The sequence below is a fragment of the Yokenella regensburgei ATCC 49455 genome (assembly GCF_000735455.1).
Lineage (GTDB): Bacteria > Pseudomonadota > Gammaproteobacteria > Enterobacterales > Enterobacteriaceae > Yokenella > Yokenella regensburgei.
This window is the reverse complement of record NZ_JMPS01000086.1, coordinates 1-57,671: the sequence shown is the minus strand read 5'-3', so window position 1 is coordinate 57,671 and position 57,671 is coordinate 1. Positions and strand designations below refer to the sequence as shown.

Sequence of the window (57,671 nt, the reverse complement as noted above, 5' to 3'; positions counted from 1 at the left end):
AAGGACGCTGTGCAGCGCCGCTTCACGGAATACGTCGGGCGTTCGGCAGTGGCGCGAAATAACGGGAATGGCTTGCCGAGGCCATGGGGTGATCTGCGTCAGATCCCTATTCAAAAACTGCAGATAATCATTCAAAATCGAGCGACTCATATGCGCAACCAGTGCATTATCTAAGTAGGAAAAATCGATAATGTTATTATTGCAAGAAATTACGTTTAAATGGTTTGCTGGTAATATTAACGAGGTCGTATCGTTTATTTTTACATCAACGTCTTTTTCAGTCAAAACTACCACGCAGGGGGCACTACTACAAAGTCTCATTCTCGCACTCCGGGAATACGAATAAGAAATACCTCAATTAAAAGGGGGGGTGTTGAGGCTAATAAGGTTAATTGTATGATGAAATCACAGCAGGCATAAAATACACTACCAGATGATAATTTCAATTAGGGTCAGGAAATCACGGGTGTAAATTTTTTATGACAGCAGTGGCAAGATTCTGGTGTGTTTTGTGACGGGGTTGACAATGAGAGAAAATGAAGGAAGGGGAACGCTTTAAATATAGCCAGCAGGAGCGATGTTGTAATCGTTTACTCATGATCGCCCCCACTGAGGGACCCGTTAAGTCTAAAATGGCTTAACGGGAATGTCTTTGACTAAATATGCTGTTTAAATTTGTCCCACTCGCTTTCTACTTTGCCTTTAAAGCTGGCTTTTTGGTTTTCCGTACAGGCCTGCACTACGGCCGGAGTCACAGTTTCAATACCTTTAACATCCATAACGGCATCTTCCGGTTTATCTTTACTGTTTAATGCTTCGGCAAAACCGACAGCCGTTGGCTGGAAAGAGGAATCCAGCGCCAGAAAGTCTTCGCAGGTCCAGTTGTTTACTGGTTTTTGTGTTTCCGCTGCCTGGCTAAGAGCGGGAATCAACAGCAGACTACCAAGAATAAGACCGGTTACTTTCTTCATTTTTAAATCCTCAATAACACATTTAACGTTACGTCGCTATTATATCACTCTCAGTATTGTGAACCAGTTTCCAGGGATATTTCATTAGCTTTCTCTTCTTGCAATAAATGACTATGAATCAACAGGTTGTCGTGGTTTTTCGGAGTTTGCTATCAGAATATATTATTAAATCTACTTTATCGGTTTGCACGCGTTTGCGGTAGATTTACGCCGTGTTTTTATTTTTAGTGTTATGGAGGTGTAATATGTTAAATATTAATCAGAGTATTATTTCTAAACTTGATATGAAGGTGCTTGAGAAACAAAAAAATCTGCTCAGACTGATTGCTGCTCTGATGCTTATTGCCGGCGTTCTGTTTATTGCGTTTCCCTTTATCTCCGGTGATATCCTGGCCTTGATTTTGGGCGTGGTGCTGATCTGTAGCAGCATCGCCTATATGGCGATCATGATAAAAAATCGGGTGCATAATTTTTGGCCAGTGGTGTCAGGTATCCTGGTCTGTTGTGCGTATGTTGTGATGGGCTACCTGTTTATTACCACGCCGGAACTTGGCCTGTTTGCGATAGCCACTTTCCTCGCATGCCTGTTTGCCCTTGGCGGGGTCATCCGTATTACGGCCTGGTTTAACCATCGCCAGGTCAAAGGGAGCTGGCTTCAGCTGGTTATCGGCGTGCTCGATCTGTTGATTGCCTGGTGCTTCATCAGCGCCGCGCCGCAGGCGTCAATCATGATGGTTTCTCTGGTGGCAGGGATTGAGCTTATTGTGAGCGCGTTTAGCTGTTGGATTCTGGCGCGTTCATTCATTAAATCACGGATATAATGGGAATGATCTACCCGGTAACGGGTAGATCATGCAAGATTAAAGATAGTTAAAAGTAGGGGGAGATATTGAGGGTGACGATATCGCTCATCCTGCGCAGTTTTAGTTTGAGCATGATATTAAATTTCTGGCTGCGCAAGGTCTTCTCTGAAATATTCAAAGCTGATGCAATATCGTCGTTGTCTTCTTCATTTAAAAAGTGGCTGACAATTTTAAACTGATTGTGTGAGAAACCCATTTTGGGTTTGCAATAGGCGGCTCGACTTGCGGTTAACAGCGATAGCCATTTTGTCAGTGGCATTCTTCGGTTCACGAAAAACATCGCCGAACGGCACTTTATCTTACTGATGTGAAAGGGGGCCAGCACGATAATTCTGTCCACGTTGAGGGACTGGATGATGCTGACAGCATTATCGTCGATAACGTTGTTGTGGTAGACGTCGATAATCACTTTGCTTGCAGGATCCGTTATCTGTTTATTGAAATCCGAAACGTCCTCTACTCTGATGACTTTTTCATTATTCAGCAAATGTGTCACCCCCTGGAAAAGAAATTCATCTTTAGTGACCATTAAAATCATAACCTGGCTCCATATCTGAAAAAAGGCGCGGGGAGACCCCGCGCAAAATAAGACTCAGGATTTAAATCTACTACTCTATATTCCAGGCTTTTAAACAAACGGTATTATGCTAAAAGCCGTCGATTACCTCAGGCCTTTATGCACATGACGTGATAAATGCCATCAATAATTTCTGTACCTTCGGTTTCATGCTCGAAACCAGGGAACTCGTGGTCCCAGGACTGCAGGGCATGCAGGTAGGCAATTTGTGGGCTGGTGCTATCACCAAAGTTTTCCCCGGATAACAGCATCGGAATTCCTGGCGGATACGGGATGACAGAGTTAGCCGCCACGCGGTTTGGCAATCCTTCTATCGCCACCATCTCAACGTTATCGGACACGATAGCCTGATAAGCATCACGCGGGGTCATCATGGCTTCCGGTAAAGAGGCGTAGGCGGCATTGAGGCTGGCACCAGGATTGTTGGTTTTCAGCCAGGCGAACATTTTGTCACCTAAATCATGAACGCCCATAGCGCCGTAAACGTCCGGGTACTGATTTGCCAGCTCCGGCATGACCTGTGACAGGGGAGCATTATTGTCGTAATGGCGCTTAAAGGAGCACAGTGTATTGATAAGCGTCCCCCATTTTCCGCGGGTCACACCCATCGAGAAGAGGAACATTATCTGGAAGTCGGTGGTGCGGGTTGGCACGATACCATGGCGTCCAAGCCAGGCGGTAACCAGCGCGGCGGGTACACCGCTTTCCAGCAGATTACCGTCATCCCCCATACCCGGCGCCAGAATGCTGACCTTAATTGGATCCAGCATGCTCCAGTTATCCGGTAAATCTTTAAAACCGTGCCAGCTTTCTCCCGGGCGCATGACCCAGCAGTTTTGATCGCGGCTCAGCAGTTCAGCCGGCGCATCCTCAAACGCGACCTCTTTACCGGTTTGCGGATCGACAACCGTTTCTTTGTTCCACGGCTTGAAGAACCAGTCGTTGCTGTCGGTAAACTCGCGATACAGACGTGCCATGGCCTGACGGAAATCGACGGCTTCGTCGATCACTTCCTGAGTCAGCGACAGCCCACTGTTGCCGTCCATCATCGAGACCGCAATATCATTGGACGCGCAGATGGCATACAGCGGCGAGGTGGTGGCGTGCATCATGTAGGCCTGATTGAAACGGGAGAAGTTCACCGCGCCGCGCCCTTCGCGAACATGAATGTAGGAAGCCTGAGAAAGCGCATTCAACAATTTATGCGTGGAGTGGGTAGCGAAAATGGTCGGGCCGCTGTGATCGCCGGGGTTGCCGCGCATCGCGAAATGGTCGGCGTACACCGGGTTAAAGCGTGCGTAGCCGTACCAGGCCTCGTCAAAATGAATGCGGTCACAGGTCTGCTCCAGCAGCGCCTGGGCATTTTTGGCGTTGTAGCACACGCCATCGTAAGTACAGTTGGTGATGACGCTGTAGGAGGGTTTATGGGCCGCATATTCGTGGGTGAGCGAACTGGTGCGGATTTTGTCCTGCAGCGCTTCTGGCTGCATCTCCTGCGGGTAGATAGGCCCAATGATGCCGTAGCGGTTGCGGCTGGGCACCATATAGACCGGTTTGGCACCGGTAAGAATAAGGCCCTGTTCAATCGACTTATGGCAGTTGCGGTCAATCACCACTACGTCATCATCGGTCATACAGGCCTGCATAATGGTACGGTTGGAGCCGGAGGTGCCGACGACAACGGACCATGAGCGGTCAGCACCAAATACCCGCGCTGCATTTTTCTCACTCTCACCGAAGGCGCCGGTGTGATCCAGTAATGAACCCAGCGAGGCACGTTCAATCCCCATATCGGTACGGAACAGGTTTTCGCCGTAATAGTCGTGATACATCCGGCCGGCGGGCGTTTTAGTAAAGCCAACGCCGCCCTGGTGGCCGGGGGCCGCCCATGAGTATTCATGGATGCCGTTGTATTTCACGAGGGCAGAAAACAGCGGCGGCAGCATTTGCTGACGGTAGCGGTTCATGGCGGCAACCGCGCGTCCGGCGATGAAATCAGCAGAATCTTCGAGGATCCAGGCGAACTCATCGATAAGCTCCATCAGCTGCTGATCAATCAGAGCAGTGGCTTTTTCGCGCTCGCCCAGCAAAAATACCGGCACCTCTTGCTGACGCTCATGAAGCTTATCGAGTAGTTGGCGAACGCGTTGATGTTCATCTTTCTCTTCCATCTGATAGCTGAACATCAGGCAATCTATGGCTTCATTCGCCGCAATGATAGCGTAGCCATCGTCGAGTGTAGTAGACTGCAGCACCTCAATATTCTGACGGCGCAGCGCTTCTGCCAGACGCGCTACCGCCGCGCCGACCCAGGTGTCCTGGTGCAGAAACTCACTTTCAACAATTAATATTTTCATGTCGTTAACCCCTGTGTTGTGGTGGACGCGATAAGTAATACGCCGCGAGTTTCACGGAGTAAACACAGCTCCGGGGGTTATCGACAGAGCAATTATTTTTATGGCTGATTCCGATATTTGTCGCCGTATGTCACCTCTGTCACGTTAATCATTTTGCGAGAGACATCACCTGGTAAACCCCTCATTGGCTATCTAAAATCGTTACATACCAGTAAGAGACTTTATTGCTGGTGAAGGCTCCACCAATCACTTTGCACAGCATTTAAAACGACAGTTCCTGGTAAGGAATGACTATGCGTAATGCCATGTTGTCTAAGCTGGTCCCTATCTCCTTATTTATTTTTGGCGTGTTTATCATCAATCTTCAGCTCTGGTATTCCGCACGCTTAAACAGCGCAGATGGTGCACGTCATGCAGCAGCAAATATCAATGCTATTCTCGATGAAGCAAGGAATGCGACGACCACGGCGCTGCGCGTAGCGGCGGATGGCTGTACCGGAGAGGGCGCTTACGCGCTGGGGACAGAGGCGGCCTTGAACCCTCATTTGCGCACCATTCTTATCTTTAAAGATGGAGACATCTGGTGCAGTTCGTTGCCGGGAAACCGGGTGCTGATTAATGAGCCAGAATCAATACCGGACGACCCGCTGAAGCTGCTTCCGGCCAAAGATACGGTGAACGATCGGCCAATACTTATCTATCAGAACGCCATTCAGCACGGCAGGGTGATGGTCACTATCAGCGACAGCCATGTGCGTGAGGCGCTGAGCACGAGTATTCATGATGCTGGCTATACGCTGGTGGTTGGGCAACAGATGATTAGCCGTTCCGGTGATGTTCAGCCGGTAGGGAAAAACCAGTCTACCAACGGGATATTCACCTCGAAGACTTATCCATTCAGCATTGACTGGCAGCTGCCGTCGTTTTTTAGCCTCGGCCGAATGTGGCGCCAGGGTGCCGGGCTGCTGTTTTTTATGTTAGTGCTGTCAGTTATGGCGGCTTATGTGGCGAGACGTTATCTGAATAAAACCACCACGCCGGAAGACAATCTGCGCAAAGCCATCGCCAACGGCGAGATTGTCCCATTCTATCAGCCGGTGGTGAACGGCCAGACAGGGGCTATTTATGGTGTTGAAGTGCTGGCGAGATGGAAGCATCCGAAGGTGGGGTTTATTTCGCCGGTGTCGTTTATTCCGATTGCGGAGAAATCCGGATTAATTGTGCCTTTAACCCAGAGTTTGATGAATCAGGTGGCTGCACAGATGAAGCCCATATTCAGCAAACTTTCTGATGGCTTTCATATTGGGATTAACCTGAGTGCCTCCCATATGAACGCTCCCAGCTTTATGGACGACTGCCTGCGCTATCAACAGGAATTTGCCGGGGCGAATATAAAACTGGTGCTGGAAGTGACCGAACGCGAACCGTTGTTTATCAACAAACAGCTGGTAGAAAATCTCAACCGCTTGCATGAGAAAGGCTTTGCGATCGCGCTTGATGATTTTGGTACCGGCTATTCCGGGCTGTCGTACCTGAATGATTTGAGCATTGATTATATTAAAATTGATAAGAGCTTTGTCGGCCGGGTTAATGGAACTGAGGAGTCAAGCAAGCTTATCGACTGCGTCATTGAAATGGCGCGTAAGCTGTCATTGCATATTATTGCGGAAGGAGTGGAAACCAAAGAACAGCTGGATTACCTGAATCGCAATCATATTACCCTGTTGCAGGGCTATTATTTCTTCAAACCCGTCACCTACATTAACCTGATTAAAATTCTGCTATCGAAAAACAAAGAGGCGGTGATTGTCGAGTAGCTCCCGGTTTCCCGGGAGCGGGCTGGAGATCTCTCAGGAATAGGGGGTATCTCCGAGGATGTACATTTCAATCCGGTTGCGACCCTGGCGTTTTGAGCGATACAGTGCTGCATCGGCTGACTGCACCAGCCGCTCGTAGTCCGGATGGCCGTCAAACATCGCGGCACCAATCGAAAGGGTCGTTGCGAGCAGCTTACCGTCAGGGGTTGTGATCGACTGGCGGGAGGCTTTGCTGCGGATGCGTTCGGCAATGCGCAGCGTCTCCGTCTGATTGGCCTCCGTCAGCACAATCAGAAACTCATCACCACCATAGCGGAACACAAAATCGCTGCTGCGCACGTTGTCGTAAAATACCTGGGAGATTTTGCGCAATATCTCATCGCCGGCCGCGTGTCCGTAGCCGTCGTTAATCTCTTTAAATTTATCCACGTCGATAAGCAGAACGGAAAGTGGGGTACCGGAGCGGTTAGCGTGGGCAATCTCACGTTTGAATATCGCGGCGAGGAATCGCCGGTTAAGCAGCTTCGTCAGCACGTCCATCCCGACCTCGTGTTTGGCAACATCGTCAAACAGGCCTCGCAGCAGGGTGTTGATCTGTGCCGTATTGCTCTTCATCTGTAGGAGAAGTTCGGTGCGCTGATGTTTCTGTTTCGCGGTACGGGACGGGTCGCGGAAGCGGGAGAACAGCTCGTCGGTTTCCTGAATCAGTTTGGCAATATAACCCACTTCGGCAATACCGCTGAAATAGTGGCGGCCTTTGTGTGTAAACCACATGCCGAAATCTGCGCGGCTGATAGGCGGTGTGCTGCCCAGTTCGGAATCCAGCATCACCTTATACATGACATCCATTTCCCAACTGAGCAGGCTACCAATCTGCCTCTCTTTTTCCTCTTCGGCGTTCTCCAGTAATGAGAAAATACGATAGTTCTCATCGTCTTTCAGGCTGCTGCTCTCGCCAAAGGTAAAGGTACGCGACATGATTTCCATCGCCAGATCGATGCTACACAGGGTGAAGCTTAACAGCTTCATCTTTTCGTCTTCGCGACCGCCTTCAGCGATGATAATCGGGATAAGGTTCTTTTTAATCACTCTGGCACCCATATCCACCAGTTGGATAGGAATGCCGATACGGGCATGAATTTCACCCACGTGCTGCTGGAGGGCAATAAGGGCATCCACTTCGTCGGCTTTACATGCCAGCACCCGCTGGATCCAGAGCGCCAGCGATTTCTTCAGCCGGGTTTCTACCTGATCGTTACTCAGAAACTCCTCTGCCTGCGGGTCGGCAAGCATGCGCTGATAAAACACTTCGCTTAATGCGCACGCATGCGCATCAGCCAGCGCCTTAGCGCTGGCCTGCACGTCGGAATCGGTGTCTCTTAGCAGTTCAAGCCACTCTTCCCGAACTCTCGCAACGTAGCTCTGCATCATCGTTACCCTTTAGCCGTCTGTCTCTTAATAGTAATAGATGAGAGACATTCCGGGGGCTGAAGGGGAAAATCAGATTAGTGGGTACAGAGAAACACCGGGCGTTTTCCGATAGTAAACATAAAACCACGATGGCCCTGGGTCAGGATGGTGTAGCTGATGCTTTTACCTGGATAAACGTAAAAGTCAGGCAATATTGTCTCGATAACCGCGTCGGGTAGCGTTTCATCACGGGTGACTTTATTAACATCCGTCGAAATAAAATGGGCGCTGTCTTTATTCTCGCTCCAGACATAAGCGACATCACGGCGGATCACCCCGCTGATTTTATTATCGACGTAGTAGGTGCCGCTTACGGAAACCACCCCGGTATGTTTTTTCAGTGAATACATAAAATCCAGCGTCAGATTGGCCTGAGTGTTGTTATAAAACACCACCACGGGGGCTGTGCATTTTTCTGGATCGCGGTTCTGCTCTGCGCGCAGGTGAATAAGATGGCCGATGCCAAGACCAAGCAGGAGCAGGGCGAGGCAGCTTACCAGCAGCAGTTTTTTACTCATGTGCCGCCCCCCGGAAGAAAAGTGTTACACAGCCAGTGTCGCCACGCGTTTTATAAGGCTGCTGGCAAATTAGTGCCGCGACCGCGGGCGTACGACTGCTGGAAGGGAAATAGACCCACGGATATTTCTGGCAATCCATACCCGTTTTTAAAATCATGGTTTTGTAGCTTTCAAAGCGATTAACGCTTTCGATATCTTCATTTTTGGAGAAAAAGTGACAACCGTGGGTGGTTTCCACCAGCGTGTACTGGTCGTAAAAATTCTTATCAACGACGGTCTGCCAGGCCATATTACCCAGCGCAATACCGATGAACAGCGACCCCGTCATCCAGAGGACGGGTGCATAGCGTTTCAGCCAGGGTAATCGAGGGCGCCCTGGTTCGGCTGCTTTTTTCTCCTCCATCCGCACGGAGGCTTTGCTGATGGTGATTACGTTTACGCCAGGCTCAATCTGAAAGCCTTTGCGCGGAACCGTCGTTATCAGCGTATCTTCAGTCTCGCCGACGGTACGTAATCCGCGACGGATAATAGATATGTTTTGATAAAGCGTATTCGCCGGCACCACCATGCCGTCTTCTTCCCATACTTTTTGGAAGAACGTTTGTTGCGCGACAACGGAGGGCGCATTTTCCAGCAACAGGCGTAAACAGCGGCTGGCGGGTGTCGTCAGAATAACGTTGAGGTCTGGCCTGGATAATGACGCCAGGCGATTCCTCTCTGGATTAAATTCAATATTATCGTTAATTATCCATAACATCGTATTGTTACCATGACAAAACGAATCGCGGCGAAAGCGATTAACAAGTATCTCTGAGTATAGCGTCGCCCGGCTTTGCGAAGCGAACCGCGGAATTATCTCATATATCTGCCACAATAGAGCATCACAAAAAGAGCGAGGAAATAGGGATGTATAAGACACTACTGGCAAGCGTTGTTGCCGCTTCTCTCCTGATGACCGGCGGCGCGCAGGCGCAAAGTGAACCCGACGGCTACCAGCTACAGCAGGTGCTAATGATGAGCCGTCATAACCTGCGGGCACCGCTTGCCAACAACGGTAGCGTGCTGGAGCAGTCCACGCCGAATCAATGGCCCGAATGGGATGTTCCTGGCGGCCAGCTGACCACCAAAGGTGGCGTTCTTGAAGTGTATATGGGGCACTATCTGCGTGAATGGCTGGCGGCGCAGGGGATGGTAACCACCGGTGAATGCCCACCGGCCAGCGATGTCTACGTCTATGCAAACAGTCTGCAGCGCACGGTAGCGACCGCGCAGTTCTTTATTACGGGAGCCTTCCCGGGCTGTGATGTGCCGGTTCACCATCAGGAAAAAATGGGCACTATGGATCCCACCTTCAACCCGGTTATCACTAACGATACCGCTGCGTTCCGTGAAACGGCGGTGAAGGCGATGGAGAACGAACGGCAGAAAATGCATCTTGCGGATAGCTATAAGCTGCTTGAGCAGATGACGCGCTTTAGCGACTCTCCGTCGTGCAAAGAGAAAAAAGTCTGCTCGCTCGCCGATGGAAAAGACACTTTCAGCGCTGATTACCAAAAAGAGCCTGGCGTTGACGGGCCTCTGAAGGTAGGTAACTCGCTGGTCGATGCCTTTACGCTGCAATACTACGAAGGCTTCCCGCAGGATAAAGTGGCATGGGGCGAGATTAAATCCGAGAAGCAGTGGCGTGTCCTGTCTGAGCTTAAAAATGGCTATCAGGACAGTCTGTTCACCTCGCCTGAAGTGGCGCGCAACGTGGCGGCACCGTTGGTGAAATACATCGATAACGTGCTGGTGGGCGATGCAGGAAAAAGCGCCAAAATCACCGTGCTGGTAGGGCACGACTCCAACATCGCTTCTCTGCTGCGGGCGCTGGATTTTAATGACTACCAGCTGCCAAATCAGTATGAGCGTACCCCTATCGGCGGCAAAATCTTGTTCCAGCGCTGGCACGACAGCAATGCCAATCGCGACCTGATGAAAATTGAGTACGTTTACCAGAGCACTAACCAACTACGTAATGCCGACGTGCTGTCACTCCAGGCGCCGCCGCAGCGCGTCACGCTGTCGCTGAAAGGCTGCCCGGTCGATGCTAACGGTTTCTGCCCGATGGATAAGTTTAACGAAGTGATGGCGCAGTCATTGAAGTAATGCCTGGCATAAAAAACCCCCGCAGTAGCGGGGGGATCGTCAGAGCGTGTGAAGATCAGACGTTTTTGCGTTCGATGGTTTGTTCGCCCCAGAAGAGCGCATCTTTGTCGGTTTTTTAAAGGCGCGAACGAGCACGTCGTCGCTGCCTTCTTCCCAAATCTGTTCCGCCAGCTTTTCATCATAGTTGGCGACTTCGAAAATGGCTTCCGCAATCTCAGTTGAGGTGTTGCGAAGACTGGCCCACTCGCCGACGCGATGAGCTTTGGCTTCTGGTGTAGGCATCGTAATCCTCCTCTTCGGTATTAACCGTGTAACTTCTTCGCCAGGCCGGCGACATATTCACCCTGATAGCGGGCGATGGAGAGCTCCTCCTGGCTTGGCTGACGTGAGCCATCGCCACCGGCAATGGTTGTGGCACCATAAGGCGTGCCGCCGCGCACCTGGGAGACATCAAACAGTTCCTGAGCGGCATAGCCGATAGGGACAATCACCATCCCGTGGTGGGCGAGGGTGGTCCAGGTGGAGGTGATGGTTTGCTCCTGGCCGCCGCCGGTACCGGTTGAGCTGAAGACGCTGGCGAGCTTACCGTACAGCGCGCCAGAGGCCCACAGGCCGCCTGTCTGGTCAAGGAAGGTCCGCATCTGGCCGGACATATTGCCAAAACGGGTAGGGGTCCCGAAGATGATTGCATCGTAATCTGCCAGCTCCTGCGGAGTGGCAACCGGTGCGTTGTGCGTTTTCCCGCCCGCTTTGGCAAATATTTCCGCCGACATGGTCTCCGGAACGCGCTTAACGATAACCTCAACGCCATCCACTTTGTTTGCGCCTTCGGCGACCGCCTGTGCCATGGTCTCGATGTGTCCGTACATGGAATAAAAAAGCACCAGAACTTTTGCCATTTTACCTGACTCCTCGTTTTTCATGGGAAGCAGCTTTAGCTGCACTTAATTAAAGATATGCCGTGTGGCTGAGAGTGCAACTTTTGCCACCATTTCTTTGATTTATAACAAAATAATCACTCACTCTGTTTGTAGCAAATTGAAACAATTTAGCCGGTGCGATTTTTATCAACCATAAGAGAACCTTATCATTCGCCGCGCCGCCATCTCACCCGAAAGTCTGATTTCCTGTTGCAGAATATTACTATCTCGTGGTCCTCCGGGTGGGCTCCACTAAGCTTAGTCCCACGGTGCGAAGCGTATTCGCAAACCGTGCAGCGAAAGCATTCTCGATGACCGAATGCAATATGATGTCTGAACCATTGGAGGTCAGTAATGGCAAACCATCGTGGCGGCTCCGGCAACTTTGCCGAGGACCGTGAAAGAGCATCAGAAGCAGGTCGTAAAGGAGGTCAGCACAGCGGCGGTAACTTCAAGAACGATCCGCAGCGAGCCTCTGAAGCAGGCAAGAAAGGGGGTAAAAACAGCCACGGAAATCGTAATAGCTGACGTGGCAGGTTGCGTGAAGATGTTGATTGAATAAGTGATATGCTCAATATCTCTCCCCCGCCGCCGGGTGCTCCCCGGCGGTTTTTTTATAGCACTTTCTTGCACTGCTGCCGCAGAATCTGCACACTAAAACGCTTATCCGGCTGCAGGCGGCGCTATGTCTCTCTTTTCACGTTATCAGTTTTCCATCAAACCTCAGGAAGCCATTCTGATCCTCATTACTATGTTCTGGGGAGGAACCTTTCTGGCGGTGCAGTACGCGGTAACGATGAGTGGACCATTTTTCTTTGTCGGATTGCGCTTTGCCACCGCCGCGCTGGCGGTAACCCTGCTCTCATTACGCACCCTGCGCGGGCTCACCTTTGCTGAGTTTAAAGCCGGGGCAATAATCGGCGTATCGATAGCGCTCGGCTACAGCCTGCAAACCTGGGGGCTGCAGTATATTTCCAGCAGCAAATCGGCATTTATTACCGCCATGTACGTGCCGCTGGTGCCGCTTCTGCAATGGCTGTTCCTGCGGCGGATGCCCGGCATGATGTCTTGTGTCGGGATCGTGCTGGCATTTATCGGGCTTATTCTGCTCGCCGGGCCGGAGAACAATCTGCTGGCATTGGGTACCGGGGAGCTCATCACCCTCGCAAGCGCATTGGCGATTGCTGCGGAAATTATTCTTATCAGTAAATGGGCGGGAAAAGTCGATGTCCGCCGGGTAACGATTGTCCAGCTGGCGACGGCTTCCGTGGTGGCTTTTGCCGCCATGGGCCCTGCCGGGGAAAGCGTGCCGCCGCTCTCTTCCGGGCTTTTGATGGTCGCGCTGGGCCTTGGCATTTTCAGTGCCATCATTCAGGTCACCATGAACTGGGCACAGCGTAGCGTTTCGCCGACCCGTGCCACGGTTATCTACACCGGAGAGCCGGTATGGGCCGGTATTTTTGGCCGTATTGCCGGTGAACGTTTACCGGCGCTGGCGCTGCTTGGCGGCGCTTTTATCGTACTAGGTGTGTTAGTCAGCGAACTGAAATTCAGGAAGAAAAAAACCGCCCCGGAGACCTCTGCTCAGCAGAATTCCTGAGGGATAACAGGAGAAGCGCATGAAAAAGGAAAATGAGAAGCACCTCAGCAAACACCGCCAGGCGGTCAATGCCCGTCGTGAGGCGATTCTTAGCGCCGCGTTAACCACTTTTTCGCAGTTCGGCATTCATGGCACCCGTCTTGACCAGGTGGCGGAGATGTCCGGCGTGTCGAAGAGTAATTTGCTTTACCACTTCCCCTCTAAAAATGTGCTGTATGTTGAAGTGATGCGCCAGATCCTCGACGTCTGGCTGGCGCCGCTGCGGGCGTTTCGCGAAGACCAGGCACCGCTGGTGGCCATCAAAGAGTATATCCGCCTGAAGCTTGAGGTATCTCGCGATCACCCGGAGGCGTCACGGCTGTTTTGCCTTGAAATGCTGCAGGGCGCACCGCTGCTGATGGAGGTGCTAACCGGTGATGTTAAAACGCTGATTGATGATAAATCTGACATTATTGCGGGCTGGATCTACGACGGTAAGTTGGCACCTGTCGATCCGCACCATCTGATTTTCATGATTTGGGCCACCACCCAGCACTATGCCGACTTCTCGACCCAGGTCGAGGCGGTGACCGGGCGTACGCTGAAAGATCCGGTCTTCTTCCAGCGTACGGTGGAAAACGTGCAGCGGATGATTATCGAAGGCGTACGCGTTCGTTAATTGGCCGGCGGCAGCGGGCAGCTGGTGTCGCCTTCATCGCACTGCATCAGCGAAGCCAGAAACGCTTCGCGCTCGGTGCTCTTGTCTGCCTTGCACTGGTTTTCAATCATCGGCTGCATGCTGCCGCCGGTGACGCCAGAGCCCATGAACGCACAGTCGGCGTCACGCAGGGCAATCCACGCCACCTGGGCTTTTTTCAGCAGCTCCTGCTGCGCCGGGGTCGCGCGTTTCAGCACGTTCTGGTAAGTGTGGTTCAGCTTTTTATCGGCGGTTTGATACTGGGTCGCCGAACAGGTATTCATTTCGGTTTGCGTGCTGGCGCTGGCGCAATCATCGGCCAGGGCGCTGGTGCTCAGCAGCAGTGCGCCAAGCGTTAAAAGTAAACGTTTCATTCTGGTGTTCCTGACTGAATAAAAAAAGGCTCCGTCTCCGGAGCCTTAATTAATCACAGCCTTAGCCAATTGTCATCAGGCTGGCGTTACCGCCTGCCGCTGCGGTGTTAATACTGAGCGAACGCTCATGGTACAAACGCTCCAGCAGCAGGTTGGTTTCGCCGCGGGCAAAACCCTGCACCGAGACAATGGCACCGTCGCGGCCCGCCACCTGCTCACACAGGGTGCGCAGCTGATCCGAATCCCCGTGGTAGATAACCGCGTCAAAGGACTGGGTCATCAGCGCATCGGTTTTGGCGAAGCGGATCCGTCCGGTCACTTCTTTCGGCAGTTTCTTACCGAGTGCGCGTTGCAGCGGCTCATCCGGCCACAGAACCTGGCTACCGACCGCCATGACGGCCGCGAGCTGGGTCAGCGCATCCTCTTCGTTATCCGCCACGCACAGCACGCGATCGCGCGGCATGAAGGTCAGGGTGTTGCGCTCGCCTGTTGGACCCGGCAGTACGCGCTGCGTACCGGCCTGCGCCTGCTCGCCATACTGCTGGCACAGGCTCTTCAGCACCGGATTGCCGGCAGCCCACTGGGTCAGCGCGGTTAACGGCTGTTCCAGCATCGCTTTTAGCTGAGTATCGACCGGACGTTCGGCATCCTGACGCGCCAGCGTTTTCAGCAGCGCATCTTCCGGGCGGCTCGCCAGCAGGCGATACAGATACAGCGGCCCACCGGCTTTTGGTCCGGTTCCTGACAGGCCTTCGCCGCCGAACGGCTGCACGCCAACCACGGCGCCGACCATGTTACGGTTCACGTACAGGTTACCGACGTGCGCACTGCCGGTCACCTGAGCGATGGTTTCATCGATACGGGTGTGGATGCCGAGCGTCAGACCATAGCCGGAGGCGTTGATCTGCTCCACCAGGCCTTCCAGCTCGTTACGGCGGTAGCGCACCACGTGTAGCACCGGACCGAAGACCTCTTTTTTCATCTCGTCGAAGCTATCAAGCTCAATCAGCGTCGGCGGAACGAAGGTGCCGCTGTTCCACTCGCGAGCATCTTCACTGTTCTCACGTACCGCCTGGAACACATTGCGGCCTTTGCTGCGCAGAGCCTGAATGTGTTGCTCGATGTTGGCTTTTGCTTCTGCATCGATAACCGGGCCAATGTCAGTGGTGAGACGACCCGGGTTGCCCATCCGGCATTCGGCCATTGCGCCGCGCAGCATGGTCAGGGTGTGCTCGGCGATGTCGTCCTGCAGGCAGAGCACGCGCAGGGCAGAGCAGCGCTGTCCGGCGCTGTCGAACGCGGAAGCCAGCACATCAATCACCACCTGTTCGGTGAGGGCGGAGGAGTCGACGATCATCGCGTTCAGACCGCCGGTTTCGGCAATCAGCGGCGTCGGACGACCCTGAGCATCAAGGCGACCGGCAATGCCGCGCTGCAGCAGGGTAGCAACTTCGGTAGAGCCGGTGAACATCACCCCACGAACGCGGTTATCGGCGGTGAGCTTCGCACCCACGGTTTCACCACGGCCTGGCAGCAGTTGGATAACGCCTGCCGGAACCCCGGCTTCACGCAGGATGGCGATCCCCTGGGCGGCAATCAGCGGGGTCTGCTCGGCGGGTTTTGCCAGCACGCTGTTACCGGCAGCAAGCGCTGCGGCAATCTGCCCGGTGAAGATAGCCAGCGGGAAGTTCCACGGGCTGATACACACCACCGGACCCAGCGGGCGGTGGGTGTCGTTATCAAAATCGTCACGTACCTGACCCGCGTAGTAGTGGAGGAAATCCACGGCTTCGCGCACTTCGGCGATGGCGTTACTAAAGGTTTTACCCGCTTCACGCACCAGGATGCCCATCAGCTGCTGCATCTGGCCTTCCATCAGCACGGCGGCACGCTCGAGAATCGCGGCACGCTCCTGCGGCGGGGTGGCAAACCAGATAGGCGCATTGTTGACCGCGCTTTCCAGCGCCTGGCTGACTTCCTGCTCTGTGGCTTCACGCACATAGCCAACCACGTCTTTCGGCTCGGCCGGGTTGTGAACGGCCACCATGTCACCTTCAGCGACCGGATGCTCGAGCATCGGCGCGGCCTGCCATTTCTGCAGGGCGCTGTTGAGCAGTGAAGAGGAGAGGGACGCCAGACGGTGTTCGTTGGCGAGATCAAGACCGGCGGAGTTAGCGCGGCCTTTGCCGTACAGATCGCGCGGCAGCGGGATCTTCGGATGCGGCAGCCCGGGCATGCCTTCCTGCGCGGCCAGTTTCTCTACCGCTTCAACCGGATCTGCCACCAGTTCATCCAACGGCAGAGTGTTGTCGGCAATCCGGTTGACGAACGAGGTGTTCGCGCCGTTTTCCAGCAGACGTCGCACCAGGTAGGCGAGCAGCGTTTCATGGGTACCGACCGGCGCATAGATGCGACATGGACGGTTCAGTTTGCCTTCCGCCACTTTGCCAACCACCTGCTCGTACAGCGGCTCACCCATGCCGTGCAGGCACTGGAACTCATACTGTCCCGGATAGTAGTTCTGCCCGGCGAGCTGATAGATAGCCGCCAGCGTATGGGCGTTGTGGGTGGCAAACTGCGGATAAATCAGGTTCGGTACGCCGAGCAGCTTCTTCGCGCAGGCAATATAGGAAACGTCGGTATACACCTTGCGGGTATAGACCGGATAACCTTCCAGGCCGTCCATCTGCGCGCGTTTGATTTCGCTGTCCCAGTAGGCACCTTTCACCAGACGGATCATCAGGCGACGGCGGCTGCGGGTGGCCAGATCGATCAGATAGTCGATGACGAACGGGCAGCGCTTCTGATAAGCCTGAATGACAAAGCCAATACCGTTCCAGCCGGCAAGCTCTGGCTCAAAGCACAGTTTTTCCAGCAGATCGAGGGAGATCTCCAGGCGGTCGGCCTCTTCGGCATCGATATTGATACCGATGTCGTACTGACGCGCCAGCAGGGTCAGGGACTTCAGGCGTGGATAGAGTTCTTCCATCACGCGGTCGTACTGCGCGCGGCTGTAGCGTGGATGCAGAGCCGAGAGCTTGATCGAGATCCCCGGGCCTTCATAGATACCGCGGCCGTTCGAGGCTTTCCCAATAGCGTGGATAGCCTGCTGATAAGAGACCATATAGGCCTGCGCATCGGCAGCGGTCAGCGCCGCTTCACCCAGCATATCGTAAGAGTAGCGGAAGCCTTTTTCTTCAAGCTTACGGGCATTTGCTAACGCCTCAGCGATGGTTTCGCCGGTGACGAACTGCTCGCCCATCAGGCGCATCGCCATATCCACGCCTTTACGGATCAGCGGCTCACCGCTCTTACCGATAATACGGTTCAGCGAACGCGACAGGCTGGCTTCGTTATGGGTAGAGACCAGTTTGCCGGTAAACAGCAGACCCCAGGTCGCGGCGTTAACGAACAGTGACGGGCTACGGCCAATGTGCGACTGCCAGTTGCCGTTGCTGATCTTGTCGCGGATCAGCGCATCGCGGGTGGCTTTGTCCGGAATACGCAGCAGCGCTTCCGCAAGGCACATCAGCGCCACGCCTTCCTGAGAGGAGAGGGAAAACTCCTGCAGCAGGCTCTGCACCATTCCGGCCCGACCGCTGGCGGTTTTCTGGTTGCGCAGCTTCTCGGCGAGCTGATAGGCAAGCTTATGGGCCTGAGTGGCAATATTCTGCGGCAGACGTGCCTGCTCCATCAGCATCGGAACGGCGTCGGTCTCCGGGCGGCGCCAGGCGGCGGTAATGCTCGCACGGGTGACCGACTGCGGCAGAATTTGCTCGGCGAATTCGAGGAACGGCTGATGGTTTTCGTCAACCGGCGCGCCGGCTTCTTCACTTTCATTCGCGGCGCCGGAAAGCAGTGCCGGTAGTTCCGGCAGCGCGTCGTCAGTTTCCAGACGCTCCAGATAGTTAAAGATGGCCTGTTTGATCAGCCAGTGTGGGGTACGGTCAATGCGGGTGGCTGCCGTTTTGATCCGCTCGCGGGTGGCGTCATCAAGTTTGACCCCCATGGTGGTGGTGCCCATGCCATTAGCTCCTGTGTATGTTCTTTATCGCGCTTTTACGTAGTTACGCTGAAATATCCACCATGTTGCAACTTTGTGCAACCTTGTTAAATGCGACCTGGCTAGCAACTTTAAAAATGAATGAATTGTTAATAAAAAAGTCGAGTTTACAGGTAGCGATGAATAATGCTCTGAGAGATACCGTGCGCCGGTTAACATATTTAAAAGGTGCAACCGGTCAAAACGTGAGCGAGTGCAACCTATGCAATATTTGTCCGCAAGGGTGAGTGCAATCGATGTAAATGCTGTGTTAAATCGTTTGTGAAAATTCAGGGTATCAGTCAGGATACTGTCCCCCTGGACAGTCACAGAACCCGCACCTCGTTCCGGTGAGGGAATAAAACGGCGAATAAAAAAATGCCGGGCAATAATTCTGGAGAGTTTTAATGGCTATTAGCACACCGATGTTGGTGACGTTTTGTATCTATATATTGGGCATGATCCTGATTGGATTTTTTGCATGGCGGTCGACAAAGAACTTTGACGATTACATTCTCGGTGGGCGAAGCCTGGGCCCGTTCGTCACGGCACTGTCTGCAGGTGCTTCCGATATGAGCGGCTGGTTGCTGATGGGGCTGCCGGGCGCGATTTTTATCTCCGGGATTTCAGAAAGCTGGATTGCGATCGGTCTGTGCGCAGGGGCATGGATCAACTGGAAGCTGGTTGCCGGTCGTCTGCGCGTGCATACCGAAGTCAACAATAACGCCCTGACGCTGCCGGACTACTTTACCGGCCGTTTTGACGACTCCAGCCGCGTGCTGCGTATTATCTCGGCGCTGGTCATCCTGCTGTTCTTCACCATCTATTGTGCATCCGGCATCGTGGCGGGAGCGCGTCTGTTCGAAAGCACCTTCGGCATGAGCTATGAAACCGCGCTGTGGGCCGGGGCCGCTGCCACTATCATTTATACCTTCATCGGCGGTTTCCTCGCGGTAAGCTGGACCGATACCGTGCAGGCGAGCCTGATGATTTTCGCGCTGATCCTGACGCCGGTTATCGTGATTATGTCGGTCGGTGGTTTCGGTGACTCGCTGGAAGTGATTAAACAGAAGAGCATCGAAAACGTTGATATGCTGAAAGGCCTGAACTTTGTCGCCATCATCTCTCTGATGGGCTGGGGTCTGGGCTACTTCGGTCAGCCGCATATTCTGGCACGCTTCATGGCGGCAGACTCCCACCACAGCATCGTGCATGCGCGTCGTATCAGCATGACCTGGATGATCCTGTGCCTGGCGGGTGCGGTAGCGGTCGGCTTCTTCGGCATTGCTTACTTCAACAACAACCCACAGCTTGCCGGTGCCGTGAACCAGAACGCCGAGCGCGTGTTCATTGAACTGGCGCAGATCCTCTTTAACCCGTGGATTGCCGGGATCCTGCTGTCGGCGATTCTGGCGGCGGTAATGTCAACGCTGAGCTGCCAGCTGCTGGTGTGTTCAAGCGCCATTACGGAAGATCTCTACAAGGCCTTCCTGCGTAAAAACGCTGGTCAGAAAGAGCTGGTATGGGTTGGTCGCCTGATGGTACTGGTGGTTGCGCTGGTGGCGATTGCGCTTGCCGCTAACCCACAGAACCGCGTGCTGGGCCTTGTGAGCTACGCATGGGCAGGCTTCGGCGCTGCATTTGGTCCAGTCGTGCTGTTCTCCGTGATGTGGTCACGCATGACCCGTAACGGCGCACTGGCCGGGATGGTTATCGGTGCAGTTACCGTTATCGTCTGGAAACAGTTCGCGTGGCTGGGTCTGTACGAAATCATTCCTGGCTTCATCTTCGGCAGCGTGGGCATTGTTGTGTTCAGCCTGCTGGGTAAAGCGCCGTCTACCGCAATGCAGAAACGCTTTGCAGAAGCAGATGCACATTACCACTCAGCGCCTCCGTCTCGTCTGCAGGCGGAATAACGCTCTGCTGTACCGTCTGAGCCCGGTTTCGGGCTCAGGCAATTCGCCTGAATCCCCCAATTCCTTCCCCTGCTAACTTTTTACATCCTGTCATCATTCTCGATACATATCGCTTGCGTTTCTTTTTGCGGTAATGATAATCACAATCACTTAAATTTACTTTTCTTTGCACCGGTTGACGGCGATTCACATTTAAGGATGTCGGCATGTTTGTACCGTTTCTCATTATGTTGCGTGAAGGGCTGGAGGCGGCGCTGATTGTCAGCCTTATCGCCAGCTACCTGAAGCGTACCCAGCGCGGGCGCTGGATTGGCGTTATGTGGATTGGCGTGTTCCTTGCCGCTGCACTGTGCCTGGGCCTTGGGGTCTTCATCAACGAAACCACCGGTGAATTCCCGCAGAAGCAGCAGGAGATCTTTGAAGGCGTGGTGGCGGTGATTGCCGTCATCATCCTTACCTGGATGGTGTTCTGGATGCGTAAAGTTTCACGCAATGTGAAAAAGCAACTGGAAGAGGCGGTGGATAATGCGCTGCAGCGCAGTGGCAACCACGGCTGGGCGCTGATCCTGATGGTCTTTTTCGCCGTCGCCCGCGAAGGGCTGGAATCCGTCTTCTTCTTGCTGGCCTCTTTTCAACAAGACCTGGGTATCTGGCCACCGCTCGGCGCGATGCTCGGGCTGGCAACCGCCGTGGCGCTCGGATTCATGCTCTACTGGGGGGGGATCCGTCTCAATCTTGGCACGTTCTTTAAATGGACCAGCCTGTTTATTCTGTTTGTGGCGGCAGGCCTGGCCGCGGGCGCAATTCGTGCTTTCCACGAGGCCGGTCTCTGGAACAACCTCCAGCAGGTCGCATTCGACTTTAGCGGCGTGCTGACCAACCATTCGCTGTTTGGCACCCTGATGGAAGGCATTTTTGGCTACCAGGAAGCGCCAAGCGTCAGCGAAGTGGTGGTTTATTTCCTCTATCTGATTCCGGCGCTGGTGCTGTTTGCACTGCCGCCACGTGCCACCTCCCCGGCATCGGGCGCGGCGCGATAAAACACGTTGAATAGTTACAACATACTTTTTAAGGGATGTGTCATGACGATTAACTTCCGCCGTAGTGCGCTGCAGCTGGGCATCGCTGCGCTGTTCACCTCTGCTTTTGCAGCTCAGGCCGCCGATATTCCTCAGGTAAAGGTTACAGTAAACGACAAACAGTGTGAGCCTATGAGCGTCACCGTTGCTGCGGGTAAAACCCAGTTCATTATTCAAAACCACAGCCAGAAAGCGCTGGAGTGGGAAATTCTGAAAGGGGTGATGGTGGTTGAAGAGCGCGAAAACATTGCGCCAGGCTTCACCCAAAAGCTGACCGCCAACCTGCAGCCTGGCGAATATGAGATGACCTGCGGCCTGCTGACCAACCCGAAAGGCAAGCTGATTGTCAAAGGCGCGGCGTCTGCCGATGCGGCAAAAGCTGATGCCGTGCTGAGCCTTGGTGAAGCCATCACGGCGTATAAAGCTTATGTGACGGAACAAACCGCAGAGCTGGTAAAAAATACCAAAATCTTTACCGATGCCGTAAAAGCAGGGGATCTCGCCAAAGCGAAATCGCTCTACGCCTCGACTCGCCAGAACTACGAGCGTATCGAACCGATTGCCGAGCTGTTCTCCGATCTCGACGGCAGCATTGACGCTCGTGAAGATGATTTCGAGCAGAAAGCGGCCGACCCTAAATTCACCGGCTTCCATCGTCTGGAGAAAGCGCTATTTGGTGACAACAGCACCAAGGGGATGGAGAAGTATGCCACTCAGCTGAACACCGACGTGCTGGAGCTGCAAAAGCGCATCAGCGAGCTGGCGTTCCCGCCGTCTAAAGTGGTTGGTGGTGCCGCAGGGCTGATTGAAGAAGTCGCCGCCAGCAAAATCAGCGGTGAGGAAGACCGTTACAGCCACACCGATCTGTGGGATTTCCAGGCCAACATCGATGGTGCACAGAAAATCGTGGATCTGCTGCGTCCGGAACTGCAGAAAGATAACAGCGCTCTGCTGGCGAAAATTGATGCCAACTTCAAGAAAGTGGACACCATTCTTGCGAAGTACCGTACTAAAGACGGTTTCGAGACCTACGACAAACTGACGGATGCCGATCGTAATGCGCTGAAAGGGCCGATCACGACGCTGGCTGAAGACTTGTCTCAGCTTCGTGGGATCCTGGGACTGGATTAAGCAACATGACCGATGAGAAACACAACGACGTGAACGAGCCGTCACGTCGTCGCTTACTGAAAAGTATGGGCGCACTGGGAGGCGCGCTGGCCCTCAGTGGAGGATGCCCGGTTGCCCATGCGGCGAAACCGCAGAGCGCACCGGGAACGCTGTCACCCAACGGGCGGATGGAAGTACAGCCGTTTTATGGCACCCATCAGGCCGGTGTTCTGACGCCACAGCAGGCGTCGATGATGGTGGTGGCGTTTGATGTGCTGGCGAGCGATAAAGCCGATCTTGAGCGCTTATTCCGTCTGTTGACCCAGCGTATCGCGTTTCTGACCAAAGGTGGTCCGGCGCCGGAAACGCCAAACCCACGGCTGCCCCCGATGGATTCAGGCATTCTCGGGGCCTATATTGCGCCGGACAACCTGACGATGACGCTCTCTGTCGGACAGTCGTTGTTCGATAATCGCTATGGTCTTGGCGATAAGGCACCGAAAAAACTGCAGAAAATGACGCGTTTCCCGAACGATGCGCTGGATGCCTCACTGTGCCACGGTGACCTGTTACTGCAAATTTGTGCCAACACACAGGATACGGTGATCCACGCGCTGCGTGACATCATCAAACATACGCCCGATCTCCTGAGCGTGCGCTGGAAGCGGGAAGGATTTATTTCCGACCATGCCGCGCGCAGTAAGGGCAAAGAGACCCCGGTTAACCTGCTCGGCTTCAAAGACGGGACGGCAAACCCGGACGGCACCGACAAGCCGCTGATGGATAAAGTGGTGTGGGTGACGGCGGATCAGGGGGAACCGGCCTGGGCAGTCGGCGGCTCTTATCAGGCGGTGCGTATTATTCAGTTCCACGTTGAGTTCTGGGACCGCACCCCGCTTAAAGAGCAGCAAACCATATTTGGTCGCGACAAGCACAGCGGAGCACCGCTTGGGATGCAGCGCGAGCACGATGTGCCGGACTACAGCAAAGATCCGAACGGCGAGGTTATTGCGCTCGACAGCCACATTCGTCTGGCCAACCCGCGCACCAAAGAAACCGAATCCAGCCTGATGATGCGCCGTGGCTACAGCTATTCGCTCGGGGTGACCAACTCCGGTCAGCTCGATATGGGCCTGCTGTTTGTCTGCTATCAGCATGATCTGGAGAAGGGGTTCCTGACGGTACAAAAACGGCTTAACGGTGAGGCGCTGGAGGAATACATCAAACCGATTGGCGGTGGCTATTTCTTCGTTCTGCCGGCCGCGAAAGACAGCCAGCTCTATCTCGGGCAAACCCTGCTTGAGGCCTGACGCAAAACCTGCCTTCGGGCAGGTTTCTTTTTTTCATTACGCCGTTCGCTGAAATAATACTGTCATAGGAATGTCAGACACTGCGTTCAGCCGATAAGATTTTTTTTGTTATCTTTTGGTAAAAATAATGTTGCATCAATAGCGGAAGTTGGTGTAATTATTACTTAAGCGGTAGTTCCCGGCAGTGATGTGTTTCACTATGGAGATCGCTAATGGTAGCGTCCTGTACTGGACAAGTCAGAACAACGATGACCCGCATCACCCAGCGCGGAGGCCCAAACTCCGGCAGCGATTTCTTCACCCCTGAATTTATCCTCAACTCTCCAGTTAGCAAATCCACCGATGCTAGCCAGGATGCATTTTGTCCTGCTATGGCATCTCATACAGCAGCAAGCAATGGCTTACAAGGAAGCCAAACCTCAGACGTTCGTACGCATAATCGCGCCCGTTCCGGTGCGTGTGATGAATACCAACAACTCAAGGTGCTATCCATGGGAAGACAAAAAGCAGTGATCAAAGCTCGTCGCGAAGCAAAACGTGTGCTGAGACGGGATTCACGTAGCCATAAGCAACGTGAAGAAGAATCGGTCACCTCGCTTGTGCAGATGAGTGGCGTCGAAGCAATTGGCATGGCCCGGGAAGGTCGTGATAGTTCTCCAATTGAAGCGCGCAATGAGGCTCAGGCGCACTACCTGAATGCTATCGAGAGTAAACAGCTGATCTTTGCCACCGGGGAAGCCGGATGCGGTAAAACGTGGATCAGCGCAGCGAAAGCAGCAGAAGCCCTGATTCATAAGGATGTGGACAGGATTATTGTCACCCGTCCGGTTCTGCAGGCCGATGAAGATCTCGGCTTCTTACCCGGAGACATATCTGAGAAGTTCGCGCCTTATTTCCGCCCGGTTTACGACGTGCTGGTGAAACGGCTGGGAGCTTCTTTTATGCAATATTGCCTGCGACCTGAGATTGGGAAGGTGGAAATCGCACCGTTCGCCTATATGCGTGGACGTACCTTTGAGAATGCCGTTGTGATTCTGGATGAGGCCCAGAACGTGACTGCCGCGCAAATGAAGATGTTCCTTACACGCCTCGGGGAAAACGTGACGGTTATCGTGAACGGTGACATCACCCAGTGCGATTTGCCTTCTGGCGTGAAGTCTGGCCTGAGCGATGCGATGGCGCGTTTCGAGGAAGATGACATGATAGGTGTGGTGCGTTTTGGCAAGGACGACTGCGTGCGTTCAGCGCTCTGCCAGCGCACGCTGCATGCCTATAGCTAATCGTGGTTGTGCTGTCTTCAAAGCCCGGGAAACCGGGCTTTGCTTTTGGTGTAGTCTTTGTGTTGAGTGGTGCTGCAACAGGCAAAAAAAAAGCCCGTACTTGCGTACGAGCTCTTCTTTAAATATGGCGGTGAGGGGGGGATTGACTCGCTTCGCTCGCCCTGCGGGCAGCCTGTTCGCTGCGCGCTCAGTCTGTCCACCTGGCTGTCGCCAGTTGTCGAACCCCGGTCGGGGCTTCTCATCCCCCCACGGGGGTGCTACATGCGAAAAAAAAGCCCGTACTTACGTACGAGCTCTTCTTTAAATATGGCGGTGAGGGGGGGATTCGAACCCCCGATACGTTGCCGTATACACACTTTCCAGGCGTGCTCCTTCAGCCACTCGGACACCTCACCATATTGTATTGCTGCCAACCTCTTAGGGGGCAACGGGGCGCTACTATAGGGAGTTGCAGGAAAACGGTCAAGCAGATTTTAAGTATTCGTGCGCGTTCGGTTAAGCAATAAACAGCTCCGCGAGTTTTACCTCGCGGAGCCGGGAATTAACGCTGTGAATCGAGCACTTCGCTGTTCTTCACCACGTCCTGCGCCTTGCTGTAACTTTCGATCAGCAACTGATAGGCCGGGAAAATATGGGTGTACACTTCCGCCCATTCAGCGGCGTCTTCACGGTTCCAGGTACGCTGAATTTCTGATGCAACCGCCGCGGTGTCCATAGGGACTACACCGGCCTGAACCACGCGAGCCAGCGTTATCTCCTGCGCCATTTTGCTGTAGGTGCCGGAAGCATCAATGACTGCGAACACTTTATAACCGTCGGCAACTGCGCTGATGGATGGAAATGCCATACAGACGCTGGTGATAGTACCAGCAATAATCAGCGTTTTACGTCCTGTGGCTTTCACCGCCGCGACAAACTCCGGGTTATCCCACGCATTGATTTCACCTTTACGCGCAATGTACTGCGCATGCGGTGCATTAGCATGAATTTCCGGAATTAGTGGCCCGTTTGGTCCCTGTGGTACCGATGCTGTAGTGATAACCGGCATCTTCGCCAGAGACGCAATCTTCGCCAGCGCCGCTGCACGAGCGCGCAGTTCCGGCATTGGCATATCGGCTACGGTCTGGAAAAGTCCGCTCTGATGATCAATAAGCAACATGACGCTGTCGTTAACATCAATCGCCGGGCGGGAACCGTTAAAATTTGCAGGGGTAGACATCGTTCTCTCCTTATTACTCTGAGATCTGGCCAAAGCGGCCGGAATTGAAATCGTTGATAGCTTCCGCGATTTCGTTTTTGGTATTCATAACAAATGGGCCGTAGCCAACAATTGGTTCGTTCAGGGGGGCTCCTGCCAGCAGCAGCACTTTGGCATCGCTGTTAGCTTCAATATGCAATTTTTCCCCTGTCTGGCTCAGGACAACCAGCTGAGCTTCGCTTGCAGGCGTAGTGCCGTTAACCGTGATGCTGCCTTCAAGCACTACCAGCGCCGTGCTCCAGCCTTCAGGCTGGCTGAGCGGCAGATGGCTTCCCTGATGAAGCGTGATATCCCAGACGTTCAGCGGCGAGAAGGTGTGCGCCGGGCCTGCATGGTTGCTAAAACTTCCGGCAATGACACGGAGTTCCCCGCTGTTGTCCGGCAGCGCCATCACCGGGATCTGGTCTTTGGTGATGCTCTGATAGCCGGGTTTTGCCATCTTGTCTTTTGCTGGCAGGTTGACCCACAGCTGAATCATCTTCAGTTCACCTCCCTTGCGGGAAAATGCCTCTGAATGGAACTCTTCATGCAGAATGCCTGCGCCTGCTGTCATCCACTGCACATCGCCGGGGCCAATCACGCCGCCCTGGCCTGTGGAATCCCGGTGTTCCACTTCACCGGCGTAAACGATAGTGACCGTTTCAAAGCCACGATGCGGATGTACCCCAACGCCACGTTTGGCACCATCGGCCGGGAAAGTGTGGGGGCCGGCGTAGTCCAGCAGTAGAAACGGACTTAACGGCTCGCCGTGAGACTGATAAGAAAACATTGAACGAACCGGAAAACCGTCGCCAACCCAGTGCGGACGCGGTGCGGTATAAACGCCTGTTATCTGTTTCATGGTTTTCTCCTCATGTTCGGTTGATGTGTATTAGCTTATATTTGAGGTTAATATTCCGGTAGAGTGTAAAAATGACATGCACTGTTCATAAAATGGAACGATGAGGGGTTTATGCAGGATCTCAATGACTTCGCGTGGTTTGTACAGGTGGTGGATCATGGTGGTTTTGCTGCCGCTGGGCGTGCGCTCGACATGCCAAAATCGCGCCTGAGCCGCCGTATTGCGCAACTTGAAGAGCGCCTGGGCGTACGACTTATTCATCGCACAACCCGGCAGTTCAGCGTTACCGAAGTAGGGCAGACGTTTTATCAGCACTGCAAGGCAATGCTGATAGAGGCGGAAGCGGCACAGGAGGCTATTGCCGCTCTGCAGGCGGAACCGCGCGGGATGGTGAAGATTAGCTGCCCGGTCACGCTTTTGCATGTGCACGTAGGGGCAATGCTGGCAAAATTTATGCAACGCCATCCGGGCGTGACGCTGCAGCTTGAAGCGACCAATCGTCGCGTGGATGTGGTAGCCGAAGGCTTTGATATCGCCATACGCGTGCGTCCGCGACCGCTGGAAGACAGTGATTTGGTGATGCGCGTGCTGGCCGATCGGGGCCATTGCCTGGTGGCAAGCCCCGATCTGATTGCCAGGATGGGACAACCGCAGGCGCCCGCCGAACTTAGCCGGTGGCCGGGATTAAGCCTGAGCGCCGGGAAGCACCAGCATCACTGGGGATTGAACGGGCCGGATGGCGCCCGCGCCGAGGTGCATTTCACCCCGCGGTTTATTACCTCCGATATGCTGGCGCTGAGAGAAGCCGCCGTCGCCGGCATTGGCCTGGTACAATTGCCGCGCCTGATGGTGCGCGAACAGCTTACATCCGGAGAGCTGGTTGCCGTACTGGCAGAGTGGCAACCGCAGAGAGAGGTGATCCACGCGGTATTCCCGTCGCGTCGTGGGCTGCTGCCTTCTGTTCGTGCGCTGGTAGATTTTTTAACCCAGGAGTATCAGGCGCTGGAGGAGGAGTAGGGGATGACCCTGGGCCTGATAAGCGAAGCGCATCAGGCCCGTACAACAGGCGAAAAAAAAGCCCGTACTTGCGTACGAGCTCTTCTTTAAATATGGGCTCTCCGGCGTCTGCCATATATCGAGTTGGTATGTTTATGATCTATGACTGAAAAAGATAGTGCTTTTTACTAAAATGTTTATGCCCATCTGCATACCTGTTTCCAGCAGTGGCGAGATATCAGGAAGCCGTTGCTGTCGTTGTCCGTAAGTGTCCAGTTCAGGCGAAGCCAGCCAGACCACCACAAAACTATCACCTTATGAATTATTCGTGAGAGAGAAATTTTATCATTTTTTTTGATTTCATTAACTACTACCACCATTAACTTATTAAATGATAGTCATGAGCTTACTAATTATTTTTATTTTTCATTCGCGTCTTTTTATACTTGTCATATATTATGATAGTGTCATCATAGACCGTTAGTCTTGCAGAGTAATCCTTGTTACTCTTGTATTTGTTTTTCATCGCGGATAGTTTGCGTTCAATATCTGAGCAATTTTCTTTAATAACACTTTCAACAGTTTTGTAAGTTGTTTTTTCCAGGCGTGGATCAAAGTCACTTATCCAACCCTCGCAGGCATCAGCACTTTCAAAAAAATCCTGAAGATCTTGTGGCATTTTTTCTATAATAACTTTATTCACCGCAAGTAATAAACTGGAGTGCAAGGTAAATAATATCATTAAAATAATTTTGAATAAATACTTGTTATTCATGACGCCATCCTAAATGGTGTTTTTAATCCATTGTATTTGTGATAGATTCATATTGGTTTTACAATATAGTGACGAAATTGAGGGGCGATAGCCAGGAAGCGCTCCGTCACTTTGTGAGGCATACTTACATTGCTTTTCACGATAAAGAATAAAGGAGCGATGCAGTTCGGGGAATGTTATTCTTGCTATGTGAATATAAGGTTCGTAATCAATAGAGCCATCTTCATTAATCCCTCTCGCTCCTTCAGTATCATATTTCTTTAGCCTTTGTTCTGCGCTGTCCTCCTCATGTTTTAACGCCAAAACGCTCTGCTGATATTTGTCCATAAGACACCAGTAAACTTTATCTTGTTGTATTAACTGGTCGTATGAGCAATCTGATACTTTTATTTCATGTGCATTGGTAATGTTGCACAATAATAACAATGAAAATAAATATTTGTTTGTTTTCATTTGTGCTCCTTAAGAGTGTTATCTATTTTTTTGTTCTCATCAGCGACAATGAGACCATAAACATATTCAACTTTGTCTGCATAATTTATATCACCAGGTTCACTGGCTGTTGCTCGCTTTGGGTCTCCATTATATTGTATTTGAATATTTTGAGGCGTTAATAATTTCCATCCGGGTATGTACTGTTCCAGATGCGATTTTTTATACTTAAGTTTATCACCAGGATGAATAGCTTTAATGCCGTTCAGTGTAGTAAGAACTCCCTGTGTCGTCCCTATTTTCTTGGCGATAGAACTATAGCCAAGATCTCCCATAACGACTTCATAGATATATTCTTTTTCATCGTCATAGACAGTTTTATCTTTTTCTGTTTCTGACATTTTTATCATTAAGAGAGCAATGCCTGCCCGAATATTATACTCAGGATTGCTTTTTATCATATCAGATTTATTTTTTAAATATTTGTCCCAGTCTTTTGGCACTATAATATTATATTTTCTTGGATGAGCAGGAACCGTCACCTCGAGGATTCCTTTATCTCTGATATTTCCTATCTGCATAGTTCTTGTTTTCCATGCGGGTGAAGTCGCACCTGTTTCAGTCCATATCATCGCCTTAATCAGTTTCCAGTCCAGCGGTTTGTACTGTTCGATATTTTTCGACATAGATAAATGCTGATTAATCTCAGATACAAGTTTCCTGATTGTATTATCATAAATATACCAGTCATGATTCCCAATCGCTTTTTCCCGGTCCGCCTTCCATTCATCAAGAGGACTGAGTTTTCTGGGCGGTTGTCCAGAACCCCTTCCTGTTGTCCGGGGATTTGCTTGGGGTCTTTTCCTCGGATTTTCTGTTGTTGGGATGCCTTTGTGTGCTACTGCAGTGCGCTTTACCATTTGAAGCCTTCCATTCATTTGTAAAATCTTTACTAAAAAATCCTCTCATCCCATAAACTGTATGCACTGGTCCCGGCAATGCAGTGTTCCCAGTTGATTGATTCATATATAAAAGAAATACTTTCCTGAGGTTGTACTTCGCTGTCAATAACTACATGCGTAATCGAGAAGTTAATATCACTAATTCGGGCGTTTTTTAATTCTAGCTTGTAATATTTTTCATTAATACCAAATCTATTTGTCCGATAAAAATCAAAAGTGCAGGTCAATATTTCATTATCGCTGATTGCTTTTCCCAGTAAAGGTGATGATTTATCGACGGGTTTTTTTATCGTAACTGAATGATGATTGACATTTTGATCCCGACTTAATCCATGTGTCAACTCATACACCATAATATGATCAAGATGTAGTAACTGTGCTTTATTACCGATAGAGTCAAGTGAACAGCAACCAGCTGAAATCAATCCTTGCCTTTCACCATTTAGTGTTAAATAAATTAAATTGGCCATGTTAATCTCCTTGATTTAACGATTATTTTTCGGGTTTTGCATTAGTTGCCGACTCCGGCACTATATTGTTTTTCAGCAGCAGCCAGCGGCTTAATACGCCATCCAGCTGTTCATTAATTTGTTTTCCCAGCGCTTCCGTATTCCGTCCCTGTAACCTGGCGTCCTGGTACTGTGTCAGCAGGAATTCCAGCGGCGTTTCCTGATTCAGCAGTCGTTCCGCCTGCCAGGTGACGGTTTTGATATAGGAGAGGGTAAAGCCCTGTTTCTCTGTCTCCCGTTGCATCATCAGGTCGGCAAAGTCACGCAAATTCTGGCGTGCCTGCTGCCAGCCACGCATTTGTGGGCTGCTTTGCGCGCGGGTTTTCAGGATTTCATTCCACTGCGCAGTTGCCTGCTGCTGCTGCAGACTCTCCGGCCAGCGGCTGTCCGCTGTTCGCATCATCTGCATACCTGTTTCCAGCAGTTGCAGCGGCGAGGCGTCAGGAAGCCGTTGCAGCCGTTGTCCGTAACTGTCCAGTTCAGGCGAAGCCAGCCAGACCGTTGCCGCGCCCTGCGCCGTATCCCTGACCTGTGCCAGTTGTTGTTGTATCGGGTACACCTGCCACCACCAGAGTGCGACAGCGACAGCCGTCGTACAGGCAGCACCCGCCATAAAGCCTTTGCTGTTCTGGGCGGACGTGGCGCTGGCTACTGATGCTGCATCCTCCGTGGTGCTGTGGTGGACTTCCACCTGCATTTCCGGCAGGTTGGGCAGGGGCGGGAGGTTTTCCTCCGCGGCGGGCCGTGTGCTTTCGGGGGCATAGATCAACGTTCTGACGGTAGCCTGCACACTGCTTTTCGGCTGTGGTTCAAGTCGTTTACGCGTGTTCTGCACAAAGTAAAGCAGGTTTTCTACATGCGGCTGGCGTTTCAGTTTCACTTGCTGGAGTTTGTCGCAAATCAACTGCAATGCGCGCTCAGTCCGGTACAGCAACGGCAGGTCAGTGTCTGAAAAGGACAGTTGTTGACGCAGGATATTACCGGTCCGGGTATTGAGCCAGTCAAGCATCCCTGTACGGGCTGGTTCATCCTGCGGCCAGAATTTATCCCAGTCGCGGCTTATCATTGCCGCCAGTAACTCCACCCCTTCGCAAAACCCGGCCAACCCGTGTGTACGCGTGCGTGCCAGGGTATAATAGGTGGCCGTGTGCAGATCCACGCCGTTGGCTTTAAAAATCGCCAGCGCCAGTGATTCCACCAGTTTCCAGTTCAGTTCCGGCTGCGACGGGTGAGAGGATTTATTGATCTCTTCCCGCAGAGCGCTGAATTCCGGTAGGCCTCGCGGATCGCTGCCGGTAACAATAATTTGTGTGAGTATGTCCTGGCTCATTTCAGTCTCCTCAATACAGGGTATCCGGCAGCCGGAACTGGCTGAACAGGCCGCCTGTGAACGGGTTATCCTCCGTGTCCGTATGCACCCGGTACACCATTGCGCCGCCGTCTACATTAAAGCGCACGCTGAATGTGCCATCCTGCACACCGGTGAGTTGCCCTGCGCCAAACAGCCTGAACTGCGCCCATGGTCCGCTGAAACCGATGCTGCGCGGTGCGTTGCCGCCGGTGCTAATCAGCGTCAGCTTGCTTTCATTACCCTCACGCATGTTATTCGGCCAGACCAGATGTGCGGTATAGTTGCGGCCCTGGCTGTAGTCCACTAACTGACCGTCCAGGTTGAGTACGCTGCGCCGCTTGTTACCGGAAAGCGATACCGTTTCCACGGCAAACTGGGCGCCCAACCCATTCTGGCGGCTGAAAAACGCCTCGCGGATCTCCTGTGCAGTCTCCAGTTGCCTGCGGACATCCTCGCGAATGATGACGCTGTTGTCCCCGTCACCCAGGCTCAGGTCGTTCTCCATAAACAGCCGCAGGTTCTGCTGATAAAAGGTATCCAGCACGCCGCCCGGTTTAAAGAAGCGTTCAAACGCATCCAGTGACGCATCCTGTGATGAGCGCGGATTAAACGGATAGTCATCGGCGAGTTGTTCATTAAAGGGGTTGACCACGTTGTCGCGCCAGTCCACTTCCATATAGTGAACCGCTTCCACCATCACCACATGCCAGGCCTGATCGGCCAGTTTGCCCACCCAGCGGTTAAGCGGGGCAGGCAATGTTTTTGCCATCTGGCGGGTGGCGAAGATGGGATCGCTGCTGTTTTGATCCAGCCGTAGCTGTACCGCCTTCAGCGCTGATTTGCCCGGTACCGGCGCGTTCTGGATCGCCAGCAGGTAACGATGCAGTTCCGTCAGTTGTTGATAGACTGCCTGCATGGTGTTTTCTTTATCTTTCTGTACCGCCAGCGTGTTGTTCTCCGGGGCAAACTCATGCCCCAGGCGGGTCAGTAACTGATAATCCGGCTCTGCCATGGCTTCCTGAAGCGCTCTGTCATCCAGTTTTTCAGAGAGTACGGCGGGCTGCGTATTGTCGCGCAGTGCCGTCAGCGCCCGCTGGAGCGGCTGATCGCCGCTGATAATTTGCTCCAGAGCGCCGGTCAGTTCAGCAATGGACTCGTCATTGCGTACGTTAAGGTTATCCATCCCGGCACGCCAGGTGGCGGTGTAGTCGCTGAGATACTGTTCGGTGAGCTGACGCTGGATTTCCGCCCGGTCAGCCTCGCTGTATTTCACACTGTGGGTCAGGTTCAGTACCCAGGAATCCATCGCCGTCAGTTCGACCAGCGCATCGCGCTGTTTGACAAAATAACTTTGCAGGCCGTAACGGGTGAGGAACTGCGGAACAATAAGCTTATTATCATCCCCGGAGATAAACACTTGCTCAAACGTGGCACCCACCTGGTCACGCAGGTTCAGATCGGCGGGCAGCACACCGAGCGCACGCGTTTTCAGACTCTGGTAAACACGCTGGTAGACGGGCAGTTTGCTGAGTTCTTTCTGGGCCGCCAGCACCGGGCCGCCATACGGCGTCCAGCGGCTGATGGCGTCGCCGTCTCCTGCCTGACGTTCCGCGTGCCAGTCGGTATGTTGTAGGGCGTAGTCCAGATGAGACATAAGCTGCGTCTGGAGATCTCGCTGGCCATGGAACTTATCGCTCCAGCGTTTTGCCATATACTGTTTCACCACCTCATTGCTGCGCCCGCTTTTATCCTCCAGCATTCTGATGACGCGCAGCACTGCGAGCTTTTCCTCGCTCTCCGGCGGCGCGGCGTTCATCTCTTTGACAAGGCCATTAAACAGGGCGGGCAGGTAACGCTGCTCCAGCAGTTGCAGGTAGGTCTGCTCCACATACGGACCGACGCGCCTACCCTGATACAATCCCATATCGGTCAGGCGGCTGCGATCCCCCCAGTCGCCATAGGCCAGAGTAGCGTCACGCACTGGGTTAAGTAACGGCAGTTGCAGGTTGCCATAATCGTCCATACCCTGTGGCGGTGGAACAGACATAAAGGCTTTCGCCTGCTCGAGTACGGTAATACCGGATCGCCAGTTATTATTATAATAGTGGTGCCAGCCCATAATCAGTAGCAGTGCGGCAATGCCCCCGGTGGCGGAAAACACCGATAACCGTCGGCGGGACTGCATCAACCAGACGCGGCTTTCACCTGCGAGGTTAGGTTCTGCCAGTAAGGTCTGTGGAAACAGGTTTCGGGTAAAATAGGGGGTCGTGTCCACCAGAGGCCAGGCCGTCATCGGGCTGCTGCCCAGGCGGAACTGACGGGCGGCAGATTGCATAAAAATATCGTCTATCTGACCGCGTTGCAGGGAGGAGGTGAAGTACACGCCGCGCAGCATGACGTCCATATTTTCTCCGTCCAGCAGCCCGTTCAGCAGGGATACCAGCGGTTCGCGGCACCCCTGTATCTGGCGAACAAAGCTGAACAGGGAACTGCGGGAGCCGGGGGGTAACATCCGCTCTGGCAAGGCGTTATTGAGCTGTTCGCCCCAGGTCTGCCAGAACGCATTCAGCTCCACGCGCCAGTCGTCATTTTCATGGGCATGACGGGTAAAGGTGACGCCAAGAATGGCATCGCGATCGTTCCTCTCCAGAGTCTGAAACAGCGCGGCGAAACCGTGCAGTAAATCCAGCCGGGTCAGCACTACATACACAGGTAACTGGCAGTGAAGGTGCTGGCGTATATCCTGCAAACGTCCGCGCAGGATTTGCAACAGGTGCTCCCGGCGTCGTTTGTCGGCAGTCAGCAAATCGGGCAAATCCAGCGTCAGTATCAGACCGTTCAGCGGCTGTCTGGCTCGTTTTTGTACCAGCCAGTCCAGCATAGTTGTCCACAGACGACGGTGCAGCACATCCGCCTCCTGCTGCTCCAGGAGGAGGCCGTCTGCATCAAAAATGACCGCCTGTTTTCCCACGTGGGGGATAACATACCGGCGCAGCTCCACTCCCCGCACGGCCTCCGGGGTGTAAATAATGTCGGACGGAAAACCTTCGCGCAGCAGCGATGTTTTGCCACTTCCGGATGGACCAATAACCATATACCACGGCAGCTGCCACAGGTAGCGACGGTTGTCGAGATGGTGTTGCAGACGCAGCAGCCAGTGGTCGAGATAACGTTGCTGGGCAGTCAGCTCTACGGTCAGCGGATCTTTTTCCTCTTCACGCTGTTGTTTTTGCTGTTTTTCCAGCTGTTGCAGGCGCTTCATTACCTTGACGGTAAGCCATACCAGCGCCGTGAGCGCCCAGGCCGCCGTTGCCAGCCAGCGGTTCGTCAGCGGTTTAAGCCACTGCTCCTCGTATAACGACCATGACGGGCCTTTCCACCAGATCCATACCAGCAGCGCAATCCACGCCAGTGCCAGCAGCCAGGCGGCGGAAACCTTAAAACGGGGCATCGCCGGTCGGAGGACGGATCGCAGACTGCTGAACAGTCGAGGGGTTGGTAATCTGAACACGGTAACTCCTTGTTACTTTATTATTTTTCTGCCGTGAATTTTTTTTCCAGTTGCTCCAGCAGGGAAGGCTCCCAGTCAGCCAGCGTCATACGCAGCCCTGCTTTAAACAACATCCGATACTGCTGCTGTGCAAGCTGCACCATTCCGGCGTCTTCCATCAGTTGCGCACCAAGATACTGCCGGAGAAACCGATCGCGCGGATCGCCTTCCGCCAGCTTTTCCAGGTACTGCAGCGCGCCTTCCAGTCCCTGCTCGCTGAAACACTGGCGGACAGCCTCTGTGTCTTCGCCGGTCCGCACAATCGGGGCTGTCTGACGGTCCGGAGACGTCGCCAGCCACTGTTTTGTCTGCTCGCTCATAAACGGCGTGCAGTCATTAAACCGCAGGGTGGCAAGTTGCGGCAGGCGGGTGAGAAAACGGGCCACTTCATCCCGGATGGCTTCTGCCGCGCTAGCATAACCCAGGCGTTGCGCGGTCTGCGCCGAAAGGTAATGGCCTTCGAGCCAGTACGGGGCCAGAAGCAGACTTTTTTCAACCTGCTGCCAGAGCGCCAGATCGGCATTGTTCAGTCGGGTCATATAATCGGCTGTCATATCAGCAGGCACCGCCGCCAGTGGTGTCCGCCCGTCGCTTTCCGCCTGGGGTACGGATGTAATGGTCTGCCATAACGCATAGCGCCGCAGGCGGTAACCCTGCGGCGAATCCGGCTGGCGCTCACAGAGAATGGCGGCGACTTTCAGCAGCGTGTTGCGCCAGGCTTTGTCATCATGGCTTTCAATATCGACGGTTGGGACAGCGGCGATAGCAGACGCCGTCGCCGATGCAGAAGAGGGCGGAGGGGCAGTGAGTGGAGGTGAACCGGCGGAGGGTAGCGCAGACTGCACAGGGGCTGCCCTGTGAAATGCCCGGCGATACTGCGACGAGAGGTCATCCACGGCCTGTGCCAGCACCGGAACATTATGTTCCTGCCAGCGCTGTGCCAGTTTTGCCAGCTCCGCCAGCAGGCTGTCGCGCTGTGTGGTGTCTCCATTTTCTGCGAAACCCCCCACGCCGGCGTCAAAGCGTTTGATAACCTGAGCGGCAATGCGCTGTTTATGTACGACATTTTGTGGTGCGGTCAGCGTCCAGAAATGTTCCACATACAACGCCAGTAAGCGCAGCGCCAGCAGCGGATCACCAGCGTATTGCAGGGTGCGCAACAGGTGCGCCAGCAGGCGAAAATCTTTGCTCTCCGAGGACAGAAGTACCAGCCCCCGGCGCTGAATTTCCGGGATATCCAGCTGACTGTGAGCCAACGAACCGAGCTTAAGCATTTCTCCGTCGATATATTCCCAGTCAGGATTATCATCTTTCAGCGCGGAGGTTAGTTTGTCTTCCGACAGATTTTCCAGCAGGTGCGAAATCCAGATATCCGGGTCACGTAATTCCATAGTGTTACTCTCCCGCCCAGTGGCAGGCGTCGCGTAGCGGCGCGATGGTTTTCGCCAGCCCGTCAATGTTAAATGTCAGTTTCCCGGCAGTATCGTCCGTACCGGTGTTGATGGTCAGAGTCTTTGCACCGAAAAGCTGTTTGATTTCGTCAATGCCGGATAAACCCCGGCTGGCCTCCAGCAGATAACCGTTCTCGCGGATAAACCAGTGTGACTGAAAACGTCCATTGTCGGTGGTCAGCGTCACTGCGATGTCGTCAGGTGTCATGGCATGGGTCAGCGCCACCTGCATTCGGGTGATGTTATCCACACAACTGAACATCAGTACGGGGCGCGGCGGTACGTTGCCGATAGCGGGAGTGGTGATAATCACCGTTGGCCGTTCTCCACCGCTCTGCGTCATCATCAGTGTGGTGGAGTTGTCCGAACGCTGTTTTTCCTGAGTGAAGGCCCGCTTCCAGCCTTCACCTTCATAACTGGCCTTTACCAGCGCACCATCAAAGCCGGGTTGCTCCGGGGCCAGAATATGGTCATAGCAGTCAAGACGCTCTAGCGCAGCAGGTTCCCGGCGACAGGCCATCATGGCACTGAACGTTGTCTGTGCGCTGGTTTCCGGTACGGCAACCCCCTGTAGTGGCACCATAGTCCCTGGCAATACGGCAACCGCCTGTTTTGCAGGTGTTTCCGCCAGTACTGCGCCGGAAAATAATCCCGGTAGCAGCATCATGATCAGGGGCGTCTGCATTCTGCTCATAGAACGGTTTCGTCCTCTGTTTCCGGTTCAGGCTGCATGTTATCTGACAGGCTGTCATCAGGTGCATCTTCTACCTCAGCGGTAAACGCACCGTCCGTTACGCCCAGCACGATGCGGGCAATTGCCGTATTCGCCGCCATTTTCTGCAACAGCAACAGGAACAGTGGCGGCAGCATCTCGCCATCGATAACCGATTCCAGCATCCGCGCGCCGTTTTCAGCGCGGGTGACGCGCTGCATGATTTCGTCAGTCACTTCCGGCTCAATCATTACCTCCGCGCTGAAGCGGGTACACAGCACGTTGTCCAGCCGCGCCAGCTTTCCGGCAATAATGACGGAAAGGGTTTCACGCGACAGCGGCAGATACGGCACCACTTCCATGCGTGCCAGCAGCGCAGGTTTGAAGAAATCCGCCAACACCGGATACAGCGCGTCGTGCATGGTTTCCGGGTTATCTGCATGTTCGACAATCACCTTATAGCCAAGGTTGGAGGTGAGGAAAAAGACGATGTTTTTACAGTCAATCAGACGGCCTTCGCCGTCGGCCATCTCGCCTTTATCAAAGGCCTGGTAAAACAGGTTAAGCACGTCAGGGTGGGCTTTTTCCACCTCATCCAGCAGCACCACGGAATACGGTTTCTGACGGATGGCTTCGGTCAGCACGCCGCCTTCACCATAGCCGACATAGCCCGGCGGGGAGCCAATCAGGCGCGAGACGGTGTGTTTCTCCTGGAACTCCGACATATTGATAGTGGTGAGGTACTGGCGACCGCCGTAGAGCAGTTCCGCCAGTTGCAGCACGGTTTCGGTTTTGCCCACACCGCTGGGACCGGCCAGCAGGAACGCGCCGAGCGGTCGCCCCGGACGGCGCAGATCGGCGCGTGCGGTAAGCAGGTGTTTGTGCAGGTGTTTGACCGCCAGATCCTGGCCTTTGATGATGTCGCCCAGCCACTGCGGCAGATCGGTGATGACTGACATTTCGTTTTGCGACAGACGGTTAAGCGGCACGCCTGTCCACTCGGCAATGACGGCGGCGATTTGCTTTTTATCGACGTGCGGGGAAACCAGTAGCTGCGTATGGTGCAGAGTCTCCAGTTCAGAGGTTAACTGCGCCAGGCGCATTGCCGGGGGGATTTCAGGTTCCGGCTCTCCGGTTACCGGCTCATCCACAGCCACAGCGTTATCTTCTTCGCTGGTCGCTTCCGATTCGTCCAGCAGCCTCTTACGCAGCGCGATAATCTCCTGTACCACCTGCTGCTGCTGATGCCATGCCGCGTCCAGTTCATCCAGTTTGGTCAGCGTTTCGTCATACTGCACAAGCACTTCAATCAACCGTGGGGTGTCTGACCGCAGACCGATGCGGATTTCGCGCTCAAGCTGGCGTATCTCCGCTTCACACTGGCGGCTCAGGGTAGTCAGCGCGGAAATCTGCTTCGGCGGGGAGGAAAGGTTAATCGCTACCCGCGCACAGGCGGTATCCAGTACATCGATGGCTTTATCCGGCAACTGACGACCAGAGAGGTAACGCTCACTCAACGTCGCCGCTGCCTGTAACGCTTCATCGTCAATCAGCACGCCGTGGGATTGCTCATACACCGCCGACAGGCCACGCAGAATAATGGTGGCTTCGGCAGCATTGGGTTCGCGTACTTTTACCAGTTGGAAACGACGCGACAGGGCGGCGTCTTTCTCGAAGTATTTTTTATATTCGCTCCAGGTGGTGGCAGCGATGGTTTTCAGCTCGCCGCGCGCCAGCGCGGGTTTTAGCAGGTTAGAGATATCCAGCCCACCCTGCTGGTTGCCTGCACCAATCAGCGTGTGGGCCTCGTCGATAAACACAATAACGGGTTTCGGTGACTGAATGACCTCCGCCATCAGCCCCTTAAATCGCTTCTCAAACTCGCCTTTCACCGATGCGCCTGCCTGTAGTGCGCCAAGATCCAGGGTCATAATATCGGTATCGCGGAGCTTGTCCGGTACCTGACCGGCGACAATGCGCAGCGCAAGTCCTTCGATCAGCGCGCTTTTGCCGACACCTGCCTCACCGACCACCACCGGGTTGTTTTTACGGCGGCGGCAGAGAATGTCTATCATCAGGTCGATTTCATTATCGCGACACAATACCGGATCGAGTTTGCCGTTGCGGGCATCATCGGTCATGTTTCTGGCGTAGCGGGCAAGCAGGCTGTCGGCGGTATCGGCTGTGGCGCTGGCGATCTGTCCGTCGGCATTCAGCACCATGGATTCAGCGGACGCTTTCGTCCATCCGGCAAAATCCTGCTGTAGCTGGTCGCGGTTAATGGCGGTCAGTAGCCGGGCAGCGGAAGGCAGCACATAGCGCAGCGGTGAGTGGAGCAGGGCGAGCAGCAGGACACCACCACGCAGCTCTGTCTGCTGCATTTCAGCAGACGCCAGCAGCCAGGCCTCTTTCAGCCATTCAACCAGCATGGGGGGAAACGACGGATAGTTATCCACTGAACGGGTTGTGGCGTAATTTTCCACTGTTAGCGCCTGGCGTAAATCATCGGGGCTGATTCCGGCACGTTCAGTAATTACCCGTAAATCGCTGCGCAGGATAGCCAGCATCTGTATCAGTACGTGGCTGACAGTGATTTCTGCCGCCTGCTGGCTCATACACTCCGAGGCGGCGGCTTCCAGAGCCTGTTTCGCAAAGGGGTTAAGCCGTTTTACCAGTGTGGCCAAATCAATCTGGATCATATGTGTCCTTACCTGGCGAGCAGCCGGTTTAACTGGTGAAGAATGTCCTGCGTCTGGCCATCCAGACGCAGCAGATAGAACAGATAAAACAGCGCCAGCACAACGATGCCGCCGGACAGAACATGCCGGATGGTCAGTCGCTTAATGAGCTGGTAGCGTCCGCCCTGGGTTTTTTTATCCAGGTGGAGTAGCGGAAAGGGCGCATCACCGCGCAGTTTATGCAGGACGTGATACAGGCGGCGGTATATCTGCTCAAACTCCCCCTGATCCTGAGGCGCAACTTTATAACGCCCGCGAAAGCCCAGCGAAAAACAGATATACAAAAACTCCAGCAGGTCCTGGTATCGTTTTGGCTCGCGCATCAGGCGCTCCAGCAGAATAAAGACCTTCTCACCGCCCCAGGCTTCATTGTGGAAATGCACGAGTAACGATTGTTTGATCCATTCGTTCTTGTTGGACCAGCCATTACCCAGTGCCGCTTCATCAATAAAGGTACATAGGATGTAACGAAACGAGATAATCACGCCAGGCTCATAGCCCTGCTCCTGGAGCAACTGTTCCACCGCCTGCACATCGGTCACTACTTGAGTGAACAGGTGTTCAGGCATGGCATGGCTGTTCATCCCCGCAACACGCATCACCATCCCCAGCAGCGGCGTGGCGGCGTCGATCATCGGGTTCAGGCTGTTACCGCGCAGCGTAAGCTGGTACTGGCGGGGGCCTTCGCTTTCGTATCCGGGTAAAGGGGGCAAGGACAGTGACAGCTCATCCATCGCCTTATCCTCTTATAGCCCACAGTTGCATATTCAGGTCCGGAAACGAACCGGATACATGCAGGGCGACGGCACCTGTGGACGCCACATCCGCCCAGGCTGCACCGCTCTTGTCCAGTTCGAAATAGCTGAAACCGGCATGGTACGGAAGCTGGCGGGGGGCCACCATCAGCGTATGCAGCGGGATACCCGGGATTTGCACGCTGACCATGTTGCGAATTTTTTCCGGTGAGGAAATTTTTGACTGCTGGATAAACTGGCGCTGGAGTTGCAAGGTCTCCATTTTCGCCGCCACCGCCAGTACGAAGGTGGCCGATTGCAACAGAGCTGAGTCATGTACATCAGCCTGCCAGATGCCATCGCGCAGATGCAGCGGCAGGTTAACCGCCCTGGGCGACAGGACGGTATGCAGTGCTCGCTTCACTTCCGGCAACAGTGTTTTAAATGTGTCCGTCAGATTGCGGTGATCATAGACATCCAGTGGACAGGGTAGTCGGGACGGTTCGGTAAATGTCATGAGTTCGCCAAGCAGCCCGGCAAGATCGAGATAAAACTCTTCCGGATGAAGCTGTGGTCTGCGGGCGCGGTGGGTGAACCGGGTCTGGTTACGGTTGAGCAGTTGCAGCATCATAAATTCCGCCACATCGGCAATACCACTTTGCGCTGGAGAACCAATGCGGTTAGCCAGGTCATTGGCCCGGCCACCGACCGCTTCCTGTACTTCGCGGAGAAATTCACGCAGACGTGCGCTGACATGGATGTTCTGACAGGAGGGGATAAAATGGTCATCCAACATCAGAGATCCGTCTGCCCGCCTGTCTTTGATGCGACACAACGGCAGCGTGACATACGCACTCATATCGTCTGCCCCGCTCATAATACGGGGGGTTAACTGACCCAGCGTCAGTGCCCGCGCATCACCATTCTCTGAATGCAGATCCCGGACATCGGCATCATTCAGCCGGTAACGTCCGATCTGTTGCCCGTAACTGACCTCGCCTCTCACATCGCTGGCGACGGGTAAGGCCAGATAAACATTACGGCTTTCTTCATCGGGGAAACTGTCCGGATGCAGCGGATCGGGTAGCGCATCCTGCTCCGGAAGGGAGAACACCGTGCCATCCGGCAGCGTGCCCGACGCGCTGTCGAGCATGATTTTACCCTGTGCCAGCAACTCGCTGTTGATGGACAACTCCGTAAATCCCCAGGATAAATCATGAACGGCCCGGAAACGCAGATTATTCACATATTCGTTATAACGTTGTTGCTGCTGGAGATGGTGCGGACGCATCAGTGTCCCTTCTCGCCACATCACCTTGTTTCGCGTGGTTGCCATCGTTAATCATCCTCTTTTTTCATTTCAATACTGCTCTGCCGGATATGCACCAACAGGCGGTAGTTGTGACCTGTCCCTTCCACTGGTTCGATTTGCTTCCATTCTGTCGTCTGGTCGTCGGAGAAGTAGGCAATCACGCCGATAAACTGCGTCTTCTCATCCATCTTCACCGGTGGCAGGGTTTTTAGTGTGTCGGGCAGCAGGCTGAAATCCTGGTGATCGATATAGTTCTTCCCCAGCGCATCCGGTAACGGTGTACCAGCGAGCTGGTCATAATCCGCAGCCCGTAATTTCGAATCATCACTCAGGTAAACCAGTTGTACGTCCACCACCGCCGCTTCACCGTCCGCATTGATGTTGGCATCCGGCTCGGTCAGTAACGTAATCGTCACCTGTGAAGACTGGTCAGCCAGTTTGCCGACCTGAATATCCGGGTTTTGGATGACCTGGCCGATTTTTTTCGCCGTCTCACAGCCGCTTACGGTGAGGGTGAGCAATATCACCATCATCCAGGTGCGGCAAAAACACCGGGTCATGCTTCCGGCTCCCGCTGTTTTTCACGAAGTACGCGGTCATAGACCTGGGCATACACTTCGTTAAACAGCATCTCAAAACCCTGTTGGCGGCTGGAGGCCAGTTCGTCGTAATAATCGCAGTACATCTGCCAGGCTCCTGCATCATCCAGCGGCTTGCGCAGTTCATGGCTGCGACGGTACTGCACAAAACGGCGCATCAGGCTCTGTGGTGAGAAGGCGCCCAGCAGTACGCGCAGCGATTCCACAATTGCAGCGCGGTTGGCTTCTTCGTGATGGCGGATATTGCGCAGGCTCTCGCCGACGGCGGAAGGTGCGGCGAGATGAACCGGGCTTTTGCCTTCGGCAAAGAGCACATCCAGCGCGGTGGCGTAGTCCATATTCAGGCGCAGTGGATTATCTTCCAGTGGACGCAAATGCTTGTCTGACAGGCTGTTGCGGCGCTGCTGTAATTCAAGCAGCCCTTTAATCGCCGCCTGTAATGTCCTTCCTGCCTCTTCCAGAAAATCATCGGCATCCTCCGTATTATGTACAGCAAGTGTTCCACCCAGCCCGCGCAGCAATGGCGTGATGGCGAGATGGCGCCGCGCCGCGTCTGCCGGTGAAGTCGCGTCATCATCGCCGTCCTGCGGATTGGCATACATGGACGGCAGATCCATAAACGGCGTGTTGATCCCGCCATGCGTGACCGGATCGGACAACGGGGCGGAGGGCCGGGCTGGCGTGATCGCCGTAAGAGGATCGTCCCTCGTGGTCAGACTTTCGGTCCGAAGTGCCTGCAACGGATCGGTGGAAAAGCCATTAACAACGGTATCTGCAAGCTGGTGGCGGGATGGTATCCCCGGATATTCTGGTGTGCCGTTAGTGGACAGCAACGTGTCTGACAGAATGTCGTGGTTAGAAACGATGGTTTCAGGAGTGGCCATCTCTTCGTCGTAATTCCGCATCCCGCCCCGGTTCAGATAAACCCGGAGTATCAGATGCCCTGTCTGGATCTCATCGCCCTGACGTAACTGCACCAAATCCGAGGCTACCGCGACTTTGGCCTGGTTCAGCCATAGTGGTGCGGCCAGCGGATGCAGGCAGAATGCGCCATCAAGCAGACTGATGGTGAACGCTTTCGCCGGAATATCTTGATGCCTGTCCTGAACCGACCAGTGGCACTCACTGCTGTGGCCCACATCCCCGCCCTGTGTGAACAGACACCGTGCCGCACGCCCGCTTTCCAGTTCACTGCCGTTAACGACATGCAGTGAAAGCGTCTGTTGCCGCGCTTTTCCTTCCGCCATATCATGCTCCATAATGGTTATTTTTACTCCCTGACCTGGATGGTGACTGAGGGATGTTCTCCCGGCTCGCCGAGAAATGACGTCCAGCCCAGAAGTGCGCTCTTGTTATCGCCCAGCCGCATGGTGCTCACCTGTTCCGGTGCCAATCCCAGGTGCAAATCCCAGGCAAGCTGATCGCGCAGGACGAACGAGACAAACATCGCCAGCGGCAAAAAGTTTTCTCCTGACGGCAGGAACGAGAGAAACAACCTACGACTCAGGTTGTTAATGCTTAACTGAAATTTACCGCTGAGATCGGGAACACTCGTCCCGAGAACAAAATTGCCCAGCACCGATCGACAGGCCAGTTTTTCGCCATTTTTAATCGTGTAACATCCGAGACTGTTCTGCTGATCCGGCTCAATTTCCACCATCCGCCGTTGCCAGTTTTGCAGCGTCACGTCAGATAAATTTAAATCGAAACAATGAGCGACCAGCGAGCAGACGATCTCCGGCGAGCGTCCCGGATTCGCCAGTATTCCGGCATAGGCCAGCATTTTGCTGTGATTAATTGCCAGCCGGTCGCGTAGCTGCCGGTGGCCCAGCCCAACCAGGGAATACATCCGCTGTGAGAACGCGTCCACGCCGCCGTTACGGAAACTGATGTGGTAGCGGTACTTACGCCAGATATGCCAGACAAACTGTGTCAGGCGATGGCTGAACATATCCAGAAAGTCGCTAACCGGACTTTGCTCGTGCACGGATTTCCAGGCCAGGTGATCAAGGTAATAACCAGGTAGGGGAGACTGGCTGCCCTGTAGCCCCATAAAGGTGGTGGTCATCCGGAACTGCCCGGAGGTCTCCTGCTCCAGCGCGCTGACATCACTTACCGGAAACCCCAGGCTGGCATCAGCCCGGAAACGAATGGTCTCCTGTGCCGGAGGAGTGTCCAGCGACAACGCAGGCGTTTCGCTGCCCTCTGATGCCAACTGGTGCAGCAGTTCGGAGAGGGCAAAAAAATTACAGGCACAGGCGTCCTGAAGAAAACTCTCCCGTAACGTGTTTTGTTCATCCTGTACCGGAGCATCGTCCGGACTCAGATGAGCGGGTGTTGCCCGGTTCTTTCCGCCCATTTCCATGACTCCTGGCTTTCCGTGTTAACAACGGTGAGCATGTGGAATGAATTGACGCTGGCATACAGCGACAGAAAGTGCGACAAAATGGCGCCCAGCAGGTACATCTCTCCTTCACAGACAAACGGCCCCGGATGGATATACAGGGTGGATGCCAGACCGCGTACCGGTATCCCGGTAAACAGACGATCAACAGGTCTGGTTTCCAGCCGCTCAATGGCATCCAGCTTCTGCTGTGACAGGCGAGCCATCTGCGGATGATGAATGGCGTGGCGATCAAAATTGGCTATAACCTGTTTGAGCGCATCAGCATCCAGCAGTGACAGATAATTCAGGTTCATGGCGGACAGCAGGGACCAGTGCAGGCTACCGTCTATAACCGGCCAGAGTGGTGGCGTGGGTCGGGTAATATTGCGAAATGACGCCACTGCCGCGTTTTTACCTGTTGTACCTGTGATGTCGCCAGGTAGGATCTGTACGGGCAACTCACGGTTGGTACAGGTCAGGGATACCGAAACCACTTCATTATTTAGCCGTGAGGAATCTGGGTGGCTGCCATCGGCATGAATAAAAGCCAGGGCATGATCAAAGCCACGGTGAAACAGCGAGGTTTTTGTTCGGTGCTGCCAGTAGACCACTTCCCGTTTACGGCTGTACTCCATCTGGTGGCTGAAGCTTTCAAAGGCAGGCCACTGACGTACAGAAGGTGTGGTGACGGGTTGTCCAAACTCTTTTTTTCTGAATATATCCTGCGTCTGGCTCATTACGCTGTTAACCGAAAAAATGTCGTAATGATCCGGATAGTGGCGGCTGGGTATCAGCGGATAATCTGCCCGCTGGTGATCCAGTGTCATCGCTTCGGCATGATGGAAAAAAAGATTAATGGCGGGCGCACAGTATAAACGTAGGGAGCCGTGGTGTAGCTGGATATCCACTGGTAAGGGACGCGAAAAACGCAGCCGCAGGGTGAAACGGTTTTCCTTTAACCTGTCAGGTAGCGCCGGAACGCCACAGGCATCGAAAAAGAGAAAACTGTCGGAGTAGCAGAAAAACTCCTGGAGAATACGGTAGCCGCTGTGGACATTACCGGGCCAGGGGAGCATGGCATCCTCTGACTCAAATCCCACCGCTTTCAGCATAAATTCAGGCATCGAGATCGACTGCTCGCCCGTAATCAACTCTGCACCCTGTAAATATTCACAAAACCACAGATAAAGCTGATAGCGGGTATAGTTATCATCGTTGCCCAGCCAGAAGCGCAGCCTGTTCAAATCCAGAGTGGTGAAATTTGTACCCGGTGCGACGGCAAATGTAATATCAATGATGCCATGGCGGGGCGTACTGCGATCCTCAACTTGATCCAGTTGAACGGGTAACAGCCAGATATCCCGGCAGAGAGTGAACGTACAGGGGGGGGCGACATCGTGTTCGTTGCCAGAATACGCAGACAATACCTGGTTTCCCTGAGTCCCCTTCGCACCGATGGTGAACTGTTCGTTACGGGGGATGCATACTGGCACGGAGGTTTTGTCCATATCCGGACTGTATTCAATCAGCGTCATCGACGGCACCGGGCGCAGATAATTGGGCCACAGCATTTTGATCAGGCCGTGTGTCAGCTCAGGAAACTCATCCTCAATTTTCTGGCGCAGATTGCCGGTCAGAAAGGCCACGCCTTCCAGCAGACGCTCAATATCCGGGTCGGTCCCTTTTTCAGCCAGAAACCGGGCCAGATGAGGTTTTTCGGTTGCCAGTTGCTTGCTTAACTGCCGAAGGTAATTCAGCTCCTGCCTGTAATAGCGCTCTTCGAATTCCATTTTTCTACTCCACCCGATAATGCTGACTGCCGTCCGGAGCCATATCAAACTCAAGCACATCGTTGATGCCGTTAAATGTCACCCAGGCGGTGATATGGAAGGTTATTTCCTGTGGGCTGGCCGCCTGGGGAAGTCCCCCCCGGACCTCAGCGTGTGAGATCCGGGGTTCATAACTCTCAATGCACTGCACGATGGCCCGGCTCATGGCGCTGCGGTAATTATCAGCCCCTTCCGGCTCTTGAATGCCCAGCCCCGGGGTGCCCCGACAACTGCCGGAGCGGGTGTTCAGGATATTTCGCAGGCTGTCGCGAATGGACTGTCTGAATGCTTCTATATTACTGCCCCCCCGCCAGTTTCTGGCAGGAGGGTTTTCCAGACGTTCAAACAGAGATCCGGCAGGCTTCTCGCGCTCCGGTATCACTTGTCTAACCGTCCGACTAAAGACAGTTCAAACGACGCACCCATATATTTAAAATGGGGTCTTGCGGAAATAGCCACCTGATACCAGCCAAGTTCGCCGTCCACGTCCAGAACCTCAACTTTAGCGCCACGCAGGGGCTTACGGCTGCGGACGTCGGCGGGTGGATTCTCCTGGTCAGCAACATACTGGCGGACCCAAATATTAAGTTCCCGCTCAAGGTCACTTCTCTCTTTCCACGACCCAAGCTGCTCGCGTTGCAAAACTTTAATGTAGTGTGCGAGGCGGTTGATAATGAACAGGTACGGTAGTTGCGTACCCAGTTTGTAGTTGGTTTCGGCATCTTTGCCCGGAAAATGCTTGGGCTTCTGAACCGAATTGGCGGAGAAAAAGGCGGCGTTATCGCTGCCCTTGCGCATGGTCAGGGTGATGAATCCCTCTTCAGCCAGTTCAAATTCACGGCGGTCGGTGATCAGCACCTCTGTTGGGATCTTGGCCTGAATCTGGCCCATTGATTCATACAGATGTACCGGCAGATCTTTTACCGCTCCGCCGCTCTGCGGCCCAATAATATTCGGTGCCCATCGATATTTCGCGAACGAGTCGGCCACATTACTGGCCAACATCCAGGCGGTATTGCCCCACAGATAATGCTCGTGGCTGTGGCTGACATCTTCGGAGTAATTGAAACTCCTGATGGGGTTTTCGGCGGCGGAATAGGGCTGGCGGAGCAGAAAACGCGGTGCGGTTAGCCCCAGGTAGCGAGAGTCTTCGGAATCACGCAGGGTGCGCCATTTTGTGTAGGCCGGGCTTTCAAAGATGGAATAAAGATCTTTGATATTGGGCAACTCAGTCCATGAATTTAGTCCCATAAATTCCGGCGATACGGAAGACAGGAACGGCGCATGAGCCATAGCACCGACGGCACTGACATAGTTCAGCAGTTTCATGTCCGGCGTGGTATTTTTGAATTCATATGCGCCTAATACCGCCGCAATGGGTTCACCACCAAACTGGCCAAATCCGCTGGAATAAACATGCTTATAGAAGCCTGACTGGGTAATTTCTGGCGCGAACTCGAAATCGTCCAGCAATTCTTCCTTGGTGACATGCAGGATATTAACCTTAATATTCTCGCGAAAATCAACGCGGTCCACCAGGGCTTTCATTGAACGCCAGAACGACTCCAGTTGCTGAAACTGAGGGGCGTGAATAATAGCATCCATCTGGCGGCTGATACGGGCGTCGATGTCCGCAATCATACTGTCCACGGCCAGTTTGTTTACGGGGTCTACTGGCGAACTGGATTGCAGGAGACTGGCAACAAAAGCCGTTACGCCCTGGCGGGCAATATCATAACCGTCAGCGCCAGGCTGGATACGGGTTTGCGCCATGATTTCATCAAGCAGCGACGGGGCATGGCTCCCCTGTTCAGTGCGGGCGGAAACAAGTTCCTCTTCCTGTAAAGACATACTGAAAATCCTTGTGTTGATCTGTATTTCTGGAGCCAGGTTTCACTGTCAGTGGAACACCTTCCGCCAGTGTGGCCTCATCTACTGGTACCCGTTGATATGGATGGTTTCATCCATCAGACATCCGATCCTCTGGTCTAGCACCGCGATTAATACAGCCAGTGTTTCTGTGTTGATTTCGCCTGTCTGACTGATACATAGCCCGGATCACCGCCTGCGTTATTGTGTCATCGGTTCTGGTGATGTCTTTTTGCAAGCCCATTCCAGGACAATCTCCCTGGAAAACAGTGGTTACTGGTTTTCTGCCTGACTTATTTCCCGCAGTAACTGTTCGCGGGATTCTTCATTTTCCAGCAATGCCTGAAGCTGGGCGCGAAATGCAGGCAAATTACCCAGCGGGCCTTTTAATGCTGTCAGCGCTTCGCGTAGCTCCAGTAATTTGTTCACCTCCGGCACCTGTTTTGCCACACTGTCCGGAGAAAAATCGTTCAGGGATTTAATATCCAGAGAGACATTCATCTCATCGCCATCTTTTGCGTCGTCCTTCAATGCTGCCGGAACTGCAAAATTCAGGCTAATCGCCGCTTCTGCCATCACTGAATTGAATGAGTGTTTGTCGATTGAAACCATCTGGCGTTCATCAAGTGGCGCTGTTTCCTGTGAGTTACCGGTATTACCCACTATTAACATATTGAGGGGTAACTCCACCTCAGAAGGCTCTCCGTCAGTTTTTGGAATATAAGAAATATTAATTCGTTCTTTAGGTGCCACGCTACCGTTGTAATCTTTACTCATAGAAATAATCCATCAGGTTACGTTATATGTTCTGCATATCCGTACAGGCCATGGAACAATGGAATGCCGTGAGATATAAAAATTCATGGCAATCATTTTACGCGAGGAATTTTTTTTGAGAAGCACTTTTTTCGAATGGTAGACAGAGGTATTATTCCGTACTGTTTATTTTTACTGGTTTGGCTATCATCATTAAAAATAACTAAATAGAGATTTTAATTATTCTTAATGATTGTATAACTCACTGATTTATAAGATTTTTACATTTAATTGTGTTGGTGGTGAATGATATTGGTATGAACTTATAATTCATGATTATAATTTATAAGATGAGTGGGTGGTAAATGGGTGTTATAAAGGTTTCTAGTGATAAAAAAGTGATTATTTAATACTTGTTTATAGGTGAAGTATCGTTGTGGGTTTATAGAAGTGAATGTTGATATATCACTTGTGAATATATCAGCATGTAATTAAGTCATCATGTGGAGACTTTTTAGCTTCTGGCTGTACGGTTCAGAGTGCCATATGAAGAGAGCTTAAACTACAGAGTTTTTTATGTAACTCGCCTGTTTTTATCTGTCGGATATCTTTCGGCAGATATATGTAAGTGTCGTAAACCATTAACAAGGAGTTTATAAATGCCAACACCGTGTTATATCTCGATTACGGGGCAAACCCAGGGGAATATTACCGCTGGCGCGTTCACCGCAGATTCTGTCGGCAATATCTACGTGCAGGGCCACGAAGATGAGATGCTGGTTCAGGAGTTCCTGCATAACGTGACTGTACCAACCGATCCGCAGTCCGGGCAGCCGAGTGGCCAGCGTTCTCACAAGCCGTTCATTTTTACCGTGGCGCTGAATAAAGCCGTGCCGCTGCTGTACAACGCGCTGGCTTCCGGTGAAATGCTGCCAAAAACTGAACTGCACTGGTGGCGTACCTCTGTCGAAGGCAAACAGGAGCATTACTTCACCACCCGCCTGACGGATTCGACGATTGTGGATATGAAGCTTCATATGCCGCACTGCCAGGATCCGGCAAAGCGTGAGTTCACCCAGTTGCTCGAAGTTTCACTGGCTTACCGCAAGGTTGAGTGGGAGCACGTCAAGTCAGGAACTTCCGGTGCTGACGACTGGCGTGCGCCGCTGGAAGCGTAAGTATCAACAGCATCCCGCTTTTGCGGGATGCTGTTTTTGTTGGGGAACGTAAATAAAAAGCAGTGTCAGTAAGGGGCTACGTTTTTTACGGGAGATGGCGGATGCCGGAAACTTCGGCGGTAGCGTGCCTGAATACAAGCGTAACGCTGTACTGTCATTTGCCGCTGTCCGGCACCGGTGGCTTCATTTCCCTGTTAATTCAGGAGGTTATTCATGTCAACAGGATTACGTTTCACGCTGGAGGTGGACGGCCTGCCGCCCGATGCGCTGGTCGTGGAGTCCTTTCACCTGCGCCAGTCCTTTTCCGGGTTGTTTTCCCTCGATATCTCGCTGGTCAGCCAGCAGCTTCTCAGCGTTGACTTCTCTCAGGTGCTGGAAAAACCGGCGCACCTGAAAATCTGGCAGGACGATGAGATACGGCGACGGGTGAACGGTATTGTGACCTGGTTCGAGCAGGGGGAAAACGACGGACACCAGATGCTGTACAGCATGAGAGTCCGCCCGCCGCTGTGGCGCGCCGCACTGCGGCAGAACTCCCGTATTTTCCAGAATGAGGACATTAAAAGCATCCTGGGGACGATATTGCAGGAAAACGATGTGACGGACTGGAGTCCGCTGTTCAGCGAGGCGCATCCGGCGCGGGAATTCTGCGTGCAGTACGGTGAAACGGACTATGACTTTCTGACGCGGATGGCGGCGGAGGAAGGGCTGTTCTTCTACGAAGAGCACTCGCCTGACAGCGATGACCAGAGCCTGGTGATAGGCGACACGGTGCGCTTTCTGCCGGAGGCGTTTGACATCCCGTGGAACCCGAATACCCGAACCGAAGTGAGCACGCCGTGCATCAGCCAGTTCCGCCATAGCGCGCAAATCCGCCCTTCGTCCGTCGTTGCCAAAGACTACACCTTTAAACGCCCCGGCTGGGCAGGGCGTTTTGAGGAGCAGGGACAGAACCAGGATTACCAGCGCACGCAGTATGAGGTGTTTGACTATCCGGGGCGCTTCAAGGACGGGCACGGGCAGAAGTTCGCCCGCTGGCAGGTGGAGGGATGGCGCAATAATGCCGAAGAGGCGCAGGGAAAAAGCCGCTCGCCGGAAATCTGGCCGGGACGGCGTCTTCGGCTGACGGGACACCCGCACGCGGGCCTGAACCGGGAATGGCAGGTGGTGAGCAGCGATTTGCAGGGGAAGCAGCCGCAGGCGGCGGCGGGGCGTTCCGGTTCAGGGACCACCCTTGAGAATGATTTTACGGTGATCCCGGCGGACAGGACGTGGCGTCCGGCTCCGCAGGCAAAGCCGTCAGTGGACGGCCCGCAGTCGGCGGTGGTGACGGGTCCGGAGGGGGAGGAAATCTTCTGCGACGAGCATGGTCGGGTGCGGGTGAAGTTTAACTGGGACCGGTATAACCCAGCGAACCAGGACAGCTCGTGCTGGATACGGGTGGTGCAGGCGTGGGCGGGGCCGGGGTTCGGTAACCTGGCAATCCCGCGGGTGGGGCAGGAGGTGATAGTGGACTTCCTGAACGGGGACCCGGACCAGCCGATCATCATGGGGCGGACGTATCACGCGGATAACCCGCCACCGGGCGGGCTGCCTGGGACGAAGACGCAGATGACCATCCGCTCAAAGACCTATATGGGCAGCGGGTATAACGAACTGATGTTTGAGGATAAAACCGGCCAGGAACTGCTGTCGATGCACGCGCAGAAGGACATGAATACCGAAGTCCTGCACAACCGTACCACTGATGTGACGAATAACCATGCTGAAACCATTGGCAATAATCAGATGATCTCTGTCACCAATAATCAGATCCAGAATGTTGGTGTCAACCAGGTGGAGACGGTGGGCAGCAACCAGGTTATCAAGGTGGGATTAAATCAGGTGGAAAAAGTGGGGATTGCCCGCGCCCTGAATGTGGGGCTGGCATATCAGACTATGGTGGGCGGCATGATGAATACCTCGGTGGCGATGATGCAGTCCTCACAAGTGGGGCTGGATAAATCGCTGATGGTAGGGATGGGATACAGCGTTAATGTGGGGAACAACGTCACCTTCTCAGTGGGGAAAACAAGACTGGACAGTACCGGGGAGACAGCCATCTATTCTGCTGGTGAGCATCTGGAGCTTCGTTGTGGTCAGGCCAGGCTGGTAATGAAGAAAGACGGAAAAATTTTTCTCAATGGGACAAAAATTGATCTGGAAGGTGTGGAAAGCGTCAATGGTGATGCACTGATGATCAACTGGAACTGTGGTGCAACAGAAACCGTGCCGGATGCGCCGAAATAACCTGTCTGATAACAACGCCAGTAAAAAGTAATAAAAGGGTGTTAAGGAGCATAACATGAACGGAAAACCAGCGGCGCGTCTGGGTGACATGACTCAGATGGGAGGCCAGATAGTCCAGGGGTCGGCGGGAGTATTGATAGGCGCGCCGACGGGAGTGGCGTGTTCAGTGTGTCCGGGCGGCATCACCTACGGTCCGCCGGTAAACCCTTTGCTGGGAGCGAAGGTACTGCCCGGCGAAACAGATTTTGCCCTGCCCGGCCCGCTGCCATTTGTGTTTTCCCGTTCTTACAGCAGTTACCGGACGCGGACGCCCGCCCCAGTGGGCATCTTCGGCCCTGGCTGGAAAGCCCCCTTTGATATGCGTCTGCAACTCCTTGAGCGGGAACTGATACTGAACGATAACGGTGGCCGGAGCATTCACTTTGAGCCGCTGTCGCCGGGCGAGTCTGTCTTCAGTCGCAGCGAGTCGTTCTGGCTGGCGCGGTGCGGGGTGCCGGCGCTGGATAAAAGCAACCCGCTGCATGGTCTCTGGCAGCAGCTTCCGGAAGATATCAGGCAGAGTCCGAATACGTACCTGGCGACAAACAGTCTGCAGGGACCGTGGTGGATACTGGGATGGGCGGAGCGGGTGCCTGGTGCAGATGAGGTGCTGCCTGCGCGGTTGCCGCTGTACCGGGTGCTGACGGGGCTGACGGACCGCTACGGGCGGAGGCTGGTGTATCAGCGCGCCGCAGAGGGTGAACTGGCTGGGAATATTACCGGGGTGACGGACGGAGCGGGGCGGCGCTTTCAACTGGTGCTGAGCACACAGGCGCAGCGGGCGGAGGCGGCCCGTCAGTCAGACCCTGCTTTAGTATCGGCATACCCGGAGACGCTGCCCGCCACGAAATACGGAACGGACAAGGGTATCCGACTCTCGCAGATATGGCTGACGCACGAGCCGGACACGGAGAGAGAGCAGGAGCCGGTGATGCTGTCGTGCTACGGGTACACGCCGCGGGGTGAGCTGCTGGCGGTGTACGATCGTGGTGGGATACAGGTCCGCAGCTTCGTGTATGACGCGGAGCATCCGGGGCGGATGACGGGCCACGGTTTTGCGGGCAGGCCATCGATGCGCTACCGCTATGATGAGACAGGGCACGTCATGGAACAGCTAAATCCGGGAGGGCTAAGCTACCGCTATGCGTATGAGAAAAACAGCGTCACCATCACCGACAGCCTGGGAAGACGCGAGGTACTGCATACAGAGGGTGAAGGTGGCCTGAAGCGGGTGGTGATGAAGGAATATGCCGATGGCAGCGTGACGCGCAGCGAGTTCGACCCGATGGGAAGGCTGAAGGCGCGGACTGACGCGGCGGGGCGAAGGACGAAGTACAGCCTGCACATGGCGTCGGGGCTGGTAACGGCGGTGACGGGGCCGGATGGGAGGACGGTACGCTATGGTTACAACAGCCAGCGGCAGCTGACGTCCACCACATACCCGGACGGGCTGAGGAACACGCGGGAGTACGATGATAAAGGCAGGCTGACGGCGGAGACGTCGCGTACCGGTGAGACGACGCAGTACCGCTATGATAATCCACAGGATGAATTCCCCTCTGCGGTGCAGGACGCGACGGGCAGCAACAGGACGATGCGCTGGAATGGCTACGGGCAGTTGCTGGCGTTTACCGACTGTTCGGGGTATGAAACGCGGTATGAGTATGACCGCTCTGGCCGGATGACAGCCGTCCACCGTGAGGAAGGGCAGAGCCTGTACCGGACTTACGATAACCGCGGCAGGCTGGTGAGCCAGAAAGATAATCAGGACCGCGAAACCCGCTATGACTATAACGAGGCGAGTGACATCACCACCGTCACTGGCCCGGACGGAAGTCGGACTGAAATGCAGTATGACAGCCGGGGAAAAGTACTGATTACCACGCAGGGCGGGCTGACGCGGCGGATGGAATACGATGCCGCAGGCCGGGTGACACGGCTGGCGAATGAGAACGGGAGCCACAGCGACTTTACCTGGGATGAACTGGACCGCCTCATACAGCAGACGGGCTTTGACGGGAGAACGCAGCGGTATGGCTATGACGAGACCGGACAGATGGTGTGCAGCGAGGATGAAGACCTGGTCACACACTGGCACTACGATGACGCAGACCGGCTGACGCACCGTACCGTTAATGGCCAGGAGGCTGAGCGCTGGCAGTATAATGAACAGGGCTGGCTGACAGCGCTGAGTCATATCAGCGAAGGTCAGCGGGTAGCGGTACATTACGGTTATGACGACAAGGGCCGCCGTATCAGCGAACGGCAGACGGTGAGTGACCCGCAGACGAATGCGCTGTTATGGCAGCATGAGACGTTACAGGGATACAGTGAGCAGGGACTGGCGAACCGGTTTCAGCCGGATGGTCTGCCGCCGGTGGAGTGGCTGACCTACGGCAGCGGTTACCTGGCGGGAATGAAGCTGGGGGATATGCCGCTGGTAGAGTACAGGCGGGACAGACTGCACCGGGAGGTGCAGCGGCGGTTCGGCACAGGCACGGACGCTTACGAACAGAGCACCACATACTCCGCGAGCGGTCAGCTCCGGCAACAGTACCTGACGCAGCCGCAGCTTAACCGTGAATACGGTTACGATGAGGGCGGCAGGCTGGTGCGCATCAGCGGGCCGCAGCAGATGCGGGAATATCGCTACAGCGATAGCGGGCGATTAACTGGCGTGCACACCACCACCGCTAATCTGGACATTACCCTGCCATATGCCACCGACCCGGCAGGAAACCGGCTGCCGGACCCGGAGTTTTATCCTGACAGCAGCAGAAAGGCATGGGGGAATAACCGCATCACGGAGGACGCACAGTATCGGTACCGCTATGACCGTTACGGAAGACTGACGGAGAAGACGGACCGTATCCCGGAAGGGGTTATCCGGATGAACGACGAGCGGACGCACCGGTATGAATACGACAGCCAGCACCGGCTGGTGCACTACATACGCACGCAGAGCGGTGAGACACAGATGGAGGGACGGTATATCTACGATCCGCTGGGTCGCCGTGTGGGTAAACAAATATGGAAGCGCGAACCCGTTCACTGGAGCGACACGCGGACGGCGCTGTCGGGCACGGCGTATGAGACGTGGTACGGCTGGGAGGGCGACAGGCTGACGACGGTGCAGACACCGCAGAGCCGTATCCAGACGGTGTACGCGCCGGGGAGCTTCACGCCGCTGGTACGCGTTGAAACAGAGGCGGCTGAACAGGCGAAGGCGCAGCACCGGAGCCTGGCGGAGAAGCTGGCGCAGGAGGGCAGCGAGGATGGCCGTAAAGTACCGTTCCCGGCGGCGCTGACGGCGATGCTGGACCGGCTGGAAGGAGAGCTGAGACGTAACGCGGTAAGTGAGGAGAGCCGGCAGTGGCTGGCGGGATGCGGGCTGACGGTGGCGCAGATGGCGGGACAGCTGGAGCCGTACGATGAGCCGGAGCGGAAAATCCATCTTTATCACTGCGACCATCGTGGTCTGCCGCTGGCGCTGGTGAGCCCGGATAACACACTGGCCTGGCGTGCGGAGTATGACGAATGGGGAAACCAGCTGAGTGAGGAGAACCCGGCGCACCTGGAGCAACAGATACGCCTGCCGGGGCAACAGTATGATGAGGAGTCAGGGCTGCATTATAACCGCCACCGGTACTACGACCCGGGGCTGGGGAGGTATATCACCCAGGATCCGATAGGGTTGAAAGGAGGGTGGAATCTGTATCAATATCCGCTTAATCCAGTTACAAGGGTAGACCCATTAGGGTTACAGGGAATTGGATCCTTTGGTGATGGGTTTAGTCACTATTGCCAGCAGGCTGACTCAGCAGTGACTTATCTACCATCAGAAGAAGCGACTGGAGTGATACATAATATGGAAAATATGCATAACGTATATAATCCACTATCTGAATATACTCTTGGTATATCAGTAGGTTCAACAATATTTGCTATGGCTGGAACGAGTTTCGGAGCAGCGACTGCAGCAGAGAAAGGTTCTGCATGTGTTAAAGATGTCGCTGAATCTATGATAAAGGATGGCGAAAGAGACCCAATGAATCTGGTGTTGACCTGTAGCAAAGG

Annotated in this window: 45 protein-coding genes, 1 tRNA gene and 1 pseudogene (1 of these 47 running past the window's edge); 15 read left to right on the top strand and 32 right to left on the bottom strand. The window is 54.0% G+C overall.

Features of this window, described 5'->3' with window-relative positions; genetic code table 11:
• A protein-coding gene (locus GYRE_RS21790; protein ID WP_038258433.1) for an AraC family transcriptional regulator crosses the window boundary here: on the bottom strand, window positions 1-321 show its beginning. It extends 444 nt beyond the left edge of the window; 321 of the gene's 765 nt are visible here — the first part of the coding sequence; its start codon is at window positions 319-321; its stop codon lies off the left edge, out of view.
• 335 nt (window positions 322-656) lie between these two features.
• On the bottom strand, window positions 657-971 hold the full coding sequence (gene hdeA, locus GYRE_RS21785; RefSeq protein WP_038258429.1) for an acid-activated periplasmic chaperone HdeA: 315 nt from the start codon (window positions 969-971) through the stop codon (window positions 657-659).
• 245 nt (window positions 972-1,216) lie between these two features.
• Between hdeA and GYRE_RS21780 the strand changes: the two genes are divergently transcribed.
• A complete protein-coding gene (locus GYRE_RS21780) occupies window positions 1,217-1,792 on the top strand; it encodes an HdeD family acid-resistance protein (protein WP_038258425.1) in 576 nt (191 codons plus the stop codon).
• Between the two features lie 49 nt (window positions 1,793-1,841).
• On the opposite strand, the gene GYRE_RS21775 is transcribed toward GYRE_RS21780, so the two are convergent.
• Together GYRE_RS21775 and adiA are read right to left on the bottom strand one after the other, a co-directional pair.
• The gene (locus GYRE_RS21775) at window positions 1,842-2,372 is read right to left on the bottom strand and encodes a helix-turn-helix transcriptional regulator (protein WP_038258422.1); all 531 of its coding nucleotides are present in this window, start codon (window positions 2,370-2,372) and stop codon (window positions 1,842-1,844) included.
• Window positions 2,373-2,500: 128 nt separating this feature from the next.
• On the bottom strand, window positions 2,501-4,768 hold the full coding sequence (adiA, locus tag GYRE_RS21770; protein ID WP_038258420.1) for an arginine decarboxylase: 2,268 nt from the start codon (window positions 4,766-4,768) through the stop codon (window positions 2,501-2,503).
• Between the two features lie 293 nt (window positions 4,769-5,061).
• On the opposite strand from adiA, the gene GYRE_RS21765 reads away from it, so the two are divergent.
• Complete coding sequence (locus GYRE_RS21765; protein WP_038258417.1) at window positions 5,062-6,585, top strand: EAL domain-containing protein; 1,524 nt, start codon at window positions 5,062-5,064, stop codon at window positions 6,583-6,585.
• 33 nt (window positions 6,586-6,618) lie between these two features.
• Here the strand turns inward: GYRE_RS21765 and GYRE_RS21760 are convergent, their stop codons facing one another.
• The 3 genes from GYRE_RS21760 to GYRE_RS21750 form a co-directional block, all read right to left on the bottom strand.
• Complete coding sequence (locus GYRE_RS21760; RefSeq protein ID WP_038258415.1) at window positions 6,619-8,013, bottom strand: diguanylate cyclase; 1,395 nt, start codon at window positions 8,011-8,013, stop codon at window positions 6,619-6,621.
• Between the two features lie 77 nt (window positions 8,014-8,090).
• Window positions 8,091-8,573, bottom strand: a complete 483-nt coding sequence (locus tag GYRE_RS21755) for a hypothetical protein (protein ID WP_006819394.1) — start codon at window positions 8,571-8,573, stop codon at window positions 8,091-8,093.
• Complete coding sequence (locus GYRE_RS21750; protein WP_006819395.1) at window positions 8,566-9,330, bottom strand: winged helix-turn-helix domain-containing protein; 765 nt, start codon at window positions 9,328-9,330, stop codon at window positions 8,566-8,568. Before GYRE_RS21750 ends, GYRE_RS21755 begins: the two co-directional genes overlap by 8 nt.
• 149 nt (window positions 9,331-9,479) lie before the next feature.
• On the opposite strand from GYRE_RS21750, the gene agp reads away from it, so the two are divergent.
• Window positions 9,480-10,721 (top strand): bifunctional glucose-1-phosphatase/inositol phosphatase, encoded by a 1,242-nt coding sequence (agp, locus tag GYRE_RS21745; protein WP_006819396.1) that lies wholly within the window; start codon window positions 9,480-9,482, stop codon window positions 10,719-10,721.
• A gap of 55 nt (window positions 10,722-10,776) precedes the next feature.
• On the opposite strand, the pseudogene GYRE_RS21740 reads toward agp, so the two are convergent.
• Window positions 10,777-11,003 (bottom strand): annotated as a pseudogene (locus GYRE_RS21740) (YccJ family protein).
• Between the two features lie 20 nt (window positions 11,004-11,023).
• Window positions 11,024-11,620 (bottom strand): NAD(P)H:quinone oxidoreductase, encoded by a 597-nt coding sequence (gene wrbA / locus GYRE_RS21735; RefSeq protein WP_038258412.1) that lies wholly within the window; start codon window positions 11,618-11,620, stop codon window positions 11,024-11,026.
• A gap of 375 nt (window positions 11,621-11,995) precedes the next feature.
• Between wrbA and GYRE_RS21730 the strand changes: the two genes are divergently transcribed.
• The 3 genes from GYRE_RS21730 to rutR all read left to right on the top strand — a co-directional run bounded on the left by GYRE_RS21730 (window position 11,996) and on the right by rutR (window position 13,899).
• Window positions 11,996-12,169, top strand: coding sequence for a con-10 family general stress protein (locus tag GYRE_RS21730; RefSeq protein ID WP_006819399.1), 174 nt, complete (start codon window positions 11,996-11,998; stop codon window positions 12,167-12,169).
• A 157-nt stretch (window positions 12,170-12,326) separates the two neighbouring features.
• Window positions 12,327-13,241 (top strand): DMT family transporter, encoded by a 915-nt coding sequence (locus GYRE_RS21725; protein ID WP_038258409.1) that lies wholly within the window; start codon window positions 12,327-12,329, stop codon window positions 13,239-13,241.
• Between the two features lie 19 nt (window positions 13,242-13,260).
• Window positions 13,261-13,899, top strand: coding sequence for an HTH-type transcriptional regulator RutR (gene rutR, locus GYRE_RS21720; RefSeq protein ID WP_006819401.1), 639 nt, complete (start codon window positions 13,261-13,263; stop codon window positions 13,897-13,899).
• Here rutR and GYRE_RS21715 read toward each other — a convergent pair.
• Both GYRE_RS21715 and putA read right to left on the bottom strand, forming a co-directional pair.
• The gene (locus GYRE_RS21715) at window positions 13,896-14,291 is read right to left on the bottom strand and encodes a lysozyme inhibitor LprI family protein (protein ID WP_006819402.1); all 396 of its coding nucleotides are present in this window, start codon (window positions 14,289-14,291) and stop codon (window positions 13,896-13,898) included. The two genes, rutR and GYRE_RS21715, sit on opposite strands and share 4 nt — an antisense overlap.
• A gap of 61 nt (window positions 14,292-14,352) precedes the next feature.
• Entirely contained in the window at window positions 14,353-18,315 is a 3,963-nt protein-coding gene (putA, locus tag GYRE_RS21710) for a trifunctional transcriptional regulator/proline dehydrogenase/L-glutamate gamma-semialdehyde dehydrogenase (RefSeq protein WP_038258406.1), read from the bottom strand.
• A 425-nt stretch (window positions 18,316-18,740) separates the two neighbouring features.
• Here putA and putP point away from each other — a divergent pair, with 425 nt between their 5' ends.
• The 5 genes from putP to phoH all read left to right on the top strand — a co-directional run bounded on the left by putP (window position 18,741) and on the right by phoH (window position 25,028).
• Complete coding sequence (gene putP, locus GYRE_RS21705; RefSeq protein WP_006819405.1) at window positions 18,741-20,249, top strand: sodium/proline symporter PutP; 1,509 nt, start codon at window positions 18,741-18,743, stop codon at window positions 20,247-20,249.
• A 206-nt stretch (window positions 20,250-20,455) separates the two neighbouring features.
• Window positions 20,456-21,289: an iron uptake transporter permease EfeU gene (gene efeU, locus GYRE_RS21700; protein ID WP_006819407.1), complete on the top strand. Its 834-nt coding sequence runs from the start codon at window positions 20,456-20,458 to the stop codon at window positions 21,287-21,289.
• A gap of 42 nt (window positions 21,290-21,331) precedes the next feature.
• On the top strand, window positions 21,332-22,459 hold the full coding sequence (efeO, locus tag GYRE_RS21695; protein ID WP_006819408.1) for an iron uptake system protein EfeO: 1,128 nt from the start codon (window positions 21,332-21,334) through the stop codon (window positions 22,457-22,459).
• Window positions 22,460-22,464: 5 nt separating this feature from the next.
• A complete protein-coding gene (efeB, locus tag GYRE_RS21690; protein ID WP_038258403.1) occupies window positions 22,465-23,748 on the top strand; it encodes an iron uptake transporter deferrochelatase/peroxidase subunit in 1,284 nt (427 codons plus the stop codon).
• A gap of 491 nt (window positions 23,749-24,239) precedes the next feature.
• Window positions 24,240-25,028: a phosphate starvation-inducible protein PhoH gene (gene phoH / locus GYRE_RS21685; protein WP_038258398.1), complete on the top strand. Its 789-nt coding sequence runs from the start codon at window positions 24,240-24,242 to the stop codon at window positions 25,026-25,028.
• Between the two features lie 307 nt (window positions 25,029-25,335).
• Here the strand turns inward: phoH and GYRE_RS21680 are convergent.
• The 3 genes from GYRE_RS21680 to GYRE_RS21670 form a co-directional block, all read right to left on the bottom strand.
• A tRNA-Ser gene (locus tag GYRE_RS21680) sits at window positions 25,336-25,423 on the bottom strand.
• A gap of 146 nt (window positions 25,424-25,569) precedes the next feature.
• Complete coding sequence (locus GYRE_RS21675; RefSeq protein WP_006816545.1) at window positions 25,570-26,247, bottom strand: isochorismatase family protein; 678 nt, start codon at window positions 26,245-26,247, stop codon at window positions 25,570-25,572.
• Window positions 26,248-26,260: 13 nt separating this feature from the next.
• Window positions 26,261-27,127 (bottom strand): pirin family protein, encoded by an 867-nt coding sequence (locus GYRE_RS21670; RefSeq protein WP_038258395.1) that lies wholly within the window; start codon window positions 27,125-27,127, stop codon window positions 26,261-26,263.
• Window positions 27,128-27,238: 111 nt separating this feature from the next.
• Here GYRE_RS21670 and GYRE_RS21665 point away from each other — a divergent pair, with 111 nt between their 5' ends.
• Window positions 27,239-28,144, top strand: a complete 906-nt coding sequence (locus tag GYRE_RS21665) for a LysR family transcriptional regulator (RefSeq protein ID WP_038258392.1) — start codon at window positions 27,239-27,241, stop codon at window positions 28,142-28,144.
• 388 nt (window positions 28,145-28,532) lie between these two features.
• Here the strand turns inward: GYRE_RS21665 and GYRE_RS21660 are convergent, their stop codons facing one another.
• The 18 genes from GYRE_RS21660 to tssB all read right to left on the bottom strand — a co-directional run bounded on the left by GYRE_RS21660 (window position 28,533) and on the right by tssB (window position 50,109).
• The gene (locus GYRE_RS21660; protein WP_038258391.1) at window positions 28,533-28,898 is read right to left on the bottom strand and encodes a hypothetical protein; all 366 of its coding nucleotides are present in this window, start codon (window positions 28,896-28,898) and stop codon (window positions 28,533-28,535) included.
• Window positions 28,899-28,907: 9 nt separating this feature from the next.
• Entirely contained in the window at window positions 28,908-29,351 is a 444-nt protein-coding gene (locus GYRE_RS21655; RefSeq protein ID WP_038258388.1) for a hypothetical protein, read from the bottom strand.
• A complete protein-coding gene (locus GYRE_RS21650) occupies window positions 29,348-30,250 on the bottom strand; it encodes a LysM peptidoglycan-binding domain-containing protein (protein ID WP_038258385.1) in 903 nt (300 codons plus the stop codon). The genes GYRE_RS21655 and GYRE_RS21650 overlap by 4 nt, the downstream gene beginning before the upstream one ends.
• 32 nt (window positions 30,251-30,282) lie before the next feature.
• Window positions 30,283-30,762 carry an Hcp family type VI secretion system effector gene (locus GYRE_RS21645; protein ID WP_038258382.1) on the bottom strand — a complete coding sequence of 160 codons (480 nt, stop codon included), beginning with the start codon at window positions 30,760-30,762 and terminating at the stop codon, window positions 30,283-30,285.
• Window positions 30,763-30,784: 22 nt separating this feature from the next.
• Complete coding sequence (locus GYRE_RS21640) at window positions 30,785-32,131, bottom strand: VasL domain-containing protein (RefSeq protein WP_038258378.1); 1,347 nt, start codon at window positions 32,129-32,131, stop codon at window positions 30,785-30,787.
• Between the two features lie 10 nt (window positions 32,132-32,141).
• Window positions 32,142-35,603, bottom strand: coding sequence for a type VI secretion system membrane subunit TssM (gene tssM, locus GYRE_RS21635; RefSeq protein ID WP_174706377.1), 3,462 nt, complete (start codon window positions 35,601-35,603; stop codon window positions 32,142-32,144).
• An 80-nt stretch (window positions 35,604-35,683) separates the two neighbouring features.
• Window positions 35,684-37,093, bottom strand: coding sequence for a type VI secretion system protein TssA (gene tssA, locus GYRE_RS21630; protein ID WP_038258372.1), 1,410 nt, complete (start codon window positions 37,091-37,093; stop codon window positions 35,684-35,686).
• 4 nt (window positions 37,094-37,097) lie between these two features.
• Window positions 37,098-37,847, bottom strand: coding sequence for a type VI secretion system-associated protein VasI (gene vasI, locus GYRE_RS21625; protein ID WP_038258369.1), 750 nt, complete (start codon window positions 37,845-37,847; stop codon window positions 37,098-37,100).
• The gene (tssH, locus tag GYRE_RS21620) at window positions 37,844-40,564 is read right to left on the bottom strand and encodes a type VI secretion system ATPase TssH (protein WP_038258366.1); all 2,721 of its coding nucleotides are present in this window, start codon (window positions 40,562-40,564) and stop codon (window positions 37,844-37,846) included. The genes vasI and tssH overlap by 4 nt, the downstream gene beginning before the upstream one ends.
• A gap of 8 nt (window positions 40,565-40,572) precedes the next feature.
• On the bottom strand, window positions 40,573-41,337 hold the full coding sequence (gene icmH, locus GYRE_RS21615) for a type IVB secretion system protein IcmH/DotU (protein WP_038258363.1): 765 nt from the start codon (window positions 41,335-41,337) through the stop codon (window positions 40,573-40,575).
• Window positions 41,338-41,341: 4 nt separating this feature from the next.
• Window positions 41,342-42,673: a type VI secretion system baseplate subunit TssK gene (gene tssK, locus GYRE_RS21610; RefSeq protein WP_038258360.1), complete on the bottom strand. Its 1,332-nt coding sequence runs from the start codon at window positions 42,671-42,673 to the stop codon at window positions 41,342-41,344.
• 2 nt (window positions 42,674-42,675) lie between these two features.
• Window positions 42,676-43,182: a type VI secretion system lipoprotein TssJ gene (gene tssJ / locus GYRE_RS21605; protein ID WP_373896513.1), complete on the bottom strand. Its 507-nt coding sequence runs from the start codon at window positions 43,180-43,182 to the stop codon at window positions 42,676-42,678.
• 23 nt (window positions 43,183-43,205) lie between these two features.
• Window positions 43,206-44,495: a type VI secretion system-associated FHA domain protein TagH gene (gene tagH, locus GYRE_RS21600; protein ID WP_038258354.1), complete on the bottom strand. Its 1,290-nt coding sequence runs from the start codon at window positions 44,493-44,495 to the stop codon at window positions 43,206-43,208.
• Window positions 44,496-44,518: 23 nt separating this feature from the next.
• Window positions 44,519-45,607, bottom strand: coding sequence for a type VI secretion system baseplate subunit TssG (gene tssG, locus GYRE_RS21595; RefSeq protein WP_038258351.1), 1,089 nt, complete (start codon window positions 45,605-45,607; stop codon window positions 44,519-44,521).
• On the bottom strand, window positions 45,571-47,424 hold the full coding sequence (tssF, locus tag GYRE_RS21590; RefSeq protein ID WP_038258348.1) for a type VI secretion system baseplate subunit TssF: 1,854 nt from the start codon (window positions 47,422-47,424) through the stop codon (window positions 45,571-45,573). The genes tssG and tssF overlap by 37 nt, the downstream gene beginning before the upstream one ends.
• Before the next feature lie 4 nt (window positions 47,425-47,428).
• Window positions 47,429-47,845: a type VI secretion system baseplate subunit TssE gene (gene tssE / locus GYRE_RS21585; RefSeq protein WP_038258345.1), complete on the bottom strand. Its 417-nt coding sequence runs from the start codon at window positions 47,843-47,845 to the stop codon at window positions 47,429-47,431.
• On the bottom strand, window positions 47,842-49,314 hold the full coding sequence (tssC, locus tag GYRE_RS21580; protein WP_038258342.1) for a type VI secretion system contractile sheath large subunit: 1,473 nt from the start codon (window positions 49,312-49,314) through the stop codon (window positions 47,842-47,844). Before tssC ends, tssE begins: the two co-directional genes overlap by 4 nt.
• 291 nt (window positions 49,315-49,605) lie before the next feature.
• Window positions 49,606-50,109 (bottom strand): type VI secretion system contractile sheath small subunit, encoded by a 504-nt coding sequence (gene tssB, locus GYRE_RS21575; protein WP_038258339.1) that lies wholly within the window; start codon window positions 50,107-50,109, stop codon window positions 49,606-49,608.
• A gap of 638 nt (window positions 50,110-50,747) precedes the next feature.
• Between tssB and GYRE_RS21570 the strand changes: the two genes are divergently transcribed.
• The 3 genes from GYRE_RS21570 to GYRE_RS21560 all read left to right on the top strand — a co-directional run.
• A complete protein-coding gene (locus GYRE_RS21570; protein WP_038258336.1) occupies window positions 50,748-51,266 on the top strand; it encodes an Hcp family type VI secretion system effector in 519 nt (172 codons plus the stop codon).
• A 213-nt stretch (window positions 51,267-51,479) separates the two neighbouring features.
• Entirely contained in the window at window positions 51,480-53,555 is a 2,076-nt protein-coding gene (locus GYRE_RS21565) for a type VI secretion system Vgr family protein (RefSeq protein ID WP_038258333.1), read from the top strand.
• Between the two features lie 55 nt (window positions 53,556-53,610).
• On the top strand, window positions 53,611-57,671 hold a 4,061-nt coding region (locus GYRE_RS21560; RefSeq protein WP_051861014.1), incomplete at its 3' end, for an RHS element core protein.

Excerpts from the sequence above, each read along its gene's own strand:
- hdeA (WP_038258429.1), bottom strand. The coding sequence starts at position 971 with ATGAAGAAAGTAACCGGTCTTATTCTTGGTAGTCTGCTGTTGATTCCC.
- GYRE_RS21780 (WP_038258425.1), top strand. The coding sequence starts at position 1,217 with ATGTTAAATATTAATCAGAGTATTATTTCTAAACTTGATATGAAGGTG.
- GYRE_RS21775 (WP_038258422.1), bottom strand. The coding sequence starts at position 2,372 with ATGATTTTAATGGTCACTAAAGATGAATTTCTTTTCCAGGGGGTGACA.
- adiA (WP_038258420.1), bottom strand. The coding sequence starts at position 4,768 with ATGAAAATATTAATTGTTGAAAGTGAGTTTCTGCACCAGGACACCTGG.
- GYRE_RS21765 (WP_038258417.1), top strand. The coding sequence starts at position 5,062 with ATGCGTAATGCCATGTTGTCTAAGCTGGTCCCTATCTCCTTATTTATT.
- GYRE_RS21760 (WP_038258415.1), bottom strand. The coding sequence starts at position 8,013 with ATGCAGAGCTACGTTGCGAGAGTTCGGGAAGAGTGGCTTGAACTGCTA.
- GYRE_RS21755 (WP_006819394.1), bottom strand. The coding sequence starts at position 8,573 with ATGAGTAAAAAACTGCTGCTGGTAAGCTGCCTCGCCCTGCTCCTGCTT.
- GYRE_RS21750 (WP_006819395.1), bottom strand. The coding sequence starts at position 9,330 with ATGTTATGGATAATTAACGATAATATTGAATTTAATCCAGAGAGGAAT.
- agp (WP_006819396.1), top strand. The coding sequence starts at position 9,480 with ATGTATAAGACACTACTGGCAAGCGTTGTTGCCGCTTCTCTCCTGATG.
- wrbA (WP_038258412.1), bottom strand. The coding sequence starts at position 11,620 with ATGGCAAAAGTTCTGGTGCTTTTTTATTCCATGTACGGACACATCGAG.
- GYRE_RS21730 (WP_006819399.1), top strand. The coding sequence starts at position 11,996 with ATGGCAAACCATCGTGGCGGCTCCGGCAACTTTGCCGAGGACCGTGAA.
- GYRE_RS21725 (WP_038258409.1), top strand. The coding sequence starts at position 12,327 with ATGTCTCTCTTTTCACGTTATCAGTTTTCCATCAAACCTCAGGAAGCC.
- rutR (WP_006819401.1), top strand. The coding sequence starts at position 13,261 with ATGAAAAAGGAAAATGAGAAGCACCTCAGCAAACACCGCCAGGCGGTC.
- GYRE_RS21715 (WP_006819402.1), bottom strand. The coding sequence starts at position 14,291 with ATGAAACGTTTACTTTTAACGCTTGGCGCACTGCTGCTGAGCACCAGC.
- putA (WP_038258406.1), bottom strand. The coding sequence starts at position 18,315 with ATGGGCACCACCACCATGGGGGTCAAACTTGATGACGCCACCCGCGAG.
- putP (WP_006819405.1), top strand. The coding sequence starts at position 18,741 with ATGGCTATTAGCACACCGATGTTGGTGACGTTTTGTATCTATATATTG.
- efeU (WP_006819407.1), top strand. The coding sequence starts at position 20,456 with ATGTTTGTACCGTTTCTCATTATGTTGCGTGAAGGGCTGGAGGCGGCG.
- efeO (WP_006819408.1), top strand. The coding sequence starts at position 21,332 with ATGACGATTAACTTCCGCCGTAGTGCGCTGCAGCTGGGCATCGCTGCG.
- efeB (WP_038258403.1), top strand. The coding sequence starts at position 22,465 with ATGACCGATGAGAAACACAACGACGTGAACGAGCCGTCACGTCGTCGC.
- phoH (WP_038258398.1), top strand. The coding sequence starts at position 24,240 with ATGGGAAGACAAAAAGCAGTGATCAAAGCTCGTCGCGAAGCAAAACGT.
- GYRE_RS21675 (WP_006816545.1), bottom strand. The coding sequence starts at position 26,247 with ATGTCTACCCCTGCAAATTTTAACGGTTCCCGCCCGGCGATTGATGTT.
- GYRE_RS21670 (WP_038258395.1), bottom strand. The coding sequence starts at position 27,127 with ATGAAACAGATAACAGGCGTTTATACCGCACCGCGTCCGCACTGGGTT.
- GYRE_RS21665 (WP_038258392.1), top strand. The coding sequence starts at position 27,239 with ATGCAGGATCTCAATGACTTCGCGTGGTTTGTACAGGTGGTGGATCAT.
- GYRE_RS21660 (WP_038258391.1), bottom strand. The coding sequence starts at position 28,898 with ATGAATAACAAGTATTTATTCAAAATTATTTTAATGATATTATTTACC.
- GYRE_RS21655 (WP_038258388.1), bottom strand. The coding sequence starts at position 29,351 with ATGAAAACAAACAAATATTTATTTTCATTGTTATTATTGTGCAACATT.
- GYRE_RS21650 (WP_038258385.1), bottom strand. The coding sequence starts at position 30,250 with ATGGTAAAGCGCACTGCAGTAGCACACAAAGGCATCCCAACAACAGAA.
- GYRE_RS21645 (WP_038258382.1), bottom strand. The coding sequence starts at position 30,762 with ATGGCCAATTTAATTTATTTAACACTAAATGGTGAAAGGCAAGGATTG.
- GYRE_RS21640 (WP_038258378.1), bottom strand. The coding sequence starts at position 32,131 with ATGAGCCAGGACATACTCACACAAATTATTGTTACCGGCAGCGATCCG.
- tssM (WP_174706377.1), bottom strand. The coding sequence starts at position 35,603 with ATGCCCCGTTTTAAGGTTTCCGCCGCCTGGCTGCTGGCACTGGCGTGG.
- tssA (WP_038258372.1), bottom strand. The coding sequence starts at position 37,093 with ATGGAATTACGTGACCCGGATATCTGGATTTCGCACCTGCTGGAAAAT.
- vasI (WP_038258369.1), bottom strand. The coding sequence starts at position 37,847 with ATGAGCAGAATGCAGACGCCCCTGATCATGATGCTGCTACCGGGATTA.
- tssH (WP_038258366.1), bottom strand. The coding sequence starts at position 40,564 with ATGATCCAGATTGATTTGGCCACACTGGTAAAACGGCTTAACCCCTTT.
- icmH (WP_038258363.1), bottom strand. The coding sequence starts at position 41,337 with ATGGATGAGCTGTCACTGTCCTTGCCCCCTTTACCCGGATACGAAAGC.
- tssK (WP_038258360.1), bottom strand. The coding sequence starts at position 42,673 with ATGGCAACCACGCGAAACAAGGTGATGTGGCGAGAAGGGACACTGATG.
- tssJ (WP_373896513.1), bottom strand. The coding sequence starts at position 43,182 with ATGATGGTGATATTGCTCACCCTCACCGTAAGCGGCTGTGAGACGGCG.
- tagH (WP_038258354.1), bottom strand. The coding sequence starts at position 44,495 with ATGGCGGAAGGAAAAGCGCGGCAACAGACGCTTTCACTGCATGTCGTT.
- tssG (WP_038258351.1), bottom strand. The coding sequence starts at position 45,607 with ATGGGCGGAAAGAACCGGGCAACACCCGCTCATCTGAGTCCGGACGAT.
- tssF (WP_038258348.1), bottom strand. The coding sequence starts at position 47,424 with ATGGAATTCGAAGAGCGCTATTACAGGCAGGAGCTGAATTACCTTCGG.
- tssC (WP_038258342.1), bottom strand. The coding sequence starts at position 49,314 with ATGTCTTTACAGGAAGAGGAACTTGTTTCCGCCCGCACTGAACAGGGG.
- tssB (WP_038258339.1), bottom strand. The coding sequence starts at position 50,109 with ATGAGTAAAGATTACAACGGTAGCGTGGCACCTAAAGAACGAATTAAT.
- GYRE_RS21570 (WP_038258336.1), top strand. The coding sequence starts at position 50,748 with ATGCCAACACCGTGTTATATCTCGATTACGGGGCAAACCCAGGGGAAT.
- GYRE_RS21565 (WP_038258333.1), top strand. The coding sequence starts at position 51,480 with ATGTCAACAGGATTACGTTTCACGCTGGAGGTGGACGGCCTGCCGCCC.